Annotated in this window: 51 protein-coding genes (2 of these 51 running past the window's edge); 27 read left to right on the forward strand and 24 right to left on the reverse strand. The window is 68.3% G+C overall.

Going from position 1 to position 56,250, the window contains the following annotated elements:
• The 4 genes from ACYVKI_RS00220 to ACYVKI_RS00235 all read right to left on the reverse strand — a co-directional run.
• On the reverse strand, positions 1-457 hold the start of the coding sequence (locus ACYVKI_RS00220; protein WP_460688337.1) for a molybdopterin oxidoreductase family protein. It extends 1,784 nt beyond the left edge of the window; only the first 457 of its 2,241 coding nucleotides appear in the window; its start codon is at positions 455-457; the stop codon falls past the left edge of the window.
• A 141-nt stretch (positions 458-598) separates the two neighbouring features.
• Positions 599-2,071: an MFS transporter gene (locus ACYVKI_RS00225; RefSeq protein WP_460688338.1), complete on the reverse strand. Its 1,473-nt coding sequence runs from the start codon at positions 2,069-2,071 to the stop codon at positions 599-601.
• Between the two features lie 438 nt (positions 2,072-2,509).
• Complete coding sequence (locus ACYVKI_RS00230; RefSeq protein ID WP_460688339.1) at positions 2,510-3,604, reverse strand: lysostaphin resistance A-like protein; 1,095 nt, start codon at positions 3,602-3,604, stop codon at positions 2,510-2,512.
• A 149-nt stretch (positions 3,605-3,753) separates the two neighbouring features.
• Complete coding sequence (locus ACYVKI_RS00235) at positions 3,754-4,539, reverse strand: methyltransferase domain-containing protein (protein WP_460688340.1); 786 nt, start codon at positions 4,537-4,539, stop codon at positions 3,754-3,756.
• A 174-nt stretch (positions 4,540-4,713) separates the two neighbouring features.
• Between ACYVKI_RS00235 and ACYVKI_RS00240 the strand changes: the two genes are divergently transcribed.
• The 3 genes from ACYVKI_RS00240 (at position 4,714) to ACYVKI_RS00250 (ending at position 8,627) form a co-directional block, all read left to right on the forward strand.
• Positions 4,714-6,168 carry a hypothetical protein gene (locus ACYVKI_RS00240; RefSeq protein WP_460688341.1) on the forward strand — a complete coding sequence of 485 codons (1,455 nt, stop codon included), beginning with the start codon at positions 4,714-4,716 and terminating at the stop codon, positions 6,166-6,168.
• Between the two features lie 495 nt (positions 6,169-6,663).
• The gene (locus ACYVKI_RS00245; RefSeq protein WP_460688342.1) at positions 6,664-7,425 is read left to right on the forward strand and encodes a DUF6318 family protein; all 762 of its coding nucleotides are present in this window, start codon (positions 6,664-6,666) and stop codon (positions 7,423-7,425) included.
• 131 nt (positions 7,426-7,556) lie between these two features.
• Positions 7,557-8,627, forward strand: coding sequence for a hypothetical protein (locus tag ACYVKI_RS00250; protein ID WP_460688343.1), 1,071 nt, complete (start codon positions 7,557-7,559; stop codon positions 8,625-8,627).
• A 49-nt stretch (positions 8,628-8,676) separates the two neighbouring features.
• Here ACYVKI_RS00250 and ACYVKI_RS00255 read toward each other — a convergent pair whose 3' ends face one another.
• From ACYVKI_RS00255 to ACYVKI_RS00280, 6 genes are all read right to left on the reverse strand, one after another.
• Positions 8,677-9,723 carry a Gfo/Idh/MocA family protein gene (locus tag ACYVKI_RS00255; protein ID WP_460688344.1) on the reverse strand — a complete coding sequence of 349 codons (1,047 nt, stop codon included), beginning with the start codon at positions 9,721-9,723 and terminating at the stop codon, positions 8,677-8,679.
• Positions 9,724-9,812: 89 nt separating this feature from the next.
• Positions 9,813-10,691 carry an ABC transporter ATP-binding protein gene (locus tag ACYVKI_RS00260; protein ID WP_460688345.1) on the reverse strand — a complete coding sequence of 293 codons (879 nt, stop codon included), beginning with the start codon at positions 10,689-10,691 and terminating at the stop codon, positions 9,813-9,815.
• Positions 10,688-11,551 (reverse strand): ABC transporter ATP-binding protein, encoded by an 864-nt coding sequence (locus ACYVKI_RS00265; protein WP_460688346.1) that lies wholly within the window; start codon positions 11,549-11,551, stop codon positions 10,688-10,690. Before ACYVKI_RS00265 ends, ACYVKI_RS00260 begins: the two co-directional genes overlap by 4 nt.
• A 35-nt stretch (positions 11,552-11,586) precedes the next feature.
• Positions 11,587-12,480: an ABC transporter permease gene (locus ACYVKI_RS00270; RefSeq protein WP_460688347.1), complete on the reverse strand. Its 894-nt coding sequence runs from the start codon at positions 12,478-12,480 to the stop codon at positions 11,587-11,589.
• A complete protein-coding gene (locus ACYVKI_RS00275; RefSeq protein ID WP_460688348.1) occupies positions 12,480-13,460 on the reverse strand; it encodes an ABC transporter permease in 981 nt (326 codons plus the stop codon). Before ACYVKI_RS00275 ends, ACYVKI_RS00270 begins: the two co-directional genes overlap by 1 nt.
• Positions 13,461-13,500: 40 nt before the next feature.
• The gene (locus ACYVKI_RS00280; protein WP_460688349.1) at positions 13,501-15,114 is read right to left on the reverse strand and encodes an ABC transporter substrate-binding protein; all 1,614 of its coding nucleotides are present in this window, start codon (positions 15,112-15,114) and stop codon (positions 13,501-13,503) included.
• A 325-nt stretch (positions 15,115-15,439) separates the two neighbouring features.
• On the opposite strand from ACYVKI_RS00280, the gene ACYVKI_RS00285 reads away from it, so the two are divergent.
• Positions 15,440-16,522 carry a LacI family DNA-binding transcriptional regulator gene (locus tag ACYVKI_RS00285; RefSeq protein WP_460688350.1) on the forward strand — a complete coding sequence of 361 codons (1,083 nt, stop codon included), beginning with the start codon at positions 15,440-15,442 and terminating at the stop codon, positions 16,520-16,522.
• A gap of 262 nt (positions 16,523-16,784) precedes the next feature.
• Positions 16,785-17,960 (forward strand): NAD(P)/FAD-dependent oxidoreductase, encoded by a 1,176-nt coding sequence (locus ACYVKI_RS00290; RefSeq protein ID WP_460688351.1) that lies wholly within the window; start codon positions 16,785-16,787, stop codon positions 17,958-17,960.
• Positions 17,961-18,082: 122 nt separating this feature from the next.
• Here the strand turns inward: ACYVKI_RS00290 and ACYVKI_RS00295 are convergent, their stop codons facing one another.
• Genes ACYVKI_RS00295 through ACYVKI_RS00305 form a run of 3 tightly spaced genes read right to left on the reverse strand, consistent with a single transcriptional unit; the run spans position 18,083 to position 20,561 of the window.
• Positions 18,083-19,186: an NAD(P)H-dependent flavin oxidoreductase gene (locus tag ACYVKI_RS00295; RefSeq protein ID WP_460688352.1), complete on the reverse strand. Its 1,104-nt coding sequence runs from the start codon at positions 19,184-19,186 to the stop codon at positions 18,083-18,085.
• Positions 19,187-19,206: 20 nt separating this feature from the next.
• The gene (locus tag ACYVKI_RS00300) at positions 19,207-20,127 is read right to left on the reverse strand and encodes a DMT family transporter (protein WP_460688353.1); all 921 of its coding nucleotides are present in this window, start codon (positions 20,125-20,127) and stop codon (positions 19,207-19,209) included.
• A 59-nt stretch (positions 20,128-20,186) separates the two neighbouring features.
• Positions 20,187-20,561 carry a metal-sensitive transcriptional regulator gene (locus tag ACYVKI_RS00305; RefSeq protein ID WP_460688354.1) on the reverse strand — a complete coding sequence of 125 codons (375 nt, stop codon included), beginning with the start codon at positions 20,559-20,561 and terminating at the stop codon, positions 20,187-20,189.
• Positions 20,562-20,686: 125 nt separating this feature from the next.
• On the opposite strand from ACYVKI_RS00305, the gene ACYVKI_RS00310 reads away from it, so the two are divergent.
• From ACYVKI_RS00310 to ACYVKI_RS00330, 5 genes are all read left to right on the forward strand, one after another.
• Positions 20,687-20,911, forward strand: coding sequence for a heavy-metal-associated domain-containing protein (locus ACYVKI_RS00310; RefSeq protein WP_460688355.1), 225 nt, complete (start codon positions 20,687-20,689; stop codon positions 20,909-20,911).
• Entirely contained in the window at positions 20,908-23,241 is a 2,334-nt protein-coding gene (locus ACYVKI_RS00315) for a heavy metal translocating P-type ATPase (RefSeq protein ID WP_460688356.1), read from the forward strand. The genes ACYVKI_RS00310 and ACYVKI_RS00315 overlap by 4 nt, the downstream gene beginning before the upstream one ends.
• Positions 23,242-23,378: 137 nt before the next feature.
• Positions 23,379-24,458: a siderophore-interacting protein gene (locus ACYVKI_RS00320; protein WP_460688357.1), complete on the forward strand. Its 1,080-nt coding sequence runs from the start codon at positions 23,379-23,381 to the stop codon at positions 24,456-24,458.
• A gap of 70 nt (positions 24,459-24,528) precedes the next feature.
• The gene (gene rlmN, locus ACYVKI_RS00325) at positions 24,529-25,875 is read left to right on the forward strand and encodes a 23S rRNA (adenine(2503)-C(2))-methyltransferase RlmN (protein ID WP_460688358.1); all 1,347 of its coding nucleotides are present in this window, start codon (positions 24,529-24,531) and stop codon (positions 25,873-25,875) included.
• Positions 25,876-25,919: 44 nt separating this feature from the next.
• A complete protein-coding gene (locus ACYVKI_RS00330; RefSeq protein ID WP_460688359.1) occupies positions 25,920-27,158 on the forward strand; it encodes a pyridoxal phosphate-dependent aminotransferase in 1,239 nt (412 codons plus the stop codon).
• A gap of 48 nt (positions 27,159-27,206) precedes the next feature.
• Here the strand turns inward: ACYVKI_RS00330 and ACYVKI_RS00335 are convergent, their stop codons facing one another.
• Both ACYVKI_RS00335 and purB read right to left on the reverse strand, forming a co-directional pair.
• A complete protein-coding gene (locus tag ACYVKI_RS00335; RefSeq protein ID WP_460688360.1) occupies positions 27,207-27,635 on the reverse strand; it encodes a VOC family protein in 429 nt (142 codons plus the stop codon).
• A gap of 271 nt (positions 27,636-27,906) precedes the next feature.
• Positions 27,907-29,367 (reverse strand): adenylosuccinate lyase, encoded by a 1,461-nt coding sequence (gene purB / locus ACYVKI_RS00340; RefSeq protein ID WP_460688361.1) that lies wholly within the window; start codon positions 29,365-29,367, stop codon positions 27,907-27,909.
• 253 nt (positions 29,368-29,620) lie between these two features.
• Here purB and ACYVKI_RS00345 point away from each other — a divergent pair, with 253 nt between their 5' ends.
• Both ACYVKI_RS00345 and ACYVKI_RS00350 read left to right on the forward strand, forming a co-directional pair.
• Positions 29,621-30,100, forward strand: a complete 480-nt coding sequence (locus ACYVKI_RS00345; protein WP_460688362.1) for a hypothetical protein — start codon at positions 29,621-29,623, stop codon at positions 30,098-30,100.
• A 48-nt stretch (positions 30,101-30,148) separates the two neighbouring features.
• The gene (locus tag ACYVKI_RS00350; protein WP_460688363.1) at positions 30,149-32,152 is read left to right on the forward strand and encodes a hypothetical protein; all 2,004 of its coding nucleotides are present in this window, start codon (positions 30,149-30,151) and stop codon (positions 32,150-32,152) included.
• Between the two features lie 27 nt (positions 32,153-32,179).
• Here ACYVKI_RS00350 and ACYVKI_RS00355 read toward each other — a convergent pair whose 3' ends face one another.
• Positions 32,180-32,575, reverse strand: a complete 396-nt coding sequence (locus ACYVKI_RS00355; RefSeq protein ID WP_460688364.1) for a phage holin family protein — start codon at positions 32,573-32,575, stop codon at positions 32,180-32,182.
• Between the two features lie 55 nt (positions 32,576-32,630).
• Between ACYVKI_RS00355 and ACYVKI_RS00360 the strand changes: the two genes are divergently transcribed.
• The 4 genes from ACYVKI_RS00360 to ACYVKI_RS00375 all read left to right on the forward strand — a co-directional run bounded on the left by ACYVKI_RS00360 (position 32,631) and on the right by ACYVKI_RS00375 (position 37,750).
• Positions 32,631-33,776: a histidinol-phosphate transaminase gene (locus ACYVKI_RS00360; protein WP_460688365.1), complete on the forward strand. Its 1,146-nt coding sequence runs from the start codon at positions 32,631-32,633 to the stop codon at positions 33,774-33,776.
• A 21-nt stretch (positions 33,777-33,797) separates the two neighbouring features.
• On the forward strand, positions 33,798-34,961 hold the full coding sequence (locus ACYVKI_RS00365) for a thiamine pyrophosphate-dependent enzyme (protein ID WP_460688366.1): 1,164 nt from the start codon (positions 33,798-33,800) through the stop codon (positions 34,959-34,961).
• Positions 34,962-35,170: 209 nt separating this feature from the next.
• Positions 35,171-36,145 (forward strand): alpha-ketoacid dehydrogenase subunit beta, encoded by a 975-nt coding sequence (locus tag ACYVKI_RS00370; RefSeq protein ID WP_460689368.1) that lies wholly within the window; start codon positions 35,171-35,173, stop codon positions 36,143-36,145.
• 33 nt (positions 36,146-36,178) lie between these two features.
• On the forward strand, positions 36,179-37,750 hold the full coding sequence (locus ACYVKI_RS00375) for a dihydrolipoamide acetyltransferase family protein (protein WP_460688367.1): 1,572 nt from the start codon (positions 36,179-36,181) through the stop codon (positions 37,748-37,750).
• Between the two features lie 81 nt (positions 37,751-37,831).
• Here the strand turns inward: ACYVKI_RS00375 and ACYVKI_RS00380 are convergent, their stop codons facing one another.
• The gene (locus ACYVKI_RS00380) at positions 37,832-38,515 is read right to left on the reverse strand and encodes a hypothetical protein (protein ID WP_460688368.1); all 684 of its coding nucleotides are present in this window, start codon (positions 38,513-38,515) and stop codon (positions 37,832-37,834) included.
• A gap of 498 nt (positions 38,516-39,013) precedes the next feature.
• Here ACYVKI_RS00380 and ACYVKI_RS00385 point away from each other — a divergent pair, with 498 nt between their 5' ends.
• From ACYVKI_RS00385 to ACYVKI_RS00410, 6 genes are all read left to right on the forward strand, one after another.
• A complete protein-coding gene (locus tag ACYVKI_RS00385) occupies positions 39,014-39,859 on the forward strand; it encodes an HpcH/HpaI aldolase/citrate lyase family protein (RefSeq protein WP_460688369.1) in 846 nt (281 codons plus the stop codon).
• 3 nt (positions 39,860-39,862) lie between these two features.
• Positions 39,863-41,128 carry a multidrug effflux MFS transporter gene (locus ACYVKI_RS00390; RefSeq protein ID WP_460688370.1) on the forward strand — a complete coding sequence of 422 codons (1,266 nt, stop codon included), beginning with the start codon at positions 39,863-39,865 and terminating at the stop codon, positions 41,126-41,128.
• A 186-nt stretch (positions 41,129-41,314) separates the two neighbouring features.
• Positions 41,315-42,424, forward strand: a complete 1,110-nt coding sequence (locus tag ACYVKI_RS00395) for a 3-hydroxyisobutyryl-CoA hydrolase (protein ID WP_460688371.1) — start codon at positions 41,315-41,317, stop codon at positions 42,422-42,424.
• Positions 42,417-43,199 carry an enoyl-CoA hydratase gene (locus ACYVKI_RS00400; RefSeq protein ID WP_460688372.1) on the forward strand — a complete coding sequence of 261 codons (783 nt, stop codon included), beginning with the start codon at positions 42,417-42,419 and terminating at the stop codon, positions 43,197-43,199. Before ACYVKI_RS00395 ends, ACYVKI_RS00400 begins: the two co-directional genes overlap by 8 nt.
• A gap of 159 nt (positions 43,200-43,358) precedes the next feature.
• A complete protein-coding gene (locus ACYVKI_RS00405) occupies positions 43,359-43,868 on the forward strand; it encodes a hypothetical protein (RefSeq protein ID WP_460688373.1) in 510 nt (169 codons plus the stop codon).
• Positions 43,869-44,090: 222 nt separating this feature from the next.
• Positions 44,091-45,266: an acyl-CoA dehydrogenase family protein gene (locus ACYVKI_RS00410; RefSeq protein ID WP_460688374.1), complete on the forward strand. Its 1,176-nt coding sequence runs from the start codon at positions 44,091-44,093 to the stop codon at positions 45,264-45,266.
• A 93-nt stretch (positions 45,267-45,359) separates the two neighbouring features.
• Here the strand turns inward: ACYVKI_RS00410 and ald are convergent, their stop codons facing one another.
• Complete coding sequence (ald, locus tag ACYVKI_RS00415; RefSeq protein WP_460688375.1) at positions 45,360-46,475, reverse strand: alanine dehydrogenase; 1,116 nt, start codon at positions 46,473-46,475, stop codon at positions 45,360-45,362.
• A gap of 310 nt (positions 46,476-46,785) precedes the next feature.
• On the opposite strand from ald, the gene ACYVKI_RS00420 reads away from it, so the two are divergent.
• The 4 genes from ACYVKI_RS00420 to ACYVKI_RS00435 all read left to right on the forward strand — a co-directional run bounded on the left by ACYVKI_RS00420 (position 46,786) and on the right by ACYVKI_RS00435 (position 49,512).
• Positions 46,786-47,298: a DUF456 domain-containing protein gene (locus tag ACYVKI_RS00420; RefSeq protein WP_460688376.1), complete on the forward strand. Its 513-nt coding sequence runs from the start codon at positions 46,786-46,788 to the stop codon at positions 47,296-47,298.
• 247 nt (positions 47,299-47,545) lie between these two features.
• Complete coding sequence (locus tag ACYVKI_RS00425; protein ID WP_460688377.1) at positions 47,546-48,427, forward strand: winged helix-turn-helix transcriptional regulator; 882 nt, start codon at positions 47,546-47,548, stop codon at positions 48,425-48,427.
• A gap of 36 nt (positions 48,428-48,463) precedes the next feature.
• Positions 48,464-49,018, forward strand: a complete 555-nt coding sequence (locus ACYVKI_RS00430) for an acyl-CoA thioesterase (RefSeq protein ID WP_460688378.1) — start codon at positions 48,464-48,466, stop codon at positions 49,016-49,018.
• A 38-nt stretch (positions 49,019-49,056) separates the two neighbouring features.
• The gene (locus ACYVKI_RS00435) at positions 49,057-49,512 is read left to right on the forward strand and encodes a DoxX family protein (RefSeq protein WP_460688379.1); all 456 of its coding nucleotides are present in this window, start codon (positions 49,057-49,059) and stop codon (positions 49,510-49,512) included.
• A gap of 53 nt (positions 49,513-49,565) precedes the next feature.
• On the opposite strand, the gene ACYVKI_RS00440 is transcribed toward ACYVKI_RS00435, so the two are convergent.
• The gene (locus ACYVKI_RS00440; RefSeq protein ID WP_460688380.1) at positions 49,566-50,819 is read right to left on the reverse strand and encodes a hypothetical protein; all 1,254 of its coding nucleotides are present in this window, start codon (positions 50,817-50,819) and stop codon (positions 49,566-49,568) included.
• A 307-nt stretch (positions 50,820-51,126) separates the two neighbouring features.
• Positions 51,127-52,131: an aldo/keto reductase family protein gene (locus ACYVKI_RS00445; RefSeq protein WP_460688381.1), complete on the reverse strand. Its 1,005-nt coding sequence runs from the start codon at positions 52,129-52,131 to the stop codon at positions 51,127-51,129.
• 224 nt (positions 52,132-52,355) lie between these two features.
• On the opposite strand from ACYVKI_RS00445, the gene ACYVKI_RS00450 reads away from it, so the two are divergent.
• Positions 52,356-52,877, forward strand: coding sequence for a ferritin (locus ACYVKI_RS00450; RefSeq protein WP_460688382.1), 522 nt, complete (start codon positions 52,356-52,358; stop codon positions 52,875-52,877).
• Positions 52,878-52,900: 23 nt separating this feature from the next.
• On the opposite strand, the gene ACYVKI_RS00455 is transcribed toward ACYVKI_RS00450, so the two are convergent.
• From ACYVKI_RS00455 to ACYVKI_RS00470, 4 genes are all read right to left on the reverse strand, one after another.
• A complete protein-coding gene (locus ACYVKI_RS00455; protein ID WP_460688383.1) occupies positions 52,901-53,650 on the reverse strand; it encodes a TetR/AcrR family transcriptional regulator in 750 nt (249 codons plus the stop codon).
• Between the two features lie 271 nt (positions 53,651-53,921).
• A complete protein-coding gene (locus ACYVKI_RS00460; RefSeq protein WP_460688384.1) occupies positions 53,922-54,632 on the reverse strand; it encodes a GntR family transcriptional regulator in 711 nt (236 codons plus the stop codon).
• 213 nt (positions 54,633-54,845) lie between these two features.
• A complete protein-coding gene (locus ACYVKI_RS00465; RefSeq protein WP_460688385.1) occupies positions 54,846-55,508 on the reverse strand; it encodes a response regulator transcription factor in 663 nt (220 codons plus the stop codon).
• On the reverse strand, positions 55,505-56,250 hold the 3' portion of the coding sequence (locus ACYVKI_RS00470) for a sensor histidine kinase (protein ID WP_460688386.1). The gene runs 565 nt beyond the window's last position; 746 of the gene's 1,311 nt are visible here — the last part of the coding sequence; the start codon falls outside the window, past its right edge; its stop codon occupies positions 55,505-55,507. Before ACYVKI_RS00470 ends, ACYVKI_RS00465 begins: the two co-directional genes overlap by 4 nt.

The raw sequence follows: 56,250 nt of genomic DNA on the forward strand, positions 1-56,250 counted from the left end.
AGGACATGCAGAACCGGCCGTTGTAGTCGATCTGCGCGGTGCCCACAGCCACCCGGGCGAACTTCCCCAGCGCGTAGGTCTTCTCATTGGTGAGGCCTCCCGAGCCGAAGACGCCGACCCCGTCGGGCCCGTGCTCAGCCTGGATGCGGCGGATCCCGGCGGCCACATGCGTCAGGGCGGCGTCCCAGGTGGTCTCGTGCAGCTCGCCGTCCTCCCCGCGCAGCAGCGGTGTGGTGAGCCGGTCCTGACGGCGGGTGAGCAGCTCGGCGGCGGTGTTGCCCTTGCGGCACAGCCGACCCTGGTTGGTGGGGAAGGACGCACCTTCCACCGCGAAGGTGTCCGGTTCGTCGGGACGTTCGGTGACGGTCAGGTTCATGGCGCACTGCAGGGCGCAGTACGGGCAGTGCGTCTGCACGGTCCTGCTCTGCGAGGTGCGGGTGTCCGCCGTCGTGGTCATCAGGGAAGCTCCTGCTCGAAGGGCCGTGTACCGGGTGCTGGGCTGTACGGCTGTACGGCTGTGCGGCTGTGCGGCTGTGCGGCTGTGCGGCTGTGCGGATGGGGAGCCGCCGTCTGCCGGGTGGTGCGGGTGCCCGGCCGTTCAGACGTTGGCCCTCGCATAGATTGTGCCCGGTCGCATGTAAACGGCCCATGTCAGTCCTGCAAAGCCGATGTAAGCCGCCGCGAAGCACCAGAAGGCGACGTCGAATCCGCCGGTGGCGTTGTGGGAGAAGTTCAGGATCTGCGGGATGGCGAAGCCGCCGTAGCCGCCGACGGCGCCGATCAGCCCTAGCGCGGCCGAGGCCTTGCGCTCGTGGCCGACCCGGTCATCCGGGCTCACGGAGAGTTTGAAGACCAGCGGGATCATCCGGTAGCTGGAGCCGTTGGCGATGCCGGTGAGGGTGAACAGCGTCAGGAACAGCAACAGGTAGAGCCAGAAGCTGGCCATCGGCAGGGTGAGCACTACCAGAGCCGTGACACCGGCCATGAGGATGAAGCACAGGGCGGTGATCCGGGCGCCGCCGACGCGGTCGGCGAGCTTGCCGCCGTAGGGGCGGGCCAGGGAGCCGACCAACGGACCCATGAACGCCAGGGACAGTGCGGCGCCGAGGACCTGGAAGCTGGAGAACTCCGGAAAGGTCATGTTGATCAGCGTGGGGAAGACCGAACCGAAGCCCATGAAGGAGCCGAAGGTCCCGATGTAGAGGATCGCGATGACCCACAGGTGCTTCTCCTTCAGCGTGGACAGTGACCCCTTCAGGTCGTTCTTCGCGTGGGAGAGGTTGTGCATGTACTTCCAGGCGCCCCAGGAGGCCAGCAGGATGAAGGGGATCCAGAAGATCCCTGCCATGGGCAGGTTCGGCTGGAAGGTCCCGAAGGCGAAGGCGGTCACCACGATCGGTACGGTGAACTGGGCGACGGCGACGCCGAGATTTCCTCCCGCGGCATTGACGCCCAGCGCGGCGCCCTTCTCCTTGGCCGGGTAGAAGAAGGTGATGTTGGCCATCGAGCTGGCGAAGTTTCCGCCGCCGAAGCCGGCGGCCGCGGCGATCGCGAACAGCACCCAGGTGGGGGTGTCCGGGTTGCCGAGGGTGAAGGCCATAGCGGTGGTGGGGATGAGCAGCAGCAGCGCGGAGACGATGGTCCAGTTCCGTCCGCCGAACATCGCGACGGTGAAGCTGTAGGGCACGCGCAGGGTCGCGCCGACCAGCGGGGGCAGAGAGACCAGCCAGAACTGCTGGGAGGTCGTGAGGTCGAAGCCGACCTGGGGGAGGAAGACCACGGTGACGGACCACAGCTGCCAGACGGCGAAGCCCAGGAACTCGCAGAAGACGGACCAGATGAGGTTGATCCGTGCGGTGACCCGGCCCGGGCCCTCCCAGAACCTGCGGTTCTCGGGCTGCCAGTTGGTGATCCACCGGCCGGGTTCGACGACCAGGTGGTCCTCGGGGCCGGAACCGCCTGTCTGGGGGCGGGCGGGTGCGGTGGTGGGCGAACCGGAGGTGCCAGCGAGGGCGTCAGTCTCCCGTTCGGCGTCGGTGATGGGTCCGGTGCTGTAGGGCTGCGGGGTCATAGTGTCCTGCTCTCCTCCGCGTCGTGGCGGGCACATGATGGAACCTGCGTGGTCTCAGCCGGAGGGGTCGGGTCTCCCTCACGGTGGCTCCCAGGTTTCCAAGACGGTGTTTCGCCGGCGGCATCACCGAGTTTCAGGGAGGAAAAACCAGCCTCATCCGAGAGGATCCCGGCGGTGAGATGCCCCTGGGAGCCGACTCGCGGTCCCTGCCGGTGGCCGGTGGGGGATCGCTGCCGTCAGCACAGGCGGCCCCGCCATCGAGCGTCGAGGTCCTCACCGGATGCCTCGACGACGGCCTCGACGACGGCCTCGACGTCCCCTCCTTCATGCTGGGCGAGGATCTGGAGGACGAGGCTGTCGCGCAGGAGTGCTTGGCCCCTCAGGTCGCGACGCTCGAGGAGGTGGAATTCCGCGGACAGGTGCTTGCGACCCGGCCGCTCAGGTGTTCGTCGGAGCGAAGCTGCGGCGATGGGTCAGTAGCAGGACCGTCAGCAGGGCGGCCGGCAGCACCCAGCCGGACCAGCCCTGCAGGGTGGCCTGTCGGAGGTCGATCTGTTCGCCGAAGGACGTGAACCAGTAGGCCAGGATCGTGGAGGCGGTGATCATGGACTGTGCGAACGCGGCGGGCCAGACTGAGCCGGAGCGCATCCGCAGCCATGCCAGGACGCCGCCGATGATGACGCAGAAGACGATCATCAGGCCCATGGCCTGGAACACGTTCGCCTGGTCGTAGAAGAAGCCCACGGCCAGCAGCGGCGCGTACCAGAGCCCGTTGGCCACGCCGGTGACCAGCACGGCTCTGAACGTGCCCCAGCGCAGCTGGGCGCGCGGGAAGAACCAGCCCCGCCAGCCCATCTCGGCGCCGACGTGGAGGAACACCAGGCCGACGGCGGCGGCGAAGATCACCCCGGCTTCGACGATCAGACCGGTGGCGATGAACTCCGTCGGGTCATGCCCCAGCCGCTGGCCCAGGTCCTGGACGAAGACAGGCATGGACGGGTCGAAGGTGTAGACGCCGAAGAGCCCTCCCAGGGGAAGCGCAGCGATGCTGAAGACGAAGAACAGCAGGATCGCTAGGATCGACCAGCTGATCAGTCGAGATACCGGGCGGAGCGGGGTGATGCCCAGCGCGTCGGTGAGGCGCTGCGGGCGCAGCTGGGCGGTCTGGTCGGTGGCCCCAGATGGTGCCAGGTCGGTGGCCAGGTACCCGTAGAGCACCCGCGCCGACTGGCGCCGCTCCATGAAGTGCACGGCCACGGCGGCCAGTGCCGGGCTGAGCATGAACAGGTTGTAGAAGATGTCCAGCGGGGCGGCGAGCCGGTCCGGCGGATCCATCAGCACCAGCGGCAGGCCGATCAGCCAGCCCAGCGCCAGCGACAGGATGAGGAAGGTGCTCATCAGCACCAGGGGAGTCCGCGGAGTGGCCGGGGCGGTCCGCAGAGGGGCGTCGGCGGTGGGCTCCGCAGGCGCGGCGCCGCCGTCGTGCTGGTCCTCGGGGGTGGGCGTCCGGGCGTCAGAGTTCTGGTGCGGCATAGGAGGCCTCGCTGGTCTCACGGGTCAGGGGAAGGTGCAGTCCAGCCCCCGATGATACGGGTCCAGGCTTGACGTCCGGACGCCGGAGACCGCCCCTCCCCGGCCGATGCGCTGTCGGGGCGCACACCGCCGGGGAGGAGGGGTGAGGCTCACTCTGCCGGACGGCGAGCGATGAAGAAGAGGCGACGGAACGGCAGGATGGTCCCCAACGACGTCCGCGGATAGGCCTCGCGCAGGGCGGCCTTGTACTCCTCGGTGAACTGGGACAGCTCCGGCTCCGGCAGCGCCTGCAGCACCGGCCGGGCGGCGGCCGCCGAGATCCAGTCGAACACTGGGTCCTCGCCCGGAAGGACATGGTGATAGCGCGTCTCCCAGGCTTCAACCTCCCAACCAGGGCGTGCGACGTCAAGCATGTAGTCGACCAGCTCATGAGTCGGCTGGAGCAGCGATTCCTGATCGATGTGCGCCGCGTAGGGCTCGCGGGAGGCGAATTCGGCCAGCAGGGAGTGGCTCGGTGCGCTGAAGTTGCCCGGGATCTGCACGGCCAGGGCCCCTCCTGGGGCGACGAGGTCGAGGATGTGAGGCAGGACGTCGCGGTGGTCGGGGAGCCACTGCAGGGCGGCGTTGGAGACGACGAGGTCGACCGGTTCGGCGATCTGGAGGTCGCGGATGTCGGCGCGCACGTAGCTGATGCGATCGTCATCGGTGGCCTCCCGTGCACGCTCGAGCATCTCGGCGCTGGAATCCACTCCGGTGATCGTCGCGTGGGGCCACATGCCGCGGAGCACGGGCATGCCGTTGCCGGGGCCGCAGCCGAGGTCCAGGATGGAGCCCGCCTGGGGGAGGCGGACGCGTTGGAGGAGGTCGATGAAGGGCTGAGTGCGTTCGGACGCGTAGGTCAGATAGGCACCCGGGTTCCACTGGGTACTGGGCATGGGAGTCATTCTATGGAGGCATAGGGGGTGGGACCTGGGTGGCGGACACAATCCGACACCTGGTGCGGGTCGTCACCGGGGCGTCACACAATGCGAATGGTTTGCAATTGTCGGGAACTGGTCGTGATAATGATTCGCATGAATAGGAACGCACTCACTCTCACTTCCTTTGCCATGGCGTCCGCCCTGGTCCTCTCGGCCTGCGGCGACGACGATGCCCAGGGCGCCGACGAGGAGGAGCTCGACACCGCGACCGAGGAGAACGGCGGCACCGACGAGGTCGACTCCGACGCCGGCGCTGATGACGCCGACGAGGCTGACGCCGACGACGAACGGATCGAGCCGTCAGACCGCGAGACGCATGAGGCCGGCGGTCCGACCACGCGGCTGGCAGTGACCTATGACGACGGCGTCGCCGTGCTGGACGGTGCGACTCTCGACGTGCTCGGAGAGTTCGACGTCCAGGGATTCACCCGGGTCAACCCGGCGGGGGACGGGCGACACTTCTTCCTCACCGAAGGTGAGTCCTTCCGTCTGATCGACGGCGGCACCTGGGGTGCTCCCCATGGGGACCACAACCACTACTACACCACCGATCCGCTGCTGACCGACATCACCGTGGACGGCCCCGAGCCTGGTCACGTGGTCGCCCATGACGGCGTCGGCGCCCTGTTCTTCGATGGCAACGGTGAGATCCACACCTATGATCTGTCCTCGCTGGACGCTGAGGAGGAGATCGACGCCGAGGTGGCTGAGACCGAGGAGGCTCACCATGGCGTGGCTGTGGTGAACGCCGACGGCTCCCGCTTCGAGACCCTGGCTGACCGCAGCGGCGCCCGCTTCCTGGATGCGGACGGGGAGGAGGTCGCTCGCAGTGAGGAGTGCCCGGGAGTCCACGGCGAGGCCGCGTTGCCCGACCACTCGCTGGCCGTCGGATGCGAGGACGGTGTCCTGCTCTTCGACGGGGAGGAGTTCACCAAGCTGGAGACCGGCGAGGAGTACTCCCGGATCGGCAACCTGTTCGCCCATGACGAGTCCCCGGTGCTGCTGGGCGACTACCTCCTCGATGAGGACCGGGACGAGCCGATGACGGAGGTGGCGCTGGTCAACACCGAGACCGAGGAGATCACCCTCGCCGACGTCGATTCTGCCTACAACTTCCGCTCCCTGGCCCGGGGGCCGGAGGGCGAGGCGCTGGTGATCGCTGAGGACGGGCAGCTGCACGTCATCGACGAGGAGACCGGTGAGCATATCGACCAGCTCCAGATCATGGATGAGTGGACCGAACCGGAGGAGTGGCAGCAGCCCCGCCCGGCGATCCGGGTCGTCGACGACATCGCCTACATCACCGAACCCGACGCGCAGACCATCCACATGGTGGACCTGAACGAGCTGGAGATCATCCACGACGCAGAGTTCGACTTCGCGCCGAACGAGATCGCCGCCGTCGACGGCCGCCCGGTGGAGGGTGTCTCCGACGACTTCGAGGGCGAGCACGGCGACGAGGACGACCACGAGGATCATGACCACGAGGACGGCGACCACGACCACGATCATGACGATGACGAGGGTGACGGCCACGATCACGATCATGATCACGATGAGGACGACCACGACCACGATCACTGACGCGGTCGTCCCGGACAGGCTCGGGTGGTTCTGCCAGACCCGACACCGCTGACGGTGTCATGGACAGCGTCAACGGATCTCTCCTGGCAGGTGCGAGTTGAGGGTGGCGTTCCGTCCTTCGGGATTCTTGGGCGGATCCCGGAGATGACGGCGGAGCGCGCCACATCCTGAACAAGGTAGGTGGGCGGCGGCCCGGTCACAGAGCATCAGCTCTGGGCCGGGCCGCTGTTCTGTGCGGGGCGTCGTTCTGCCTGGGCCGGATCCTCAGTTCACCCTGTTCGTCCCCCTCGTGCGCGGAGGAATCGTCTCTCTGTTGCGGATCGTCTCTGGATTCAGCGACGATCCGCAACAGAGAGACGATCTTCTTCGCAAGGGGCGGCGTGGGTCTGGGTTCAGGTTTTCCACAGGTGGTTACATGACCGCACCGGGATGTCCGGCGTTTGTCTACACTGCCGAGAGTGAGCGCCGCAGGGAGCCCGGGAGGAGGCTCGTGCGGTGGACGGTGTGAGGAGGGGAAGGGAACGGATGGTCAGCGACGACGCACAGCGCCAGGGGTGGATCAGGTCCGTCACAGGAGGGCTGCTCATCTGCACCCTGGCCCTGGCAGGCTGCGGAGCAGACTCAGAATCGGCAGGGACAGTGGAACCCGACGGCGGCGAGTCGCCTGCGGAGGACACCGCCGGTGATGCGGGCGACGGCGAGGGGCCGGGCGACGACGGCTCAGGCGCGGACCGCGACGGAGAGGGCGCAGAGCCGACGCCGCAGCCGGCATCTTCGGACGGCCCGGGCGAGAACCTTCCCGTGCCCGAAGCCCCGGAGGAGGCCTACGAGGATGACCTGGACGGGGCAGAGGCGGCACTGCGGCACTGGTTCGACCTCTATGAGTTTGCCCGTGAAACCGGCGAACTGGATGAGATCGAGTCATTCACTCATGACGAGTGCTGGCCCTGTGAGGCTCACTTTGACGAAGTTGAAGACACGTATGCCGGCGATGGTTGGTATATCCAGGACTCATACGAGCTTGAGTTGGTCCAGCTGACTGAGCTCGATTCGGGGGCTGTTGGCGGGCCGTTCATCCTGCATGAAGGCGACTTCGAGGTGTACTGGGACGGGGAATACGAGCAGTCGACGGAAGGGGCCCGGGACTCCCTGTGGACCGCTCGTCTGGTTTACGAGGGAGACCTCTGGCAGGTAGCTTCACTCCGGTTCGAGATGATCGCCGACGGGGACGACGAAGACGGTCTGGGTGACGGCTGATGCTGTTTCGTCACAAACTGGCCCGCCATGGTGTGGGTATGGCCATGCTTGTGTCTCTGCTTGGTGGGGCCGGTGTACCAGCGGAAGCTGCACCGGATGAAAGCAGCGGCACACATGATCGTGGTGCCTCCATGACCGAGAATAATGCGAATGTCTGGATCGAGGAGACGGAGCCTGGGGCTGACGAGGAGCCGGGCCCTTCCGAGGAGCCCATCCAGGACGAGCACAGGGATACTGCGGCTCCGGCCCCGGAAGCGCCTTCCCCGCCGGAGTCACCCGGCGGCGGAGAAGGACGGGACTCACAGGCTCCTGATCCTTCGACGGATGCGCAGCCGGCTTCGCAGGAGGAGAACCTCTGTGTCGAGGGCGAGGTGGTCAATGGTGAATGCGTCGAGCTCGCCCAGCGCATCTGCGGGCTCCCGGGCCCGGTCAGCATGCCGACCTCTGAGGATCCGTCCGGCGGCCTGAACTTCGCGCCGACTTTCTGCCCGCCGGAGGAGGACGAGCCAGACCCTGAGGACGAGCCGGATGTGTCCGAGGCGCCGGGTGATGAGGTCGCCGAACCTGAGGAGGTCGAGGCGGAGGAGGCCCCGCCGCCTCCGCCCACGATCACCACCGCCGACTTCCTGGAGCTGCCCTTCGAGCCTGCCGAAGTCGCCTTCGAGCCCGACCTGCTCGGTTTCGGATATCTGAACCGGCACGTCAACATCTTCGCGGAGGTGGAGACGCAGGTGATCTCCGAGGAGATGCTCGGCTACGACGTCGACATCCGAGCTCTTCCGGCGCAGTTCCATTGGGACTACGGCGACGGGACGACGCGCACCACCAGTGAGCCGGGTGCGCAGTTGCCGGAGTTCGACTCGGCAGGATTCGAGGTCGACAAGACGGACACTGAGACGGTCACCTCTCATGCCTATGCCGAGACTGGGCGCTTCCCGGTCACCGTCGACACAGTGTTCCTCGGGGAGTACCGCATCGACGGTGGTCCGTGGATCGCCATCCCGGGCAGCGCCACCCGGACCTCCGAACCGGGAGAAGCGGACATCTGGCGGATCTCTGCACGGAACGTCTCCGGCCCCTGTGAAGATACCGAGGCATGGGGCTGCAACGGGCCGGTGGAGGTGGAAGAGGGCGACGCGCCCCCGGCCATCTTCGAGGACCAATATGACGACCACGGCACGTGGATCGGCCCCCAGGACTGACCCTGGACGGCACGCCCTCTCCGCCAGGCGCCACTCGCGCCCGAGTCCTTCACAACACTCGTCGAGGGTGCTCTGCGTGGATCCGGGCGATGATCTGCAGCGCCTCGAGGGCATCCCGGGGATTCACCGGCAACGGACCGCCACGCAGCAGAGCATCAGCCAGCAGCGTGTAGAACTGCGGATACTGGCCTCGCTCGGGCTCCACCCGCTGCTCCTCATGGCCGACGCCGAGGACGCCCCAGCTCGAAGTCCCTTCCACCCCGTACTCCGGATCGGTGACGGACCCGCCGCCCTTCAGGAAGTCCTCCTGGCCGTCCAGGTGCCACTTGGAGTACCCGGCCTTCGCACCCACCACGTGGAACCGGGGGCCCTTGCGCGGTGCCAGCCCGTTCATCCACAGGTGGGACACCGTTCCCGACTCATGAGTCAGCGCGACGAACACGTCATCATCAGCCACACCGTCAGGCCGACGCGTCAGCACTTCCGCCGACACCTCCGCCGCAGGTCCGAAGAGCTGCAGCGCCTGGTCGAGCAGGTGGGGTCCCAGATCGTAGAGGATCCCCCCGCCCTGCTCCACCGTAGACTCGGCCTTCCACGATCTGGCGAGCTCCGGCTTCCACCATTCGAACCGGGATTCGAAGCGATGCACTCGGCCCAGCCTGCCGTCGTCGATGAGTCGACGCAGCGTGAGGAAGTCGGCATCCCACCGCCGATTCTGGAAGACCGTGAGAGGGACCCCCAACTCGTCGGCGCGGGCGATCAGCCTGGCCCCCTCGTCCGGGTCGATGACGAACGGCTTGTCCACGACGACGGCGACACCGCGCTCCAACGCCTCCCCGGCGAGATCGACATGGGTCACGGGGGGAGTGCCGACGACCACCAGGTCGAGTTCGAGCTCCCAGAGCTGGTCGACGCTCGGGAGGACCCGGGCGTCGGGGTGCTCCTGCTGAGCGAGTCGGGCTCGCTCCGGGTCTCTGGTCACGATGGCGTCGAGACTGTAGGCCTCATCGGAGGCGATCGGCGGAGCGTGGAAGACCCGTCCGGCGGTGCCGTAGCCGACGATGCCGGTGCGGATCGGGGTGTTCACGGAATTCATGCAATGGACCTCACGTGTGGGGGAGCGGCGTGCGGCTCCCGTCTGAGTCGGACATCGGTGGCTTCGGCAGGCCTCGGAGAGGTCGCCCGTCAGGCGACTGCGGTCGCAGAGCGGATCCATTCCCTGGCCCGCCGAGGATCGGGCAGCGGCATGGAGGCCAGCAGCTCACTGGTGTAGTCGGTCTCGGGAGCGTTGAACAGTTGTGCGGTGGGGGCCTCCTCCACCACCTGCCCTGACTTCATCACATAGACGTAGTCCGCGACCTTCTTCACCACGGGCAGATCGTGGGTGATGAACAGATATCCGATGGACAGGTTCTCCCGAAGCTCGTTGAGCAGGTTCAGGATGCCGGCCTTCACGGAGACGTCCAGGGCGGAGACCGCTTCGTCGGCGATGATGATCGACGGCCGCAGCACCACCGCACGAGCGATCAGTACACGCTGCCGCTGACCACCGCTGAGCTGGTGGGGGAACCGGTCGGCGAAGACTTCCGGCGGGTTCAGATCGACCAGAGCGAGCGCCTCAAGGACCTTCTCCCGGACTGCTCGGCGCCCGCGAGCCATGTCGTGCAGCTGGACGACCTCCGCAATGATCTGGAAGACGGACTTCCGCGGGTTCAGCGCCGACATGGGGTCCTGCAGCACGCACTGCACATGGGACCGGAAGTTCAGCTCCTCCTTCCGGGACATCTCCGCCACGACCTTCTCGCCGAAGAGCACCTGCCCCTCGGTGGGTCTCATCAGCCCCAGCATGATCCGTGCCAGGGTGCTTTTGCCGCTGCCGCTCTCCCCGACGATCGCCGTGAAGTCTCCCGGCGCTACGGTGACGGACACGTCGTCGACGGCGAGCAGCTTCTGCCGCCCCGTGGCCTTGTTCCGTGCCACGAAGGACTTGCTCACCTGCTCGCTGCGCAGGGTGACGGCTACGCCGAGGTTCTTCCTGTCAGCGGACTTATCGGTGATGTTCATCGCGAATACCTGCCCACGTAGATCTCGTCGCTGTCATCGGCAAGGCTCTGCACACAGTGGAGCAGCTCCTGCGTGTACGGGTGCTGGGGTCGGTAGAAGATCTCCTCCGTGGTGCCGGATTCGACCACCCGCCCCGCATACATCACATAGATCCGGTCACACAGTCCGGCGACCACGCCCATGTCGTGCGTGATGAGGATCAGGGAAGTGTCCAGCGCGTCGACGCTGTCGTCCAGGGATCGCAGCACATGCCGCTGGACTGTGGCGTCCAGTGCCGTCGTCGGCTCATCGGCGATGATGATCTCCGGTCGCTTGGCCAGCGCGACGGCGATCAGCACCCGCTGCCGCATGCCGCCGCTGAGCTGGAACGGATACCGGCGGGCCACCTCCTCGCCGTGGGGCAGGCCCGCGAGCTCCAGGTACTCGACCACGGAGGACTGCGAGGAGTCGGGGTGGTTCCCCGCCGCCAGCGCCTCCTGCACCTGCTGCCCGCATTTCATCGTCGGGTTGAGGTAGGTGGAGGGGTCCTGGAAGATCATCCCGATCTGCTGGGCTCGCAGACGCCGCCGGGTCGCCGCCGGTGCGCCGACCATCTCCACGCCCCCGAACCGTACCGAACCTTCCACCTCGACCAGAGGCGACTCGGGCAGCAGGTCTGAGATCGCCCGGACGGTGACCGACTTTCCGGACCCCGACTCGCCGACGATGCCGACGCGCTCGCCGCGCCCGACGGTCAGACTGACGTCGCGCACCGCTTGGACATGGTGCCCGGGACCGGTCGGCAGACGGACTCCGAGGCCGGAGACCTCGAGCAGCGCCCCGTCAGCCGGTGATCCGGCATCTGGACCGTTCATAGGCATCGCAGCACCTCCTGTGTGCTTCGCATCTGCTGGCATCACTTCACCCGGCTGATCGTCGGGTTGAAGCTGTCATTGAGCCCGTCGCCGAGCATGTTCATCGCCAGCACCACCAGGAAGATCGCCAGTCCGGGGACGACCGTCAGCCACCAGGCCAGCTGCATGTAGGGCTGGGCGAAGTAGAGCAGCGCGCCCCAGCTGGGCACGTTCGCATCACCCAGGCCCAGGAAGGCCAGTGACGACTCCGCCAGGATCGCTCGACCGACGGTCATCGTGGTGGCCACGAGGATCGGGCCGAAGGCGTTCGGCAGCACGTCCGAGCGGAAGATCCGCAGCGAGGAGAACCCCGCCGCGAAGGAGGACTCCACATACCCCAGCTCTCGCACCCGCATGCATTCAGCCCGGACGACACGGGCCACCCCGGGCCAGAACGTCAGCGCGAGCACGATGATGATGATGGACAGGTTGGATCCGAGGATCGCCACGGCCACCAGCGCGATGATGATGCCCGGGATGACCTGGAAGAAGTCCGAGATGCGCATCAGGATCGCGTCCATCAGGCCCCCGTAGAACCCGGCGAGGCCGCCGATGACGATGCCCAGTGTCAGGCAGAGCAGTGCGACGGCGAGCCCGACGAAGATGGAGATGCGGCCGCCGAGCATCAGCCGGGCCAACATGTCCCGCCCGAGATGGTCGGTGCCCATCGGGTTCTCCGGGTTCGGCGGCTGGAGCACCGCGAAGCCGGTATGGGAGGGGCTGTGCCCGAAGGCCGGCCCGACCATGCAGACCGCGACGATGAGCGCCAACAGGGAGATGAAGAAGATCGTCATCGGCCGACGGAGGAACAGCTGCCAGGGGTTCTTCCGCGGTGCGGCAGTCTGGGCCGCACGCGGCGTGTCTTCGGCGTCGGTCGCCGTACCGTGGACCGTCATCAGCCCACTCCTTTCACAGAACGCAGACGAGCACGGATCCGGGGGTCGACCATGCCGTAGACCAAGTCGGTCAGCAGGTTGACGATCACGATGGTGACGGTGATGACCAGCAGGATGCCCATCACGACCATGTTCTCGCCTGCGTGGATCGAATCGAACAGCAGCAGGCCCATGCCCGGCCAGCCGAACACCTTCTCGACGACGACGGTTCCGGCCAGGGTGAACCCGAGGCTGTAACCGATCACCGCGATCATGGGGATCATCGCATTGCGCAGTCCGTGACGACGCAGGATCTCAAAGGTAGAGAGGCCTTTCGCCCGGGCGGCGTCGATATAGTCCTGCCCGAGCACCTCGATCATGCTGGAGCGCATGATTCGGGTGGTATAGGCGAGTTCGGCGACTGTCAGCGCCGCCAGGGGCAGGATCAGGTGATTCCACGAGATGCCCGACGTCCCGAAGGGACCGGTGCCCTGCGCCGGCAGCCATCCCAGGTGCACGGAGAACAGCAGGATCAGCAGCAGGCCGAGCCAGAAGTTCGGGATGGAGAACCCGGCCACGGAGAGGAACGAGATGGTCCCGTCCTTCATCCGCGAGCGGGTCCTCGCCGCATAGGCGCCGAGGACGATCCCGCCGATCGCCGCGATGATGGTGCTCGGCACGGTCAGGGCGAGAGTGTTCCAGATCCGGTCGCCGATCAGCTCGGTCACCGGGGACTGGTTCGCGTAGGAGTACCCCAGGTTGCCTTGAGCGATGTTCCACACATAGGTGGCGAACCGCTCGGGCAACGGGCGATCCAGACCGTACAGCTCGGTCATCTGCTGACGGAACGCCTCAGAGACCGGGACGAACCCGACCAGCGATTGGACCGGGTCGCCCGGTGCCAGATCCAGCAGCAGGAACATCACGACCACGACGGCGAAGATCAGCAGGAACGCCGATCCCAGCAGTCGGCTGACATACTTCACCCATCCGAGCACCATCACCGGCTCCCCTCAGTCGTCGGACAGTTCATCGGAGGTATCAGTCCTTGGCTTCCAGGGCGCTCCAGTCGAAGCGGTGGACGCTGGTGAACTCGTCGAGTCCGTCCCAGCGGTCGCCGCGGTAGACCTCGACATCGATGGCGGAGACCAGTGGGGCGGTGCCCATGTGCTCCCCGGCGGCCAGCTGTGCCTCGGCGAAGACCTCACGACGTTCATCACGGTCCGACAATGCGGCGGCGCGGGCGAAGGCGTCGTCGATGTCGTCCTCGCACATGCCCGTGGGGTTCGCGAAGGCACGGTCGGTGGGGTTGCAGACGTAGGCGCGGGCGACTCCGAGACTCGGGTCGGCGAAGTTGGCCAGCGCCTGCACATGGAGGTCGTAGTCGTGCTCGGTGTAGATGTCCTCCTGGGCGACGTTGGGGTCCTGGGAGACGAGCTCGACGTCCACCCCGATCTCGGCCAGGTTCGAGGCGATGACTTCGGCGGTGCCGGCGTAGGCCGGGTCGTCGTTGCGGTACTTCATCGTCAGGGAGAACCGGCTGCCGTCGGCGTCGGCGGTGTGGCCGGCCTCGTCGAGCCGCTCGGCGGCGGCCTCCGGGTCATACGGGAAGTCCTCGGTGAAGTCGACGTCGTCGTGCTGGGCCCACTCGACCTGGTTGGGGATGGGGCCGTGGGAGGGCTCTGCCGTTCCCAGGTAGACGTCATCGGCGATGGCCTGCCGATCGATGGCCATGTAGAGCGCCTGGCGCACCTCCGGTTCGTCGATGATCGGCTGGCGGGTGTTGAAGAACAGCAGCCCGGCCTGCGGCTGGGTGCGGACCTCCGAGATCCAGAAGTCGTCGTCGCCCTGGAACAGCGGCAGCTGGGAGCGCTGGAATCCGCTGGTGGGCACCAGGTCCACCTGGCCGCTCTGCAGGGCGAGGTTCCGGGCGTCGGCGTCGGTCATGATCGGGTAGACGATCCGGTCGACGTCGCCATGTTCACCCCAGTAGTCCTCGTTCTTGACCAAGATCACCTCGGTGCCGCTGTCGAAGGACTCCAGCTTATAGGCGCCGGTTCCGATGCCTTCCATGTTCGCGGGGTTGTCCACGACGTCGGTGCCCTCATAGAGGTGGGACGGGAGCATGACGTGGGCCGTCATGGACTCCACCAGTGGGCCGTAGGAGTCGGTCAGCTTCACCACCGCGGTGTGGTCGTCAGGGGTGAGGGTCTCATCGTAGAGCTCGGTGATCTCACCTCCCAGCGGGTGCAGCTCCATGAAGGTGTCGAAGTAGAACTTGACGTCCTGGGAGGTGAACGGTTCGCCGTCGTGCCACTGGGCGTCCTCCACGAGGTGGAAGGTGAACTCGGTGGAGTCCTCGTTGACCTCCCAGGAGTGGGCCAAGGCGGGAACCATGTCGAAGTCGCGGTTCAGGTTGACCAGCGGATCGTGGATGGCGCGACTGACGAAGCCTGCGGAGCCGTCGGTGGTCACGCCCATGTTGAAATGCGGCGGGTTGGTGGGCAGCGCGTAGACGAAGGTGTTCTCCTCTGAATCTCCTCCGCCGGCGGCTCCGTCTCCGCCCGTTCCGCCGTTGCCGCAGGCGGAGAGGGCGAGGGCTGCCGTGAGTGCCGTCCCGGCTATGCCGATGCTCGTGCGTCGTCCGAGTCGCATGAGGAATCCTTTGTTCTGAGTTGAGGTGCGAGGTGGGTCGACAGGAGTGGACCCGAGAAACAGAGACCGCTCTCTGTTGTGAGATACATTACGTGACTTCCAGGGAATGTCAAGGGTGGTGCCGTCTTCTGTGATGATGCTGATCCTCAGGAGGGCGGACTTCAGAGATCGCTCTCCATTCCGGGGGCATGGACGGGTGCCGTGGCGTCGGCATCGCCGCAGGGCGCCCCGGCGAGGCTCCGTGTCTCCCGGCCTGCACGGCGTTCCGGAGTCTCGGACACGCCGGGCCTGCCACGGAGCTGACCACCCCGATAGTCTTCTGCCCATGGGTCAGTCACGGGTCACCATCAATGATGTCGCCGCAGAAGCCGGTGTCTCGCGCGCGGCCGCGGCGCGGGCTCTGGGCGGATACGGCAATGTGAGCCCTCGGAATCGCACCAAGGTGCAGGAGGCCGCCCGGAAGCTGGGGTACCGGACGAACCAGGTGGCGCGGAGCCTGACCACCGGGCGCACCCGCACGATCGGAGTGGTCGGTGCCGACATCGAGAACCCCTTCTTCGCCCGCGCGATGCGAGGCATCGGTGACGTGGCGCGTGAGCACGGCTTCGGGGCCATCCTGATGAACACGGATGAGGACATCAGGCTCGAGCGGGAGGCCGTCCATCTGCTCCAGCAGCATCAGGTCGAGGGGATCATCATCGCGGTCACGAACAATCGAGATGTCGAGCACCTGGCCGATGCGGTCATCTCCGGCACTCCGGTGGTGCTGCTCGATCGAGTCATCGACGGCCTGGCCGCCAGTGCGGTCATGATCGACAACGTGGCCACCGCTCGTGAGGCGGTGGGTCATCTGCTCGACAGCGGGCACCGCCGCATCGGGATCGTGGCCGAGCTGGGGAATCCGTTCGAGGCGCAGTGGGAGCAGACGATCCTGGGGGAGCCGACGGTCGATGCGAACATGCTCAACCCCAGCGGTGCGCGTCTGCTGGGCTACCTGGAGGCCCATCTGCGGCGCGGTGTTGCGATCGACCCGCGCCTGGTGCTGCGCACCGGGGCGTACTCGGGGAGCGCGGCGCGCCGTATGACGGTGGCCGCCCTGCAGGCGCAGGAACCTCCGACGGCGATCTTCGCGGTGGACAACCTGATGTCCACCGGTGCCTACGAGGGGATTCGGGAGGCCGGGGCCTCGATCCCGGAGGAGGTCTCCTTCCTGGCCTTCGACGATCTCGACTGGATGAGCTATGTCTCCCCGGCGATCAGCACGGTGCGGCAGCCCATCCATGAGATGGGTGCGGAAGCTGCGCGCCTTCTGCTGGCCCGGCTGGAGGATCCTGCGCTCTCCACGCAGCGGCGCATCCTGTCCACGGAGTTGGTCATCCGTGAGTCCACTCGCTCCGTCCTGAACTGAGACCGAGCTCCGAATGATCCTGAGGTCGACACGCCGTGCCATGTCGCCTTCTCCGCCGATTCTTCGCTACTGGCCTGTTGACGCTCTCTTCTGGGGGAGGTAATCTCACGTCAGAACTGAGACCGGTATCAATCTAGTTCTGTGAAGGTCGTCGCAGGCCTTCCTCACATTCAACGCATGCCACCGCCGTACACCAAGGAGTTGAGTCCGTGCTCGGCACGGGCAGCCGGTGCGGCAGGCACAGAGAAGGAGACGCATCGTCATGTCTGCAGCTGAGCCGGAGAAGGTCGTCATCATCGGCGGAGGGATCCTGGGGGTGTCCACTGCCGCTCATCTGGCCCGGCAGGGGGCATCCGTGACCTTGGTGACTCAGGGCACGCTGGCCGATGGCGCCTCCGGGCGCTCGATCGCCTGGTTGAACTCCTCGGGTGCACGCACTGCGGAGTACCACTACCTGCGCATGCTCGGGATCGATCGGTACCGCACATGGAGTGCCCGTCGGCCCGAGAGTCGCGAGTACCTCCGTTTCGACGGAGCGATGAAGTGGGCCGGCCCGCAGGCGAGCTTCCGGGAGACCCATGCCTATGAGCGCTCCAGCGGATACGACTCCCACTGGATTGATCGGGGTGACGTGCCCCGAGTGGCGCCGGAGGTCGACCCGGAGGCCGTGGCTCAGGAGGGTGCGATCTTCAATCCCGGTGAGGGGTGGGTCGATCTGCCCAGCCTGGTCTCCGTGCTCGCACAAGAGGCCGCTGATCACGGGGCCACGGTGATCGAGGGGGCTGGGTCGGCGAGGGTGGATGTCCGTGACGGCGTCGCGGTCGGCGCTGTGCTCGATGACGGATCTCGCCTCGCCGCCGATTCCGTGGTGCTGGCGACCGGTCCCTCGGTGCCTTCACAGCTGGCGGCACTCGGAGTGGTAGTGGCTGACGCTTCACCGGCTGCGTTCGTCCTGTTCACCGAGCCGGTCGATCGTGAGGTCCGGACAGTGCTGAACACGCCGCGGGTCGCGGTGCGCCCGATGCCTGATGGGCGGCTCGTGCTGGACTCCGACTGGGCCGAACAATCTGTCCGGGTGGAGGATGACGGTTCTCTCCATGTCCCCGAAGCCTCGGTCCAGGGGCTGTTGGAGGAAGCCTCCAAGGTGCTCGCCGGTTCGCCGACGCTCACCGCAGACCGCATCGGTGCCGGGGGTAAGCCGATTCCAGGAGACGGCGAGCCGGTGGTCGGTCCTGTGCCGTCGATCGAGGGCCTGTATGCGCTGTTCACCCACTCGGGTGCGACGCTCGGGCTCATTCTCGGCGAGCTCGCTGCCGAGGAGATCCTCACCGGGTCTCCCTCGCCGGTGCTGGAGACCTTCCGCGCAGACCGGTTCGATTCGCCGGAGGCGCCTGGCCAGGTCTCCACCGGGGCCTGGGAGCCTGTCGCGAAACAGTGAGCCATTCACGTGGTGCGGGCCTCACCTTCAACCCGCTCAGGCAAGAGATCGTCTCCCAGTGAGAGATCGTCTCCGGATTCAGGGGCGATCTGTCACCGGGAGACGATCTCTTGTCTGGGGGGTCAGGGTGTGAGGCGGGCGACGACGTCGGCGGCTGACTCGTCGCGGCACTCGGCGGCGCGGGTGCCGGCCCACAGGCTCAGATACTCCGGGTTCTCGGCGGCGTTCGCCGCGGCCCGCAGCGGTGCCGTCATCCGGTTCACCTGCGGGTACCCGACGACGGCGCGGTCCTCCAGTTCATCGATGAACCGATTGCGCAGTCCCCGCGCCGGCCGACCGGAGAACGCCCGGGTCACCACGGTCTCCCGGCGCGCCGGATCCAACACCGCCTCCCGGTGGGGCGCGCGCGTCCCCGCCTCGGCTGCCGTGAGGAACTGGGTCCCCACCTGCACGGCGTGAGCGCCCGCATCACACAGGGCGGCCACGTCCTGAGCAGTTCCGACCCCTCCTGCGCCGATCAGGGGCAGGCTCGCTGCTCCGCCGCGGGTGTCGCTGTCGTCTCCGTCGCCGTGGTCCTCGAGCGCCCGGCGCACCGTGCGCAGCAGGTCGGACGTGTCGATCGACTCGGGTTCGTCATGCATGTCCAGCACGGAGCGGTGTCCGCCCGCCTGCTGCCCCTGCACCACCAGGCCGTCAGGCCGCAGCTGGGCAGCGCGCAGCGCACCGGGCTGGTCGGCCACGGTGATCACGACGGCGGAGCCGGCCTCCTGCAGGCGGCGCACCACCTCAGCGGGCGGAAGACCGAAGGTGAAGGAGACGACGGCGACGGGGCGGGAGGTCAGCAGCTCCACTTTGGCGGGGAAGTCGTCGTCGGACCAGTCGGGCACTTCGGGCACTTCCGTGCCGAGGGCATCGGCCACCGGCCGCAGGGCGGCACGGTAGCCCTCCAGGGCGGAGGCGTCGGCGGTGTCCGGGTCGGGGACGAACAGGTTGACTCCGACCGGCAGGGCCCCGTCCGGCGGGGCAGGGGAGTCGAGGAGCTCCCTGGTGTCGTCCAGTTGAGCGGCCAGCGCGGCGGCGGTGAGGTTGCCGCCGGCCAACTGGCCGAAGGCGCCGGCACGCTGCACGGCGGCGACCAGCGCCGGCGTCGTCGGGCCTCCGGCCATCGGGGCCTGCAGGATGGGGGTGGGCAGCTGGTTCAGCAGCCGCTGGAGTTGGGCGCTCATGCCGACGAGGCTACTCTCGCTCAGGGCCGATCCACGGCAGATGACCGCAACCCCCGCCGTGCCCGATGCGAGGCAAGGGAGGCCCACCACGCGCCGAGGATGATCACCGCACAGCCGATCAGCTGGACCGGGGAGGGTACCTCGCGCAGCAGTACGGCCGCCAGCCCCAGGGCGAACACCCCGGGAAGCAGCAGCAGAGTGGAGGTCGCGGTCTCGGAGATGCCGGTCATGCCCACGTTGAGGCACCAGAACACGACCACCTGGCCCACGAGCGCCAGGGCCAACAGCTGGCCCCACGTGCCGGGTTCAGCGGGCCAGTGGGCGCCCCCGGTGACCACCGCCCCGACGCCGGCGGCGGCTCCGGCCGCGAGGCACACCAGGGCGAGCACGGTGAACGGTGCGGGTTTGGTGGTCGCGGGCGCCGTGCGGCGGATGATCGCCAGGTAGATCGCATAGGCGGTGCCGGCGGCCAGCCCGGCCAGCACCCCGCGCAGCTGGAGGCCTCCGACGTCGAAGGTTCCGGCGGTCATCGCCACCCCGGTGAGCATCAGCGGGATGATCACGGCCAGCTGTCTCATGGGCCGGGTGCGCTCCACCAGCCAGGCGATCAGCGGCAGGGCGACCAGCTGGATGTTCAGCAGCACGGTGGCGATGCCGGGGCCCACCAGACCGATGGACGTGTTCCAGAAGCTGTAGTCGATCCCCAGGGCGAGGCCGGCGACCAGCGCGCCGATCACTGTGCGGCGGGGCAGTGAGGTGGCCCGGTCCACGCGCCGCATCTCCCACAGCACCAAGGGCAGCAGCATCGGTACGGCCAGGAGGCAGCGCAGGGCGGCGATGATCAGCGGATCCGCGGGGATGGTGGAGATCAGCAGCGAGGTCCCGCCGAGGGCGAAGGTCCCGGCCAGGAGCAGCAGCGTGCCCTTCAGCGGAGTCACCATGCGGTCAGTGTGGCACAGGACCGCTGGTGCGATTCAGTGCTGGGTCCGGGTGTGGCGGGTCAGGACTTGACCAGGCGTCGGATGGCGTCGGAGGCCTCCTTGAGCTTCTGTTCGCCCTCGGCGCCCCCGTCGGCCACGGCGTCGGCGACACAGTGCTTCAGATGGTCGTCCAGCAGGGCCAGCCCCACGTTCTCCAGGGCGGAGGTCATGGCGCTGATCTGGGTGAGGACGTCGATGCAGTAGGTGTCGTCCTCGATCATCCGGTGGATGCCTCGAGCCTGCCCTTCGATGCGCCGCAGCCTGGAGAGGTACCGAGATTTGTCGGACATGTATCCGCGGTGGGTGTGTTCGGCGTGCTCACGGGGTTCGGGTGCCGCAGCGCCGTCGGCATCTGCCGTGTCCACGTGGGGCGCGGCCGTCGTCGTCTCGCTCATCGGTCATGGCCTCCTTCTATGATGAAGCATACCGGAGAGGGGTATGCAAGTGTACCCCCTAGGGGTATAGTGGTCGGCATCAGATGAGTCGGAATCAGGTGATTCAGTCGACCCCACGGAGGAGCATGATGGCCACCACTCTGCACTACACCGTCACCGGAATGACCTGCGCGCACTGTGAGAAGGCCGTCCGGCAGGAGGTCGAGGCCCTCGACGGCGTCCAGGGGGTCGAGGTCAGCGCCGCCGACGGCGCGCTGCATCTGAGCGCCGAGGACCCCGAGCGGATCTCCGACGACGCCGTCATCGCCGCCGTGGACGAGGCCGGCTACGAGGCGGAGCGTGCCTCTTGAGCACCTCCCCGGGATCGGCGCGGACCGCGTCGACGGGCAGGACGGGCGGCGGAGCCGACGTCGAACGGCTGGAGCTGGAGATCGGCGGGATGACCTGCGCCTCCTGCGCGAACCGCGTGGAGAAGCGCCTCAACCGGCTTGACGGCGTCACGGCTTCGGTCAACTACGCCACGGAGAAGGCGTGGATCAGCGGCGAGAACGTCGAAGACCGCCAGGAGTTCGTCCAGTCCCTCATCGCTGCCGTCGAGAAGACCGGCTACACCGCCGAGCTCCCCGAGGAGGGCGAGAGTGACGAGGATGAGCGCGCGGACCGTGAGCTCCGCGGGCTGAAGCGCCGCCTGGTGGCTGCCGCCGTGCTCAGCGCGCCCGTGGTGATCTGGGCGATGGTCCCGGTCACCCAGTTCGACGGCTGGGGCTGGGCGTCCCTGGTGCTGAGCCTGCCGGTGGTGCTCTGGGCCGGTTTGCCGTTCCACCGGGCCGCGGCTCTCAACGCCCGCCACGGCATGGCCACCATGGACACGCTCATCTCCCTGGGAACCCTGGCGGCCCTGATCTGGTCGCTCTACGCGCTGATCTTCGGCACCGCCGGGGATCCCGGGATGCGCCACGAGTTCAGCCTCTTCCCCGAGCACGTCGACGGCGCGGCCAACATCTACCTGGAGGTCGCCACCGTGGTGACCGCCTTCCTGCTGCTGGGCCGCTACCTGGAGAAGCGCTCAAAGCGACAGGCCGGGGCCGCATTGCGTTCGCTGCTGCGGATGGGGGCCAAAGAGGTCTCGGTGCTGCGGGAGGGCCAGGAGGCCCGTATCCCGGTGGAGCAGCTCGCAGTCGGGGACGAGTTCGTCGTCAGGCCCGGCGAGAAGGTCGCCACCGACGGGGAGATCGTCCGCGGCGTCTCGGCGGTGGACATGTCGATGCTCACCGGTGAGTCCATCCCGATGGAGGTCTCTCCGGGCAGTTCGGTGGCCGGGGCGACTGTGAACACCTCCGGGCGCCTGGTGCTCCGGGCCACCCGCATCGGATCCGACACCCAGCTGGCCCAGATGGCACGCCTGGTGGAGGAGGCGCAGTCCGGCAAGGCCGAGGTCCAGCGGCTGGCTGACCGCATCTCCGGAATCTTCGTGCCGGTGGTGCTGGTGATCGCCGTGATCACCCTCCTGGCGTGGCTGTTGCTCGGACACCCCGCGGAGGCCGGATTCACCGCCGCCGTCGCTGTGCTGATCATCGCCTGCCCCTGTGCCCTGGGACTGGCGACTCCCACCGCGCTGCTGGTCGGCACCGGCCGGGGAGCGCAGATGGGCATCCTCATCAAGGGTCCCGAGGTCCTGGAATCCTCGCGGACCGTCGACGCCGTGGTGCTGGACAAGACCGGCACGGTGACCACCGGCTCCATGCGGCTGACGGCGATCCACTCGATCGACGCCCCGGAGACGGAGCCCGAGCCGGTGACCGACGCTGATCATCGGCTGCTGCGCTTGGCCGGTGCCCTGGAGTCCTGTTCCGAACATCCCATCGCCCGTGCCGTCACGGCGGCGGCCCGGGAGACCCACGGGGAACGGGAGGGCTCCCTGCCGGAGGTCGAAGGCTTTCGGAACCACGAGGGCCGCGGCGTCTCCGGGTGGGTCGAGGGGCGTGACGTCTCGGTCGGGCGCCGCAGCTTCCTCGCCGAGCAGGAGGTGGAGCTGCCCCAGGAGGTCTTGGCGATGTGCCGCAGCGTCGAGCGCGAGGGGCGGACGCCGGTGCTGGTCGCCGTCGACGGTGCCTTCGCCGGTGTGGTGATCGTCGCCGACGCGGTCAAGGAGACCTCGGCCGAGGCGGTCGCCCAGCTGAAGGAGTTGGGGCTGACGCCCGTCCTGCTGACCGGTGACAACGCGGGCACCGCCGAGCGTGTGGCCGAGGAAGTCGGCATTGCTCAGGTCATCGCTGAGGCGCTGCCCGAGGACAAGGTCGACGCCGTGAAGCGCCTGCAGGACCAGGGGTGCACGGTGGCGATGGTCGGTGACGGCGTCAACGACGCCGCGGCCCTGGCGCAGGCCGATCTCGGCATCGCCATGGGTACCGGCACTGATGTGGCGATCGACGCCGCGGACATCACCATCATCCGGGGAGACCTGCGCAGCGTGGCCGACGCCGTCCGGCTCTCCCGGAAGACGTTCACCACGATCCGCTCGAACCTGTTCTGGGCGTTCCTGTACAACACGGCGGCCATTCCGCTGGCCGCGCTCGGGCTGCTGAATCCGATGCTCGCCGGGGCGGCGATGGTGCTCTCCTCGCTGTCCGTGGTGGGCAACAGCCTCCGGCTGCGCGGGTTCCGCGCCCGGGCGCGGTGAGCGCGCCCGGTGACAGCGGCGTCACAGTCGGTTTCGTCATTGCGGAGTTCGCTAAAGGGCGTCTACTGTGGTGAGGCGAACCTTCCCTGATGGCTCGGTCGAGTGTATCGGGGTCGCCCCGACCTGTGGAGGATCCCATGAGCGCACAGCCGGTCGACGTCGCCGAGTCGACACCCGCCCGTCCGGAGATCCGTGCCGTGGAAGGCTCGGGTCGGAGCGCAGCCGCCCAGGCACCGGCCGCGACCACTGACGGGTCGAGAGCTGAGGCCCGCCCGATTCCGCCCACCCGTGCCTTCCTGACCACGGTCGCCGACGTCGTGCGGCTCAGCCCCCATTTCATCCGGGTCACGGTCACCGCGGAGGATCTGCGGCACTTCTACACCGGAGGCCTGGACCAGCGGATCAAGGTCTTCCTGCCCCGCGCCGACGGCGGCTACCCGGAGATCGGTCTTTTCGCCGACCCGGCACCCACGATCATGGAGTGGTACCACCGCTGGCGTGATCTCGACGACGCGGCGCGCAACCCCATCCGCACCTACACGGTGCGCGCGATCCGCCCGGAGCACCGCGAGATCGACATTGACTTCGTGGTCCACGGCACCGAGGGCCCGGCCTCCGCCTGGGTGAGCGCCGCCCGTCCCGGGGACGAGCTGATCGTCATCGGCCCGGACGGACGGTCCCAAGAGGTCGGGGCCGGCATCGAATGGAACCCCGGCACCGCCCGTGACGTCCTGCTGGCTGGGGACGAGACGGCGGTGCCCGCCATGTGCGCGATCCTTGAGTCCCTGCCGGCGGGCATCACCGGTGAGGCGTACTTGGAGGTGCCCAGCAGCCAGGACGCCCTCGAGGTCGCCACCCGCTGCGACGTCACCGTCCACTGGCTCGGACGCGACGGCGCCCCGCTGGGGGAGAAGCTGACCGCCGCCGTCGAGGACTGGGCACGCCGCCGGGAGGAGATCTTCGCCGCTCGTCAGGCCGCCTGCGAGCCGGCGCGTGCCGCCGTCGGTGCCCCGGAGACCGGGGAACTGCCCGAGGTGACCGAGGATGCCGTGCTCTGGGAGGTCGCCGATCCCGAAGGTTTCCGGGAGTACGCGTGGCTGGCCGGAGAGGCCGGCGTCATCACCGGACTGCGGCGCCACCTGGTCAAGGGCATCGGCATGAGCCGCAAGCAGGTCTCCTTCATGGGCTACTGGAAGGCCGGCCGCGCCAGCGCCTGACCCTGCCCCTGAACCGTCCCCTGAACCGTCCCCTGAACCGGGGCCGCCTCGGCATGGGACACTGGTGTCGATGTCGACTTCACCGAAGAACCCGGAGACACCGCGCGCGGCCGCGGCGCAGCGCCCCGCCCGCGCCGACGACGCCCGCCCCCAGGTCCGTCCCAAGCCTGAGGGCTGGAAGCAGCCGATGGGGCCCGACGGCCGTCCCCAGCTGCAGTTCGCCCAGTCCAAACGGGCCAAGCAGCCGCCGCAGCACTTGGCCGACATGACGCTGCAGGAGCGTGTCGAGCGGGCGAAGGAGCTCGGCTACCCGGGCTTCCGGGCCAAGCAGCTCTCGGTGCACTATTTCCAGCACTACACCGCCGACCCGGACCAGATGACGGACCTGCCGGCCGCCACCCGGGAGGAGCTGGTCTCCGAGTTCCTGCCGCCGCTGCTGACCGAGGTCCGTCGGCTGCGCACCGACGACGGCGCCACCCTCAAGTTCCTCTGGCGGCTCTTCGACGGCGCCCTGGTGGAGTCGGTGCTGATGCGGTACCGCAACCGCATCACCCTGTGCATCTCCTCCCAGTGCGGCTGCGGGATGAACTGTCCCTTCTGCGCCACCGGCCAGAACGGGCTGACCCGCAACATGTCCACCGCGGAGATCGTGGATCAGATCGTCCAGGCCAACCGGGCGATCGTCGCCGGAGAGCTGGACGCTCCCAGCGCGGCAGAGATCGCGGAGGAGCAGGATCACGCCGGTCTCGGCGAGGAGACCGACTTCGCCGAGGAGGGGCCTGAGCCTGCCGCTGCCGGGACGGAGCGCGTCGGCCCGCAGCGGGTCTCCAACATCGTGTTCATGGGCATGGGCGAGCCGCTGGCCAACTACAAGCGGGTGATGAATGCCGTTCACCGCATGGTCGACGACGCCCCCGAGGGCCTGGGCATGAGCGCTCGCGGGATCACCATCTCCACCGTCGGACTGGTGCCGGCGATCCGGAAGCTCGCGGACGAGGATCTGCCGATCACCTTCGCCCTGAGCCTCCATGCCCCGGATGACGGACTCCGTGATGAGCTGATCCCGGTGAACTCGCGCTGGAAGGCCGATGAGGCGATCGACGCGGCCTACGAGTACTACGAGAAGACCGGTCGCCGGGTCTCCATCGAGTACGCACTGATCAAGGACATGAACGACCACGGCTGGCGCGCCGACCTGCTGGCGGACAAGCTCAACGCCCGGGGCCGAGGATGGGTCCACGTCAACCCGATTCCACTGAACCCCACACCGGGGTCCATCTGGACCTCCTCCGAGCCGCATGTGATGCGGCAGTTCATCTCCCGGCTGGAGGCCAAGGGCGTGCCCACCACACTCCGGGACACCCGCGGCAAGGAGATCGACGGCGCCTGCGGACAGCTCGCCGCCGCCGAGGACTGAGCGCGCACCGCATCACCGACGGTGGGGCCGTTAGGCTGGCGGGCATGAAACCGTCGCAGCGCTCCGAGGTCCCCGGCTTCCAGGTGATGAGCATCCTCGCTCAGATCGACGCCCTGCGCGCGCAGGGCCGCGACGTCGTCTCACTGACCGCCGGCGAGCCCGGCTCGGGTGCCCCGCCGGCGGTCAACCGTGCGGCCGCCCAGATCCACGCCCAGGGCACCGTGCTCAACTACAGCGCCGCGCTGGGGATCCGGCCGCTGCGGGAGGCTGTGGCCGCCCACTATGCCGACTGGTACGGCGCGCAGGTCGACGTCGAGAGGGTGGCCATCACCACCGGCTCCTCCGGGGCGTTCCTGCTGAGCTTCCTCGCGGCCTTCGACGTCGGCGACCGCGTGGCGCTCGCGCGGCCCGGCTATCCCGCCTACCGGAACATCCTGGCCAGCCTGGGCACCGAGGTCGTGGACCTGGACTGCGGCCCCGAGGTCCGCTTCCAGCCGACGGTGGAGCTGCTCGAGGAGGCGGTGGCCCAGAGCGGTCCGATCGCCGGACTCATCCTGGCCTCCCCGGCGAACCCGACCGGCACCATGATCGGCCGTGAGGAGCTCGCCGCCTTGGTGGACTGGTGTCGGGGCCAGGATGTGCAGCTGGTCAGCGACGAGATCTACCACGGCATCACCTACGCCGAAGCAGGAGGGCGGACCGGGGCCGCGCCCGAGGCCCCAGCCGGCCCACCCTCACCAGGGGTGAGCGCGCTGGAGCTCACGGACGACGCCGTCGTCGTCTCCTCCTTCTCCAAGTATTGGGGCATGCCGGGCTGGCGTCTGGGCTGGGCGATCCTGCCCGAGCATCTGGTGGATCCGATCGCGCGGCTGGCCGGCAACGTCTCGCTCTGCCCGCCGCATGGATCACAGCTGGCCGCCGTGGAGGCGTTCAGTGAGGAGTCGATGGCCTTCGCCGCCTCCCAGGTGGAGGCGTACGCCGCCGCCCGTCAGCAGGTGCTGGCCCGGCTGCCGGAGCTCGGATGGGGCGAAGTGGCGCCCGCAGACGGCGCCTTCTACGTGTACGCGCACATCGGCGAGCACCTCGCGCAGTTCGGGGACTCCCCGGCCTACTGCCAGGCGGTGCTGGAGCAGGCCGGGGTGGCGATCGTCCCCGGGACGGACTTCGACCCGGTCGCCGGCCACGAGTGGGTGCGGCTCTCTCTGGCGCCCGGTCCGGAGGCGGTGGCGCGCGGGCTGGACCGGATCGTCGCCTTCCACCGTGGTTGGACGCGTCGAGGGTGATCTGCGCAGGTCAGACTCTCGGCGCCTGACGTCGCAGGACGGGGGCGTTCAGCCCTGGGATGCGGTCTCTGCGGTGTTGAACATCCAGGTGACGCCGAAGCGGTCCTTCAGCATGCCGAACCGGTCGCCCCAGGGCGCGGCCTCCAACGGCATGAGCACCTCGGAGTGCTCGCTGAGTCCGGTCCACCAGCGTTCGAGACGGGTGTTCTCGGCGGCGTCCGGCTCGCCCACGCTCAGCGCCAGCGTGCCCAGTCCGTTGCTCTGCATCCCGGGTGGAAGGTCAGCGGCCATCACGTGCAGTCCGCGGTCAACGAACAGCGAACCGTGCATGATCTGGTCCTTGGTGTCGTCCTCGGCACCCATGCCTTCGGCATAGGTCAGGGTGCTCAGCTCGCCGCCGAGGACCGAGTGGTACAGCTCGAGCGCCTCCCGGGCTGTGCCGGGGAGTTGGAGGTAGGGGGTCAGAGCGACAGCCATGGGAGAGCCTTCCTGAGGTGGAGCGCCGAGAGGCAACTTTGGGTGGACGCCGCCCATCGTCCTACTGCTGGGTACTCGGGGGAAGGTCTCGTGCCCGAGGGCCAGGGGCTGGGAGGGCCAGGGGCGGGACCGTTGCGGGCGCGTCGTCGGTCGTGGCCTCACAGCGGGAGCACCTGGACGACCGCGACCACGTCCGGAAGCAGAATCTGCTCCCTGATCATGGCGGGGCATTCCGGAGCCGGTCGCGCCGCCCTGGCCGTGCCGGTCGGGTTCACTCCGTGGTGAACTCCTGAGCCAGACGAGGGGCCAATCCCGTGTACCGGGCCGGGGTGAGCGCCTTCAGTCGATCTTCGGCCGCGGGGCTCAGGCCGAGGCCCGCGACGAACTCCTGGAGCTTCTCCGCGTCCACCCGACGTCCACGGGTGAGCTCCTTGAGGCGCTCGTAGGGGTTCTCCATGCCGGAGGTTCCGGCGATGGCCTCGGCGCGCATGACGGTCTGGATCGCCTCGCCGAGGACCTCCCAGTTGGCATCGAGGTCAGCGGCGATGACGTCCTCAGCGACGGCGAGCTGCTTCAGGCCCTTGGTGACGTTGCTCAGGGCGAGCACCGAGTGGCCCAGCCCGGTGCCGATGTTGCGCTGGCCGGAGGAGTCGGTGAGGTCACGCTGCCACCGGGACTCCACCAGCGTGGCGCCCAGGGAGTCGAGCAGCGCGTTGGAGACCTCCAGGTTGGCCTCGGCGTTCTCGAAACGGATCGGGTTCACCTTGTGCGGCATCGTCGACGAGCCGGTGGCGCCGGCCACGGGGATCTGCCGGAAGAAGCCGATGGAGATGTAGGACCAGATGTCCACGCACAGACCGTGCAGGATCCTGTTGAACCGGGCGATGTCGGCATAGAGCTCGGCCTGCCAGTCGTGGGACTCGATCTGGGTGGTCAGCGGGTTGAAGGTCAGCCCGAGCTTCTCCACGAAGCGCTGGGCGAGCCTCGGCCAGTCGACCTGGGGAGCCGCGGAGAGGTGGGCGGCATAGGTGCCGGTGGCGCCGTTGATCTTGCCCAGGTAGTCCTGGGTCTCCACACGGCGGATCTGCCGGCTCAGGCGGTGGACGAAGACGGCGATCTCCTTGCCCAGGGTGCTGGGGGTGGCGGGCTGACCGTGGGTGCGCGAGAGCATCGGGACCTCGGCGGCCTCGGAGGCCAGTGAGCTCAGACCCTTCAGGGCGGCGCGCGCGGCGGGGAGCCACACCTGGTCGACGGCGTCGCGGATCCCCACCGCGTAGCTGAGGTTGTTGATGTCCTCGCTGGTGCAGGCGAAGTGGACCAGCGGGGCCATCTCGGCCAGCCCCAGACCCTCCAGACGACGGACGATGAAGTACTCCACGGCCTTGACGTCGTGGACGGTCTCGGCTTCGATCGCGGCGAGCTCGGCCACTTCCTCCGCCCCGAAGCTGGTGACGATGCCGCGCAGCCCGGTGATCTGCTCCGCCGTCAGGTGGGGCAGCCCCTCCAGCGCCTGCTCTGCGCACAGGTGGATGAACCACTCCACCTCCACGTGGATGCGGTTGCGGTTCAGCGCGGCCTCCGAGAGGTGGTCGACCAGCGGGGCGACGGCGGAGCGGTACCGGCCGTCCAGGGCGCCCAGTGCGATCTGCGGCGCGGCCGCCGCGAGACTGACCCGGTCCTGGTCAGTGGACAGCGGGGTGGACACGGAGGGGGAGGAGACAGAGTTGGCCATGGCTGACATTCTTCCACGACTGCCGCACCCGAGTGCAGGCACTGTTCCTCCACAAGAAGCCCGTAGGACAGCGGGCATGCCCGGGCTCTCCACAGACCGCGACGGCGGGCGGTCGCCTACGGCCTGTCTCGCCTAACGTCGACAGCGTCATCATGTCCGGCGCGGCCATGCGGGCCTCGCCGGATCCGTGATCTTCCCCGCCCGACCATCAGCCGGCCGCCCTGTGTGGCCCTCTATTCCGAGGAGCTCCCCCGTGTTCAGTGCCTCCGCGGCTCAATTGGATCGTATCGCCGCCACCTATGAGGAGATGGCGATGAGATATCAGCGGGCTGCGGACCTCGGCCGGGAGCACCGGTCACAGCTGACGCTCGGTCGGCAGACAGCTCATTGGGACTCGCTGGCCGGGGACGCCTTCCGCAGCGCGATCGACGTGCTGAGCTCGGACAGTGCGGCGGTGAGCGGAGAAGCCGAGGAGCTCGCCTCAGAGGCCACCATCATCGCCGGCTCGATGCGGGAGTGGGCCGTGGTGGCACGTCACTTGGCGTCGATGCTCGACGCAGTCTCCGGGATGGACCTCGCCGGGATCGCTGGCGAGTTCCTGCTCCGCCGAGCGCGGGAGGCTGTGCACGACGTCTCCTCGCTGGTCAGCTTCGTCCAGGACTATGGCGGGATCCCGGCGGGACTGGGGGAGGCGATCACTGATCTGCTGATGCCGGAGGGGTCGCACGCCTGACCCGACTGTCCACGACACGCTCAACTCCTATGAACCCGAGGACATTGCATGGATCGCAACTCGCATCTGCCCCCGATCACCGTTCCGAGGATCCACTTCCCCGCTGCTGAAGGGGATCGCTTCGCCGTGCGAGTCTCCGGAGGGAACACGCAGGTGGAGGTCGAATGGGAGACGCTGCGTCAGGCGGCCGCGCATGTGGCGTCTGCCCAGGACATCGGGCAGCTTCAGCTGGACGACATCGCCGCCAACAACACTGTCATGATGACCTCCGGGGCCGCGGCCCCGCACTGGCGTGCCCCGTTGCTCGGCATCCGCAGCGTGGCTCTGGCGGTGCGGATGTCGATGGTGAGCAGCCTCGTCCGTATCTGTCTTGACGGTCTGGACAGTGCCCATGAGGCGTACCGTGACGTGGAGTCGCTCGTGCGTCGTTGGCTCCAGCTCAGCGATCTGCTCTCCGAGTCCTCCTATGTCATCACGCAGGGCCTCGACGGGGACTCCCGCCTGGTTCAGGACTGGAGCCGGAGCGTGGCCGTGCTCGGAGGCCGAGAGCTCATGCGGGTGCTGGCGGAGTACTTCACCCGTGGACGGGCCGGCGACATCGGCCGGAGGGGGAGCGAGGGCCCAGAGGACAGGGCCTCCAGCACCGGGTTCCTCGCGATCGAGGCGCTGCGCGGCCAGGACGACCTCATCCGCTTCGAGATGCGGGCCAACAGTCTTGAACTGGGCGACCAGACACGCACCTCCGTCCATGAGGGAGACGGCACGCTCCATTCCTGGTACCGGCAGATGGGCGATGCCGCCGAGCACGGTGACATCGCGGTCACGTCCGTCACCGGGGACGACGGATCCACCAGGTACATGGTTCATCTGCCCGGCCTCGACATGGACATCACCGAGCTCAACCGGCACGACGGGCGGGGATACCTGGGTCTGGTCGACTCGATCTACAACGACGCCGACCAGTTGACCGATGTGGTGGAGGAGGCGCTCGCCGCCTCGGGTGCTCAAGAAGGCGACACCATCGCCTTGTCCGGCTACAGCCTGGGCGGAATCGGCGTCTCGAACCTGGTGCGCAACGGGCGGCTCGGAGAGAAGTACGACGTCCACGCAGCCACCAGCATCGGTGCTCCGGGAAGGAATGCCACCTTCCCACCGGGCACCGAGACGTCGACCACTCATATCCAGGACCGACGGGATCCTGTGCCGCATCTGTTGGGAGAACATCAGGGAACAGGGACGAACAGGCAGGTGATCGATGTCGCCCACCATTCAGAGACGGAGGGCAGCGCTCCGCTCGTCTCCTTCGGCGACGCCCATACGTATGAGCACTACCTCGAGATCGTCGAGGAGCTGGAGGCTGATCCCGATGCCCATCTCGGTGAGGATGGCGACGCCCTGCTCCGCGATTTCGCTGAACTGTACGAGGGCGAAGCTGAGACCCGGATCTTCGAGACTGGATGGACGGAGGACTCGGAGGCTTGGACGACCGACAGCCTCCTGGAGGAGGCCCTCGAGATCTCCGGACTCAACGGCATGGTCCGGGATGCGGTAGAACGGCTGGACGTGGTCGGCATCGGTGACGCGTTCGGTCCGGAGACTCCCGTCGACGAGCCGATGACGACGGAGGGGGACCCGACGGCGGGGGACCCGGCTGGCCAGTACCCGACGGACGGGGCCCTGCAGAACGGCGCCAGCAGCGTCGGAGCGGCGGGAACACCTGGTGAGGCGGGCTCTGCCGTGCGTGACCATGAGCAGGGTCGGGATCACCCTCGCCCTCCGGTGTCGCCCGCATCCGGACAGCCTGTGGAGTCCCAGCCGCTGACGCCGGCAGTCATCGGTCCTGCGGTGCCTCCCTCGAGGGTGCCCTCATTGACGTGGTCGGACGTGGAGATGCCGGTGCACATGCACGACGAGGCCGAGCTCGTGACCCCCCGGGCTGTGGGCAGACCGTCGGAGGAGACGCGCACGACGGAGCCGGTGCGCCTCACCCCGGGCGAGATCACCGTTGAGCAACCGCTGACTCCGGCTGACATCGGGTCGCCGGAGCAGTGATGTCGTGGGCTGCTGAGGCGACGAGGATCAGGCGGGTCGAGGGGTGGGTGCCATCAGGAACCTGCCTAGCAGGGCCGAGACCAGAGCGACGATGATCGCGCCGAGAATCGCGTCCCAGAAGAACGAACTCACCACGAACTGCAGCGGGAAGAACGAGGTGACCCAGGCGGTGAGCATCAGCATCGCGGCGTTGATGACCACGGCGAAGAGCCCGAGGGTCAGGCAGGTGATCGGCATCGCGAGGAAGGAGAGGATCGGCTTGATCACCGCGTTGATGATGCCGAAGACCGCGCCGACGAACAGATAGGCCAGCAGGGTCATGCCGGGCTCGTCGCCGGCTCCCTCGACTCCGATGCCGGGCAGGAGCAGAGCAGCCGCGCCCAGGGCGCAGGCATTGAGCACGATCGCCAGTAGGATTCTCACAAGGACGATCATCTCATGCCCCAGATGAGAGAACCTGGAGAGGACCACGCGATCTATGAGCACCACTGACCACGACATCGCCCGACGGGGTGAAGGACTGACCCGCAGCGTCGCGGATTCAGTCACGCCGCGGCCCGCGCTGTCTCTGCTGCCGCACTATGCGGCGGGCAAGCCCCCTCGCCCGGCCGAGGGCCTCACCCCCTATAAGCTCTCCTCCAACGAGAATCCCTTGGGCCCTGTGCCCTCCGTGGAACGGGCCATCGCCGAGGTGGACACCGTCCACCGGTACCCGAACCCGGGGGCTGAAGCCCTGCGCACAGTCCTGGCCGAGACTCTCGAAGTCCCGGAGCAGGACATCGTCACCGGGACCGGGAGCCTGGGTGCGCTGACCCAGATCATCAACGCCTTCGCCGGCACCGGTCCTGACGGGACGTTCGACGAGGTGCTCTACGCCTGGCGTTCGTTCGAGGCCTATCCGATCGTGGTGCGCACCGCTGGGGCGAAGGACGTCCCCGTGCCCGTCACCGAGGATGGTCGACACGACCTCGAGGCGATGGCGGCCGCCATCACCGACCGCACCCGGGTCATCCTGCTGTGCACTCCGAACAATCCGACCGGTCCGGCGTTGCGGCACCGGGAGGTCGTGGACTTCCTGGCCCAGGTTCCGCGCGACGTCGTCGTCGTCATCGACGAGGCGTATCAGGAGTTCGTGCGGATCGACGACCCGGTCGACACCCTCGCCCTCTATCGCGAGCACCCCCACGTGGTGGTGCTGCGGACCTTCTCCAAGGCCCATGGACTGGCCGCTCTGCGCGTCGGGTACTCGATCGCCTCCCAGGAGGTCACCCAACACCTGCGCAAGGTGGCTGTTCCCTTCGGAGTGTCCACTCTGGGCGAGGTCGCAGCCATCGCCTCGCTGGAAGTCCTGGACGAGGTGACCTCCAGGGTGCAGAATCTTGTACAGGAACGACAAAGAGTTCGGAACGCCCTGCTCGACGCGGGGTGGAACGTTCCGGACGCGCAGGGCAACTTCATATGGCTGCCGTTGCGGGACCACGCAGGTGACTTCGCCCACGAGGCCGGGCTCCGTGCCCTTGCCGTGCGGGCCTTCGACGGCGACGGTGTACGAGTCAGCATCGGCGAAACCGAAGCCAATGATCGGCTCATCGAGTTGTGTAGGACCTACACACAGAAGAGCTGACGACAGCTGACAGAATGAACGGTGGCCTACCCTGACGCCACCGGAGAGGAGCACGCCGTGCAGCCCATCCAGCTGCTCGCGCCCGACGGAACTCTCGCCGAGCATGAGGTGTACAGCCCGTACATCTCCCGACTCGGCGAGCAGGAACTGCGCGATCTGTACCGACTCATGGCCAGGGAACGGCGCATGGACGCTGAGGCGACGGCGCTTCAGCGCCAGGGCCAGCTGGCTCTGTGGGTCCCGGCCCTCGGCCAGGAAGCCGCCCAGGCCGGAACGGTCTCGGCGCTGCGCCCCACCGACATGATCTTCCCGACCTATCGGGAGCACGTGATGGCCCTGCACCGCGGCGTCCGCCCGGACCAGCTCATCGCGCTCTTCCGGGCGACCGCGCACAGCGGATGGGACCCCTCGGAGTACGCGATGAACACTTACATGGTGGTGCTCGGAGCTCAGACCCTGCATGCCGCCGGCTGGGCGATGGGCATCCAGCGTGACGGTGCAGCCGGGGGGTCGGACCAGGGGCGCCGCTCGGACGAGCTCGTCCTGGCCTGCTTCGGCGACGGTGCCAGCAGCCAGGGGGATGTCCATGAATCGATGGTCTTCGCCGGCTCCTACGATCTGCCGGTGCTCTACTTCCTGCAGAACAACCACTGGGCCATCTCTGTACCCTCCTCGACACAGTCCCGCGGGCCGCTGGCAGCGCGGGCCGGAGGATACGGCTTCGAAGGTGTCCAGGTGGACGGCAATGATGTGCTTGCCAGCTACGCGGTCGCCGCGCATATGGCTGGTGAGGTGCGTCAGGGCCGCCCGCGGCTCATCGAATCGGTCACCTACCGCATGGGCGCCCACACCACAGCCGATGACCCCACGAAGTATCGGAACTCCGAGGAGGTCGAGGCCTGGAAGGCCAAGGACCCGATCGACCGCTACCGTCGGTGGCTGGAGTCGGAGGACCACGCCGACGAGACGTTCTTCGCGGAGGTCGACCAGGAGGCCGCCGAGCTGGCCGCCGAACTGCGACGTGCTGTACAGGCGCACGACTCGGTCTCGCTCGAGGAGGCGATGGACGTCGTCTACGCCGAACCCCACCGTCAGGTGGAGACGGACAAGCTGTGGTTGAAGGACTACGAGGCCGGCTTCGCCGACGACGGTGCAGCGGCCAGCGGAGAGGGTGGTGCCCGATGACCTTGATGAACCACGGACAGGCCCGGCGGTCGGAATCTCGTCCGGACTCCTCGCGCAGCGCCCGGCAGGGAGCCCGCGCCGGGCGTGCGGCTGCGAACCTCGCGGCGCCGCAGGAGGCGGCCGCCTCCTCCGCTGAACAGGTGCAGGAGGAGCCCCAGCCTCAGGGTCAGGACACTGTCGGTGAGGAGCAGCCTGCGCCTCCCCAGGAGATGGTGCTGGCGAAGGCGATCACCGCCGCCCTGCGTGACGAGCTGACCGAGGATCCGAAGACCCTGCTCATCGGCGAGGACATCGGCGCCCTCGGAGGAGTGTTCCGTGTCACCGACGGGTTGCAGAAGCAGTTCGGACCGGAGCGGGTCGTGGATTCCCCGTTGGCCGAGTCGGGGATCGTCGGAAGCTGCATCGGCATGGCCATGCGCGGCTACCGTCCGGTGGCCGAGATCCAGTTCGACGGCTTCGTGTTCCCGGCGTTCAACCAGATCACCACTCAGCTGGCGAAGATCCATGGCAGGACCCGTGGCCAGGTCAAGGCCCCGGTGACCATCAGGCTGCCCTACGGGGGGTCCATCGGGTCCATCGAGCACCACTCAGAGTCTCCGGAGGCCTTGTTCGCACACACAGCCGGGCTGCGACTGGTGGCCCCGTCCAATCCGCAGGACGCCTACTGGATGACCCGCCAGGCCATCCGATGCGATGACCCGGTGATCATCCTTGAGCCCAAGCGTCGCTACTGGCTCAAGGGCATGGTGGACTTCTCCACCCCCGCCCAGGATGCCTTCACCGCCCAGGTGGTGCGGGAAGGCACCGATGCGACGATCGCCTGCTACGGCCCGCTGGTGCCGGTGGCGCTGGCTGCCGCGCAGGCCGCGGCACAGGACGGCCGCAGCATCGAGGTCGTCGACATCCGGTCGATCAGTCCGCTCGACGACGAGACCATCGCCCGGTCTGCGGCGAAGACCCAGCGCCTCATCGTCGCACACGAAGCCCCCACCTTCGGCGGGTTCGGCGGAGAGATCGCTGCCCGGGTCTCCGAACGGGCCTTCCATCGGCTGGCCTCCCCGGTCCTCCGGGTGGGCGGATTCCATATGCCGTATCCGCCCTCGCAGCAGGAGCACCGGTACCTGCCGGACATCGACCGCATGCTGGAGGCTGTGGACCGCAGCTTCAGCTACCCCCGCCGTTGAGTCCGGCCCCTGAGATTCGAGGAGAGACTGAGCATGGTCGACACCTTCAACCTGCCTGACGTCGGCGAGGGACTCACCGAGGCTGAGATCGTCTCCTGGCGTGTGGCGGTCGGGGACACCGTCGAGGTCAACGACATCGTCGTGGAGATCGAGACGGCGAAGTCTCTGGTGGAGCTTCCCATCCCCTATGCCGGTCAGGTGCAGGAGCTCGTCGTCGACGAGGGCGAGACCATCGAGGTCGGTGCCCCCCTGATCCGCATCAGGGCAGCAGGCTCCGAGAGCGGAGACCCGGTGAGCACGGACTCTGCGGCCGATGCGGTGCCAGGCAGTGAAGGCTCCGCCGACACCACTGGCACCGACACCACTGGCACCGACACCACCGGCACGGGCGCCACGGGCACCGACGCCACGGGCACCGACGCCGTCGGTGCGTCCCCGAGCGCCAGCGAGGCCGCCGCTGCAGGCGGCACTGCGAAGTCCCCGGCGAAGTCCTCGGGGAAGTCCTCGGGGAAGTCCTCCTCGCAGAGCTCCGCGGCGGAGCCGAAGGCCGGTGGTGACGATGCGCTGGTCGGCTCCGGGCCGAAGGCCGATGCGCCACGACGCCGTCCGCGGACCCGGCACACCGCGCCGGACCTGGTCGACGTCTCGGAGCTGGGCCTGCCTGACGGTGCTGCCGCGCCGGCGCCGACCTCCGGCGCCCCGGACTTCGGAGATCTGGTGGCCAAGGCCAGTCCGCCGGTGCGCGCGCTGGCCAAGCGCCTGGGCGTCGCCGTCTGGGAGCTGGTCGGTTCGGGAGGCAACGGCAAGATCACCCGCGACGACGTCGAGAGGCGGGCCCGCCAGAAGAACGGCGAGGAGGCCCCGGTCCCGGCCGTCCCGGCCGAGCCTCCGTTCACCGGGCTGCTGCGTGAAGGTCCGCGGGAGGAGGAGGTGCAGGTCCGTGGGGTGCGGAAGGCCACGGCGCTGAACGTGAGCGCCTCGGCCTCGCAGATCCCCCACGTCTCCGTGTTCAAGGAGATCGACGTCACCCGCACGATGGAGCTGCGCACGGTGCTGAAGGAGGACCCCTCCTACGCGGGCCTGAGCGTCTCACCGTTGCTGTTCGCGGCCAAGGCGATCATCTGGGCCGCCCGACGCAACCCTCAGGTGAACGCCACCTGGCATGACACCCACTACACGGTGAAGAACTACGTGAACCTGGGTATCGCGGCGGCGACTCCGCGCGGCCTGATGGTGCCGGTCATCCGGGATGCGCAGACCTACAGCACCAAGGGTCTCGCCGCGGCGATCACGCAGCTGACGGTGGATGCCCGGGACGGGAAGACCTCCCCGGCGGACATGACCGGCGGCACTGTGTCCATCACCAACATCGGGCCCCTGGGTCTCGACGGCGGCACTCCGATCCTTCCGCCGGGCCAGGCGGCGATCGTCGCTCTGGGCGCAGTCCGGCGCAAGCCCTGGGTGGTCGATGAGCAGATCGTGCCCCGCGATGTGATGACCATCGGTGGTTCCTTCGACCATCGCCTCATCGATGGTGAGCATGCCGGGCGCTTCATCAGCGACGTCGGAGCGGTCCTGGAGCAGCCCGGCCTGCTGCTGGACTGAGGCCCCCGGGGTCAGGGCCCGGTCCGCCTGGGGGAATCGGCCGTGACCGGGCCCGACGGGAGGTCAGGCTCGGGCTGAAGGTCAGCGGATGATCTCCGAGATGCGCTGCAGGGGCACCGAGGTCTCCCCGGGGTCGATGCCGAGGCTGGCGGCCAACGGTTCACCGTCCAGGAGGATCTCCGCCCGAGAGGCGCCGGACGCGGCTCGAGCCGTTGCGTCGAGCTGGGTGTGGATCTGCCAGGCCTCACAGGTGCTGCGCACATTCGGCTGACCGCTGAGCTCCACGGTGACGACGTCGTCCACGATGCCGACCGTGTCGACGTCGAGGTCATCAGAGATCGCCAGGGGGTTCCGGAAGGCCGGATCCCCGTGGTAGTAGTGCTGATCCTGCACGAGGAACTCGACAGCGGCCAGGGTCGGGTCGTCCGTGACCGTCGGGACACTGGCGACCACGGAGACGGTGTCGTTGCAGCCGAAGGCGTCGGTGCGCGCGATCTCGGTCCGCTGGACGGTGCCGACCTCCTCGCGGATCGTCACCTGCCCCTCGTCGTTGATGGGTGCGTCGCCGCTGTGGCCCTCTGGGCTGATGAAGCCGAGGGGCAGACGGATGCTGTCGTCCTGCTCGTGCTGGGGCGCCGGGAGGGCCTGTTCGTCGTCCGTCGTCGGATCAGATTCGTTCTCCGTGCCGTCGTCGCCGCAGCCCGCCAGGAGGAGCGTCGCCGCCGCGGCGACGACGCTCAGGCGGAAGGAGCGGCGCAAGTGCATAGGAGTCAGAATACGAGGCGTCGGCCGCTTCGGCGAATTCCTGCGGGCCTGCTCTGTCTCCCTGCGGGTGTCGACGTAGCAGGAGCAGCCAGCAGGAGCAGCCAGCCGGAGCCGGCGGCGGAAGCGGGGAGGAGGTGGCGGGCGGGAGGCCAGAACGGGGGATGCCTCCCGCCCGCTCGGCGAGGAGGGACCGGGCCATCACATGGGGGTGGGACGATGGGCGCGCGGTCAGCAGGCCTCCTCGCGGGGGCAGAACACGGCGTCCGAGGGAACGGAGGCTCGGGCGCCGGCTTCTGTCGGGCGGAGACGAGGGGATGTCTCCTCGACACTTCAAAATTGAAGGTCAGCCCACCTCTATGATGGTCCGGGCTGGAGGCTCTGTCAATCCTCGTCGAACCTCCCCGGACCCGATGGAGGGCCTCGTCGGGCGGCTTCTCAGCATGCGGTCGGCCGGGGAATCAGCCTGCTGACGGCGGGCAGGGGCGATAGGCTGGGCCCATGCCGATTCGCAACCGACGCGCCGCCGCTCTGCCAGCCAAGCTCTCCCGCTCCTGGCTGTTGATCAACGCGGCCAAGCAGGAGGACTTCGCTCCCGGCCTCGCCAGCGAGGCGGACTCGGTGATCTTCGACCTCGAGGCCTCGGTCCCGGACGACGGCAAGGACGCCGCCCGAGCCGCGGTCCTGGAGGCGCTCAACGGCGGCATGACCGCCTGGGTGCGCATCAGCCCGACGACGTCGCCCCACTGGGAGGACGACGTCGCCGCACTCTCCAAAGCGGACGGGCTGCGCGGGGTGATGCTGGCCGAGACCGAGCGGCCCGAGCAGGTCACGTACACGGCCATGCGGCTGCGGGCCGGCACACCGGTGATCGCCCTGGTGGAGTCCGCGCTCGGGGTGGAGAACGCCACGCAGGTCGCCTCCGCCCCCGGCACGTTCCGCCTGGCCTTCGGCACCAATGATTTCCGCAAGGATGTGGGGGTCTCGGCTGATCCGATGGCCTTGGCGTACGCGCGCTCCCGGCTGGTGATCGCCTCTCGCGTGGGCGGCCTGCCCGGTGCGATCGACGGTCCCACACCTCCGGATGCGGACGACGCCGCCGTGGCCGCGGCGTGTGAGGTCACCGCCTCGATGGGCATGACCGGCAAGCTCTCGCTGAACCGGGGGCAGGTCGATGCCGTCAACAAGGGGCTCAGCCCCTCGGAGGACGAGCTGAACTGGGCGCGCGAACTGATCGCCGCGCACGAGAGCGGCGCCTCCATCGGTGACGGCTCCTACCTGCCGCGCCTGGCCCGGGCCCAGAAGATCGCCTCGTTGGCCGACTCCTACGGCCTCTGGAATGCCTGAGCTGTGCAGGAGACGTCGCCGCAGAGCGCCCTGACCGCCGGTGACCGGTTCACCACTGGCCAGCGGATACGGCTGATCCTCGTGCTGGGAGTCCTCATCGCCCTGGGTCCGCTCACAGTGGACATGTACCTGCCGGCATTCCCCGCCATCAGGGATGACCTGATGACCACCGAGGCGGCCGTGCAGCTCACCCTGACCGGAACTCTGGCGGGCCTGGCTGTCGGGCAGCTGCTGATCGGTCCGCTCTCCGATGCCGTGGGGCGCCGCCGCCCGCTTCTCGTCGGGGTCGGGGTCCACGTCCTGGCCTCGGTCGGCTGCGTGCTGGCCCCCGACCTGGCCATTCTCGGGGGTATGCGGGTGCTGCAGGGCCTGGGAGCGGCTGCTGCCGCCGTGGTGGCGATGGCGGTGGTCCGCGACCTGTTCGTCGGGATGGCGGCGGCGAAGCTGCTCTCCCGGCTCATGCTGGTCATGGGTGCGGCGCCGGTGCTGGCCCCCACGCTGGGTGGTCTGATGCTGGCGCTGGTCTCCTGGCGCGGGGTGTTCGTGATGCTGGCGGTGTTCGGCGTGGCGATCCTGGTGATCGCCGCCGTGCTGCTGCCCGAGACGCTGCCGGAGCAGCGGCGGCGCCGTGGCGGGCCGCTGGGCACGCTGCGGGACTGCCGTCGACTCCTCCGGGACCGGCCCTATGTGGGACTCATCCTGGTGGCCGGCTTGGCGATGGCCTCGCTGTTCGCCTACGTCTCCGGATCCTCCTTCGTCTTCCAGCAGGTCTACGGGCTCGATGAGCAGCAGTACGGTGTGGTCTTCGGGCTCGGCGCTGTCGGGCTGATCATCGCCACCCAGTGCAACGTGCGGCTGCTGCGCCGATTCAGCCCTGCACAGATCATGACCGGCGCCCTGGTCGGCGGGACTCTCAGCGGACTGGCCCTGCTGTTCGTCGCCGTGACCGGGCTCGGGGGACTGGGTGGCCTGCTGGTCCCGCTGTGGCTGGTGCTGGCCGCGTGCGGGCTGGCGCTGCCCAATGCTCCCGCTCTCGCGCTGTCCCGGCACGGTGAGACGGCCGGGACAGCGGCCGCGCTGCTGGGTGCGGTCCAGTTCGGAGTCGCCGCCGCGGCCGCTCCGCTGGTCGGGGTGCTGGGCACCGGGGAGACGTCGATGGCGATCGTGATCGCCGCAGGGATGGCCGCTGCCATGCTCGTCGCGCTGCTGGTGGTCCGGCCCACCGGGATCGAGGCTGGGACGTCGGGCGCAGTGTCGACCGTGCCGTGACCTCGCCCGCGTGATGAGCTTGCCGCCGCTCGGTGCTGGAACGTCCTGATCAGCCCGATCGGGGAGCTCCTGTCTCCGCGTTGAACGCGCTTCACCCTGCCGGTACATTGTGATGAGACCAGGGTCACGGCTTGTGATCCGCAGGTCTCACCGACGGGCGGTTCCACGGACCGGCAAGGAGGCGTGATGGGCAGGGAGACATTCACCGGCGACGTCGCATTCGAGGTCCGAGGTCAGCTCGGCATCATCACGCTGAACCGGCCCAAGGCGATGAACGCGCTGACCCAGCTGATGTGCGAGTCTGTGCACATCCAGCTGGAGGAGTGGGCGGCCGACGACGACGTCGCCCAGGTCTTGGTCCGCGGCGCGGGGGAGCGGGGGCTCTGTGCCGGCGGTGACGTCGTCGGCGTCTACCGTGACATGGTCGAGCATCAGGGTCACGACGGTGGGCCGCTGCTGCCTGAAGGGACTCCCGCCTACCAGGCACACTTCGCCACGGAGGACTTCTGGGCGGTGGAGTACCGCATGAATCTGTTGATCGCGCAGTACCCCAAGCCCTACATCGCGCTGATGGACGGACTGGTGCTCGGCGGAGGCCTCGGCATCTCCGCCCACGGCTCGCACCGAATCGTCACCGAACGCACCCGAGCCGGCATGCCGGAGACCACCATCGGCTTCTGCCCGGACGTCGGGGGGACTTACCTGCTGGGCCGCGCGCCGCGGAAGGTCGGGCTGCATGCCGGCATGCTCGGCGCACACCTGGACGCCGCCGATGCGATCTACGCGGGCTTGGCGGACACCCGCATCGAGTCGAGCTCGATCGAGTCGCTGATCGCGGAGCTGACCACGCGCCCGGTGGAAGAGGTGCTGCCCGAGTTCGCCGTCGAGCCGGGGGACTCCGCCCTGGGCGCGGCCGAATGGATCAATCACGTCTACTCCGGTCACGACGTCGACATCATCCTTGCCCGACTGGACGGCGTCGCCGGTGAGGTGCCCGAGGCCGCTGAGGCGGCGGCCGAGCTGCGAGCCCGGTCCCCGCTGTCCGTCCGGGTGGCTCATCGGGCGATCACCACTGCGGCGGAGCTCTCGCTGCCCGGGGCACTGATCCAGGAGTACACGGTGGGGATGCATATGCTGCGCTCCCACGACTTCCGCGAGGGCATCCGGGCCCAGCTGGTGGACAAGGACCGCAGTCCGTCCTGGAACCCGGCGCGGCTTGCCGACGTCGACGACGACCTGCTCGATCATTTCTTCACCCCGGTGCCCCACAAGATCTTGGAGCTGCCCCATGACTGATTCGACGTACACCACCATCAAAGTCTCCTCCGCCAAGCGGGTGGGGAAGATTCAGCTGAACCGACCGGCGGCGCTGAACGCGCTCAACGCCGAGACGATGGAGGAGGTGGTCGCCGCCGCCGTCGCCTTCGATGCGGACCCCGGCATCGGGGCGATCCTGCTCTCCGGCTCGCAGAAGGCCTTCGCCGCCGGCGCTGACATCAAGGAGATGTCCGAGCAGTCGTTCACGGACATGTACGCCGCCGATTGGTTCCGCCGCTGGGAGGAGCTGACTCGGCTGCGCACCCCGGTGGTGGCCGCCGTGTCCGGTTACGCACTCGGGGGCGGCTGCGAACTGGCGATGATGGCGGACATCATCATCGCCGGCACGAGCGCCAAGTTCGGCCAGCCGGAGATCAACCTGGGCGTCATCCCCGGCATGGGCGGCTCGCAGCGGCTGACCCGCTCGGTGGGCAAGGCCAAGGCGATGGACATGGTGCTCACCGGTCGGCAAGTCGATGCCGAAGAGGCCGAACGGATCGGGTTGGTCTCCCGGGTGGTGCCCGACGGCGAGCTCGATGCCGAGGCCAAGACGGTCGCGGAGTTGATCGCCTCGAAGTCGAAGCCTGCCGCGCAGATGGCCAAGGAGGCCGTGACGGCGTCCTTTGAGATGCCGCTGGCCAGCGGGCTGCAGTTCGAACGCCGGATCTTCCACTCGTTGTTCGCCACGCAGGATCAGGCGGAGGGCATGGAGGCCTTCGCGAATAAGCGCAAGCCCAATTGGACGCACCAGTAGTCAGCCCGTCGGGTGCCCCGAGCCTGAGCTCGAACCCGCCCCCGAGCCACGCTGGCGAGCCACGCTGCCGAGATGTGGAGGAATGGAAGGAAGCATCTCGACGGGGGCGATACGCTGGACTGACGCGCGTCAGATCCAGTCAGCAGAAGGAGCGACACGATGTCCGGCATCCACCAGCCTGAGGTCTACTCACGTCTGAAGGACCGTCCGGCCCCCGATTATGAGCTCGGCGCAGCTCTGCGGCTGCTGCGCTGGGGGAGCGTCCTGTTGGGGGCGCTGCCGGTTGCCCTGATCGCCTGGCAGGCGACGAGCGGCACGGACCAGGTGCCGCTGCAGTTCGGTGTCGACGGGACGGTGGACCGTGAGGGGTCACCTTGGGAGCTGTTCTGGACGACGCTTCTCACCTGGACGACCTGTGTGCTCGGCCTGGCGATCCTCTCCCGCCACCCGCGGATCTTCAACTTCCCCCAGGCGCTGACCAGTGAGAATGCCCAGCGGCTCTATCGGCGGGGGGAGACCTCGTTGATCTGGCTGACCTTCGCCACGGCGCTCATCATCTGGGGCATCGCCGGAGCGCTGGGCTACCCGACGTTCTGGATGCTCTGGGCGGGGATGGCGCTGATGACTGTGACTGTGGTGCGGCTCGTCTGGCGTTCCGCGACGGCCTGACTGGCCACCACCCGAGCGTCTGCGACGCTCGCCGCGGCGCGTGTGATGCAGCTCACTGATGAGGCCATATACTGAAGGTCCCGCGCCAGGGACGCTGAGACCCAGCGCCCGCCGGGACTCGACACTGAGGTGCGCTCCTGCCAGGGGCGCACCTCCCCATTCCGGCCCCCGGGCGGCTCACCACAGTCGGCGGCAGGAGCCGGCGAGCACGAGAAGGAGCTGGTGACGGTGACCGCTGCATCCCAGTACCCCGACGGCGATCTCCTGGAGATCCGACGCCACCTGTCTGCACAGGAGCAGGCGCGCCTCGAACAGATCGAGGCCTTCGCCCAGACGACCCTCCGCAGGTCCTCCATCGACGCCTGGAACGAGGAGCGGTTCTTCGCCGAGATGCTGCCCGCCATGGCGGAGCTGGGCCTTGCGGGCCTGGAGACCGACGGCAGCTCCCGGCTCTTCACGGGGCTGACCCACGCCACGGTCGCCCGGGCCGACGTCTCCCTGTCCGCCGTGATGGGGATCCACAATGAACTGATCGTGGGCCTGATCCACACCTTCGGCTCGGCCGAACAGCAGCAGAGGTGGCTGCCGCGGCTGACCTGCTTCGAGGCGCTGGGGGCGTTCTGTCTCACCGAGCCGGACCACGGCTCGGACATCGCCGGCGGTCTGGCCACCACGGCTCGGCGTGACGGTGACTCCTGGGTGCTCAACGGCAGCAAACGGTGGATCGGCATGGCGACCGTCGCCGACATCGCCCTGGTCTGGGCCCGGGACGTTGCGGACGGGCAGATCAAGTGCTTTCTCGTGGAGACGAACACGCCCGGTTACCACGCGGAGATGATCCGTCACAAGATGGGCCTGCGGGGCATCCCCAACGCGGATGTCGTCCTCGAGGACGTCCGGGTGCCGGCGGAGTCGCTGCTGCCGGGGGCCCGCAGCTTCTCCGACACCAACGTCCTGCTGTGCAGCTCTCGAGCCTGGGTCGGCTGGCAGGCGGTCGGACTCCAGCACGCCGTGCTCGACGTCGTGCGCGACTACGTCACAGATCGCGAACAGTTCGGCAGACCGCTGGCCTCGTTCCAGCTCATCCAGCAGGGGCTCTCTGAGATCACCGGGAACCTGGCCGTGTGCACGGCGCTCATGGTGCAGATGACGGAGCTGCAGCACCAGGGGCGCCTGGAGATGGTGCAGGCGGCCACGGCGAAGGCGACGACCACCCGTCTGGCGAGGGCTTCGGCGGCGCTCGGGCGGGAGATGCTCGGAGGAAACGGGCTGACCTCCGAGTATGAGGCCGCCAAGCTCATGGGTGATGCGGAGGCCATTTACACCTATGAAGGGTCCTACGGCATCAATTCGCTGATCGTCGGCCGGGCGCTCACCGGGGTCTCGGCCTTCGTCTGATCGTGAGACGCCTCGGGCGGGGGATCCCCCGGCTCGTCGGGTGGCGCCGTAGGCGCCCGGGGGATCCCCCGCCCGATGAGCGGCGGGGCGGTGTCAGCCGGCGAGGGCGTCCTCCAGCGGCAGCGGCTCCTCTCCCAGGGCCTCGGCCACCGGGGCGTGGGTGAGACGTCCTGCATGCACGTTCAGACCGGCGGCCAGGTGCGGGTCTGTGGAGAGGGCCGCCTTCCAGCCCTTGTCCGCCAGCCTGAAGATGTAGGGCAGAGTGGCGTTCGTCAGCGCCGCGGTGGAGGTGTGCGGCACCGCACCCGGCATGTTCGCCACGCAGTAGTAGAGCTGCTCCCCGATGGTGAAGGTCGGGTTCGCGTGGGTGGTCGGCTGCGATCCTTCGAAGCATCCTCCCTGGTCGATTGCGATGTCGACCAGCACCGATCCGGGCCGCATCGCGGAGGCCATCTCCCGGGTGACGAGCTTCGGCGCCGAGGCCCCGGGGATCAGCACCGAACCGATCACCATGTCCGCCGCGGCGACCTCCTCGGCGATGGTCAGCGTGTTCGACGCCAGTGTGGTCAGGCCTCGGGCCGACATCGCCGACAGTTCGCGCAGCCGCTCCAGGTTCAGGTCGATCACGGTGACGTCGGCGCCCATGCCGTGGGCGGTGATCGCCGCCTGTTCGCCGGCTTTGCCGCCGCCGATGACGACGACCTTCGCCGGGCGTGCTCCGGGAACGCCGCCGATCAGCAGGCCGGATCCCCCCTGCGAGTGCATCAGGTGGTATGCACCGACCTGCGGGGCCAGGCGCCCGGCGACCTCGCTCATCGGGGCCAGCAGGGGCAGTCCCTTGGGACCGGTGACGGTCTCATAGGCGATCGCGGTCACGCCTCGCTCCTGGAGCGCCTTCGCACATTCGGGCTCGGCCGCCAGGTGCAGGTAGGTGAACAGCACCTGCCCCTGGTGCATCCGCGGGAACTCTTCGGCCTGCGGCTCCTTGACCTTCAGCACCAGCTCCGCACGGTTCCAGAGATCGTCGACGTCGGGGACCAGCTCCGCCCCGACGCTGCGGTAATCCTCGTCGGAGAATCCTGAGCCCTCTCCGGCGCCTGACTGGATCAGCACGGTATGGCCGCGCTGGGTGAGGTCGACGGCGCCGGCGGGTGTCAGCGCCACCCGGAACTCGTTGTTCTTGACTTCTGTCGGGACTCCGATGATCATCTGGTCTCCTTGCTCCGCGCACCTGGTGGGTCTGCGGTCGCTGCTGGTCTGGACGGCGGGTCGTGCGGGGGTGTGCCTCAGTCTGGCATGACCGGGTGACGGGGGCGTCACGGGTCCTGCCCAGCTGCTCGATCGACTGCTCGCCGGCCCGGACGTGGTGATCCAGGCCTCACAAGGTTATGGCCCCGCGTGAGATCCTGCCAAGTGCGCGTCGCGTGGCCATGCCGGGGCGGCGGATCCCCGCCATGGGGGCGGAGCGCAGCCTCGGCCGGTCGGCGCGCTCGTCCTGAGGGTGTGGCAGTCTGGAGCCATGCTTGATGGACCCGTCGCCGAAGGCGTGACCACCGGGGTGGCCCTTGTTCTGCTGCTGGTCGGCATGGCGGGAGTCGTGCTGCCCGTGCTTCCCGGCAGTCTGCTGATCATCCTCACCCTGCTGACCTGGGCGGTGCTCATCGGCGGGACCGCGGTGTGGGTCGCCGCCGGCCTCGGAATGGTGCTCGCCGCCGTCGGGTGGGCCGCCTCCACGGTGCTGACCGGACAGGCGCTGCACCGGGAGCAGATTCCACGCGGACCGATCCTCATCGCCGTGCTGGCCGCTCTGGTCGGACTGGTGATGCTGCCGCCGCTGGGGCTGTTCATCGGCTTCGCCCTCGGGCTGTTCGGCGCAGAATATCTGCGGCGTGAGCGGGACTGGCAGGCGGCGGCTCAGGCCAGCCTGAAGGCTCTGCGGGCGATGGGCCTCGGGATCCTCGTCGAGTTCGGGCTGGCGGGGCTCGCCGTCTCCAGCTTCCTGATCGGGGCACTGGTGCACCTGCTGTCCTGAGGGTGCCGTGACGGGCGCTGGTGCCGTCGGGACGGCGAGGGGTCACGCGGGTCTGGGTCCTGCACTCGACGGGTGCGCGGAGCGCTCACTAGGAGCGATGCGCCATGTCAGGATGGCTCCGAGGGGCCGCCGTGGGGTGTCAGGGGGCCGCGAAGTGGGCTATCTTGGCACTCTGGACGGATGCTGAGTGTCGCCTGCACCCGGCGGAGCCTGCGGGGCGCCGGGTGGTCATGCTGACAATCGCCGGATGGAGGGTGCTGTGGAGGCAGAGCGCGGGGGAGTCGAGCAACTCGACGACGCCGGCGGACCGGGGCTTCACATCTCCTCGCCGGTGCTGTGTCTGGCCGGTCCTTCTCCGGCGGTCTCCGAGCTGACTCAGCGGCTCCGTGCCCTGGACGTCAAGGTGCTCCATGCCCCCAACGGTGACTCCGCGCGGGCGCTCATCGCAGAGGAGCAGCCGCAGCTGCTGGTGGTCGATGCCCGGGCCAGCCGCGTGGTCCCAGGGGTGGAGGAGCTGGTGCCGCAGCTGCGTCAGCTGATGGCAGATGCCGCGGTGCTGGTGTGGTTCGACGCCGAGGTGGATTTCGCCGAGGTGGCGGCGCTCTGCGAGCCCGTGGACGATCACATGGTCGCCGCCATCGACGTGGACGAGTCTCTGCGGCGTCTGCACTTCCTCACCGGGCGGCTGCCTGAGCGGCGGGAGGGGGAACGGCTCGTGGTGGGGGACCTCCAGATGGACACCGCTGCGCGCACGGTGCGACGCGGGGAGAAGGACATCGATCTCTCCGAGACGGAGTTCCGGCTCCTGCGCCTGCTCATGCGCCATGCGCGCACCGTGCTGCCCAAGACTGAGATCCTCCAGCAGGTGTGGGAGTACGAGTTCGCCGGGCAGGCGAACATCGTCGAGCTCTACATCTCCTATGTGAGGAAGAAGATCGAGGCGGACATGCCCCGGATGATCCATACCGTCCGCGGGGCGGGCTACGTGCTGCGCCCGGCTGAACCGGTCTCGCGAGGACCCCTCGCGGAGTCAGCCGGCGCCCCCGCTGCGGAGGGGGCTGACGACGACGGTGCCCCGGAGGAGGCGGCGTCGTCGGCTGACCGGCGGAGCACCGACGTCGCGACGTGATTACTCGACGGTAGCTAATGTGGCAGACTGGATGCCATGCATGTGATCTTCCGCACCCTGATGACCTTGTGGCGCGCCCGTCGTCGCGCGCCGCTGACCCCCTGGGAGACCTCGACGATCACCCTGCGGGCGCTGCCGACCGACATCGACATCGCGAGGCACATCAACAATGGGCAGTACTTCTCCCTCTTCGACCTCGGACGCTTCGACCTCATGGCGCGGTCCGGGATCTGGGACCAGATGCGGCGCCGTGGATGGTCTCCGGTGGTCCAGTCCGAGCAGATCGCCTTCCGGAAGTCCGTGACCTTCATGACGCGCTTCGAAATCCATACGCGGATCCTGGGCCTGGATGAGAAGAGCATCTACTTCGAACAGCGAGCCGTGGTGGACGGGGAGATCTATGTGCGTGCGCACATCGCCGCGCGGCTGCTCTCCACCCAGGGGCCAGTGACCAACGAGCAGATCCTGGAGATGATCAGAGACCTGGGGCACGCGGTCCCGGATGACTTCTCGGTCAGTGACGAGCTGCGCCGCTGGCGGGAGTCAGCGGCGCTGCCCTCGACCAGGAAGCCCGCACCCAACGTGTGGTGAACCGCCCATCACTGCTGACCAGGTGTCAGAGTGGTGTCATGCGGAATGTCTTCAGCGTCGATCTCGGTCTTCTCCTGCTCCGGCTCGCAGCGGGGATCCTGTTGCTGGTCTCCGGCCTGCGCAAAGCCTCCTGGCTCGGCCTGCAGGGGTCGAACGACTATGTGGCGTCCCTGGCGATCCCCTTCGCCGAGCACATCGGGACAGCGCTTCCGTTCGTCGAGATCATCGGTGGGTCCCTGCTGATCATCGGGCTGCTCAGCCGATTGGCCGCCGCGGTGATGGCGCTGATCGCGGCGGCAGGAACCTACCTGCTGCTGGATGCGGGGGCGATCTTCGTCAGTGTGCATGGATGGAACGAGCCGTTCCTCCTGCTGCTGGGCAATCCCCTGGAATTCATGATCCTCTACGCCGTGCTCGGGTTGGCGCTGGTGTTCTCCGGCCCGGGGGCTTTCAGTGTCGACGCCCCCGCCTGGCGGGCGATCCGACGGCGCTGACGCGTCGCGACGGACGCTGGTGGTGCCTCACAGCAGGTGCCCGTGCGGGGAGCTCAGCTGCGGGTGTCATCCTGCCGACGGGCGCGCCACACGGCCAGGGATCCTGCCGCGACGGCGAGTGAGCCCAGCAGCCCTGCCGCTGCAGTGTGGGGCTCGATCCCGGTCATGGCCAGTCGGTCGACAGCGTCCTCCCCGTTCTCAGGGCCCTGGTCCGGCGAGGCCGCGGACTCATCGTCCTCCTCGAGGGGCTGGCCGGGGGCGCCGGGGACATGCGGGATCTGAGACCGCGATGTGCGGGCGCCCGACTCATCGTGCTCCTCGGCGCCTCCTGACGTCTCGGTGCTCTCGGGTGTCTCGGTGCTCTCGGGTGTCTCGGTGCTCTCGGGTGTCTCGGTGCTTCCGGATGTCTCCGGCGGGGACGTGACGCCGTCAGGCGTCGGGGCAGGGTTCTGGGTATGCGGAGCGCCCGGAACGGAGGGCGCTTCGGTGCGGGTCTGTGAGGGGGTTGGCTCCGGAGTCACGGCGTCGGCGCCCTCGCTGCCCTCGTCGCCCTCGCTGCCTTCGCCGTCGTCGTCGGTCTCATGTGAGGGGGAGGGGAAGACGTACGCGAGGGAGGAACAGGTGTCCTTCTCTCCGTCGGCAGACTGGACGGTGACCGTGAACGGGTCCTCGACCTTGTGCGCGATCTCTCCGTCGAGCCGGTAGTGCACCGTCATGCCCTCGTGCCAGATCTCCGCGCCGCTGATCCCGGGCCCGGTCTCCACGATCTGTGTGTCAGCTTCGCTGGCGCTGATGTCGAAGGACAGCACCTCACCCACGTCGCCCATGGTCGAACTGCAGGTGGCGCTGAACTCCGCAGAGTCGTCAGTCTCTTCGTCCTCGCCGGGCCCGTCGGTCTCCTCGTCCTCGGTCTCCTCGTCCTCGGTCTCCTCGTCCTCCGGCTCCTCGTCCGAGCCGGCCTCCTCGCGGCTGGGCTGCTCCTCCTGCTCGCCAGTCAGGTCGTCACCGGACTCGTCCTCACCAGAGTCGTCCTCGCCGTCAGTGTCGCCGTCAGTGTCGCCGTCAGCGTCCGTAGTGTCGGTCTCGTCGGTGCTGTCGGCCTCGGTGCTGTCCTGCTCATCCTCAGGGGTCTCGTCCTGCGAGCTGGAGACGACTGTCGTGGCATCGGGGGCGGTCTCCGTCTCGTCGTCCTGTGCGGCCGCCACTGCGGGGGCGGTTCCGTAGAACAGGAGTCCGCCGGCCATGGCGGTTCCGCACAGCGCGGCGGTCAGGCGCGGGTGACGCCTGGCATCGGATGCGTGGGTCACGCGGGACCACCTTTCACCCCGGGAAAGAAGTTGTCGAAATCCACAGTGTACGCATGATCAGCACAGTTTCATAACGATTTGGTCACTGCGCGGTGGCTGCGCACGTGGCTGCGTACGTGGCTGGGGCGATGGCTGTGACGGCGCTGGGCCCGCATCCGGCGCCGTCACAGCAGCACCTCGTTGCGGCGGCAGGTGGTCCGCGGCGGATCATTCATCGAGTCCAAGGTCACATGGCCCGTGGCCTGTTGTGAGGTCGGACGGACGGTCGATCAGTGTCGGGGAGGCGCCCAGTGCGGGTGGGCGCGGGTCAGACGATGCGGGACTCGGGGGACGTCGTCAGGGAGGGGTCGTCCTGGGCCAGGTGGCCGATGACCGAGTCGATGGCCTCCATGGTGGACTCGTCCAGAGCCACCCCGGCGGCCGTCACATTGGAGGCGATCTGCTCCGGGCGGGAGGCGCCGACCAGGGCTGTGGCCACATTCGGGTTCTGCAGCACCCAGGCGATCGAGAGCTGGGCCAACGTGAGCCCCAGCTCCTCCGCGATCGGCTTCAGCTTCTGGACGGCATGGAGGATGTCCTCATCGAGATAGCGCTGGATGAACTGTGCGCCGCCCTGTTGGTCAGTGGCACGGGAGCCCTCGGGCAGGGGTCGGCCCGGCTCGTACTTGCCGGTGAGAACGCCCTGCGCGATCGGGGACCAGACGATCTGCGAGATGCCGAGCTCCTCCGAGGCAGGGATGACCTCGGGTTCGATCACCCGCCAGAGCATGTTGTACTGCGGCTGGTTCGAGATCAGGTGGATTCCGAGGTCCTTGGCCAGGGCGTGGCCGGCGCGCAGCTGTTCGGCATTCCACTCGCTGACGCCGATGTAGAGGGCCTTGCCCTGACGGACGATGTCGGCGAAGGCCTGCATCGTCTCCTCCAGGGGAGTCTCGACGTCGTACCGGTGGGCCTGGTAGAGATCCACATAGTCGGTGCCGAGCCGGCGCAGTGATCCGTCGATGGACTCCATGATGTGTTTGCGAGAGAGTCCGGTGTCATTGTGGCCCTTCGGTCCGGTGGGGAAGTAGACCTTGGTGAAGATCTCCAGGGACTCGCGGCGCTGCCCGGCCAGCGCATCGCCGAGGACCTGTTCGGCCACGGTGTTCGCATAGACGTCCGCAGTGTCGAAGGTGGTGATGCCGGCGTCGAGGGCTGCGTGGACGCACGCGGTGGCGGTGTCGTTCTCCACCTGTGAGCCGTGCGTGATCCAGTTGCCGTACGTGACTGACGAGATCTTGAGGCCGCTGTGGCCGAGATACCTGAACTCCATGCCGTTCACACTATCCACCTCGGGCCGCCGTGAACAGAGTGCCGGGGGCTGCGGCAGGAGTCCCCTCACGCATCGTGTGATGCGCGCATTGGCGGAATCCTCCCTGGTGAGGCCTGCCTCGCCTGCGTGGAAAGCCGCCCCGTTGCTGATTACAGTGGCCTCACGGGGATGCTGCCGGACGGCGGCGCCCACCCCTGACCCGAGGCAAGGAGAGTGTTCTCGCAATGGCAAAGCTCACTGGGAAGCTGGAAGAGGCCTTCAACGAGCAGGTCACCCTGGAGCTGGAGGCCTCGCTGGTCTATCGCCAGCTGGGAATCGAGATGGACATGCTTGACCTTCCCGGCATGGCGACCTGGTTCCGCGCGCAGGCCGATGAGGAGGTCGTGCATGCGAACAAGTTCATCGATCACATGACAGACCGTGACGCCCATCCGCGCCTCCGGGCGGTCCCCGCCGTCGCGGTGACGGCGGAGACGGTGCTCGAGGCCTTCGAAGCTTCGCTCGCCCATGAGGAGAAGGTCTCGGAGTCGATCCGCAATCTGTACCGGCTGGCTCAGCAGGAGGGGGACATCGACGCCCTGCCGCTGCTCAGCTGGTTCATCGACGAGCAGCTCGAGGAGGAGGCCGCGGTCTCCGAGCTCATCGGCAAGATCCGGCTCATCGGTGACGACGGCCCCGGTCTGCTCAAGCTGGATGAGCAGCTCGGCGCGCGGCAGTCCAACGGCACCGAGTCTGGCGCGGAGTAGGTCGGCGCTGATCCGCCGGCGACTCAGCCCTGAGGCGAGGGCCGCCGGCGGAGCATCTGCTCGAGGCCGTCGAGGAAGATCTCGAGGCCGAGGGCGAAGCTGTCCTCCCAGCTGCCGCTGAAGGTGTCCTCGGCGAGGGCTGCCATGGCGGGGTAGCGGCCCGAGGCCATGGCCCGCTCCAGGGCAGGAATCTGGTCGCTCCAGAACTCCTCGTCGGTCATGCCGGTCTCCGCGGGGGCGTTCTGCCACAGGATCTCCTGGCGGACGGTCCCGACGGTATAGGCGCCCAGTGCGGTGACGATGCTCATCTTCTCCTGATCCGTCACCGGGAGATCCTTCAGCCCGGACATCAGCAGCTCCATGTCAGCCAGACTGTTCGGTCCCAGTACCGGGCGGGTCCAGTTCACCTGCAGCAGCCACGGGTGATCCAGGTACAGTCTGCGTCCTCCCCAGCCGGCGGCCTCGAGGCAGGGACGCCACCCGGACTGCAGAGCGGCCTTCCGAGCCTCATCCGGTCCGCTGACTGCGTCCAGCATGAGGTTCAGCAGCTCGGTCTTGGACGGGACATAGCGGTAGAGCGACATGGTGCCGACCCCCAGCCTCTGGGCGAGCTGGCGCATGGACAGGGCCTCGAGGCCGTCGGTGTCCGCCAGCTCGACGGCAGCCTGGACGATCTGCTCCAGAGTCAGTGTCGGCCGGGGTCCCTTCGTCGGCTCCGGAAGGCCGTCCCACAGCAGCTGCAGGCTCCTCTGCACGGGGTTCTGGTCACTCATGGTGGACCCCAGCCTATCCGTCCCTGAGCGCTGCGCGCGGTGGAGGCCGAGGTCGCTCGAGGGGATCCAGGGCCAAGCTGGCCCTCGGTGGAGTCGATCTCGCGGTGCTGCGCGATACTGTACATGGTCTGCTCTGGGTGGCCCGCGGCTGCTGGACCATCGTGCTCCAGGAGTTCACCCGCCTGGTGCTCAGTTCAAGAACCTGCGCCGCCGAGACCATCCTCTGGCCAATGGCCCACTGCGGCCGGAGTCTCGAGGCTCCGGCCTCCGTTCACGCCTCTGCCGCAGGGTCGCCGGACGCGGCGTCACCGTGTTGGAGGAGCCGCTCCAGCGCCTGGTGCATGTGGTCGTCGATCTCGCTGAGCACGGTGGTCTCCTGGCCGGCGGCGACGGCGTCGGCGATCCGCTGGTGTTCCTCCACCTGGTCGTCAGGGTCGACATAGGTGCCCTGCAGGGCGGTGAGGCACATCCGGGTCTCCACCATGAGGGTCTCGTGCATGCGACGCAGCCGGGGGCTGCCGGACGCGGTGACCAGCGCCTCGTGGAAGTCGAAGTCTGCGTCCGAGAGCGCGGCGAGGTCACCGGCGGCGACCGCCCGTCGCATCGCCTCGCAGGTGCTGCGCAGCTGCTCCACGGCCCCTGGCGGCTCTTCACGGATGATCATCAGCGCCGCGGCCGACTCCACTGCGCTGCGGGCCACGTAGAGGTCTCGGATCTCCTCGTCGTCGAGCTCCTTGACGAAGAGTCCACGGTTCGGCTCGCTGCGCACCAGGCCCTCCTGCACCAGGCGCTGCATCGCCTCGCGCAGCGGCCCTCGGCTGACGCCGAACTCTGCAGAGAGCTTGGCTTCGGAGAGCTGGGTGCCCGAGGGGAGGTGTCCGTACATGATGCCCTCACGCAGCTGCCGGGTGATCAGCGATGCCGTCGACTCCCGGTTCACCCGGGTGAAGCTGCGGGGGGTGCGAGCGGCGGTCGGCGGCATCAGGGACTCCAGCGGGTCGGGCGGCGCGTCAGGCTGAGCAGAGGGCGGCGAGGCAGAGACTTCGGGTCAAGGTGAGACCAGGATCACAGAATCCGTGGATTGTTGACAATAATCATACAACGGTTCTGGCAGGGGCGTGCCCTGGTCTGTGGGGTGCGGCCCCAGGTGTGGCGTGTCAAGGTGTGACGTGCCCGGACGTGACGTGCCCAGACGTCATATCTCTGCGCGGGGCAGTCCTGCACGGTGCGCGATGATGGCCAGCTCCGTACGGTCGCGAGCCTGCAGCTTGGACAGGATGCGGCTCACATACGTCCGTGCCGTGGCGGGGCTGAGGAACAGGGCGGCCCCGATCTCCGCGTTCGTCTCTCCATGGCCCACTCGGGTGAGCACCTCGACCTCGCGGTCAGTCAGCGCGGAGAGGTCCACCGCGGTCCCGTCCTGCGGTGAGGGGGTGGAGGCCATATGCTCCATGACCTTGCGTGCGATCGCCGGGGAGAGGAGGTTTCCGCCGTCTGCGGCCGTCCGCACGGCGGCGCGGAGCTCTGCCGCGGGGATGTCCTTGAGCAGGTACCCGGCGGCCCCCGCGCGTATCGCGTCGACGATGTCCTGGTCGTCGTCGAAGGTCGTCAGGATCAGGACGCGGCTGTCCCCGAGCTCAGGGTCCGCGCAGATCTGCCGGGTGGCCTCGATGCCGTCCATGACGGGCATGCGGATGTCCATGAGTACGACGTCGGGACGGTGGGCCCGCACGGCGCGCAGCGCGTCCTGGCCGGTCCGGGACTCCGCGACGACCTCGATCTCGGGATCGTGGGTCAGCAGGGCGCGCAGGCCCGTGCGCACCAGATCCTGGTCGTCGACGAGGAGCACACTGATCATCGGCTCTCCCGTTCGGCTGTCGGGGCATCGTCGGATGCGTGCGGGGCGTCGGATGTGTGCGGGGCGGGGCCGGCCGGCAGCATCGCCTGGACCAGGAATCCGCCGCCCTGGGGCGCGGCGCTCAGCCTGCCGCCCAGCGCCGCAGCTCGTTCGCGCATCCCATGGAGTCCCAGCCCGGAGTGTCCCAGCCCGGCGCGTTCCGACCCGGAGTGTCCCAGCTCGGAGTGTCCCGGCCCGGCCGCCTCCTCGGGCGGGCGCGCTGGCCCGGGATCCCACACGGTGACCTGCAGGCGTCCCTCCTCGAGCACCACCGCCACGTCGGCGGTCTCGGCGCACGAGTGCCGAACCACATTGGTCAGCGCCTCCTGGACGATCCGGTAGACCGCCGCCTGCACGTGAGCGGGGACGGGGCGGCCGTCGTCGTCCTGCGTCTGGATCTGGGCATGCACCGTCAGCGGCAGCGGGGAGAAGACCTGCTCCGGCAGTGCGTCCAGGGAGAGCGGACCCCGAGGGTCCTGGTGGCGGCGCAGCATCCGCACGGTCCGCCGCATCTCCTCCATCATCTCCCCGCTGGTGCTCCTGACCACGTCCAGGGCGTCTTCGGCGGCCTGAGGGTCGTGGGGCAGAGCCTCGCGGGCGACGTCGGCGTGCAGCGAGATGAGCGTGGTCCGATGCCCCAAGGAGTCGTGCAGCTCACGGGCGATGTCTGCCCGTTCGGCGGCGAGGGCCGCAGCGGACTGAC

It is taken from the genome of Nesterenkonia suensis (genome assembly GCF_054782935.1).

What these genes read in the sequence shown, in the direction of transcription:
- ACYVKI_RS00430 (WP_460688378.1), top strand. Translation starts at nt 48,464, where the DNA reads ATGCATGTGATCTTCCGCACCCTGATGACCTTGTGGCGCGCCCGTCGT.
- ACYVKI_RS00265 (WP_460688346.1), bottom strand. Translation starts at nt 11,551, where the DNA reads ATGCCTATGAACGGTCCAGATGCCGGATCACCGGCTGACGGGGCGCTG.
- ACYVKI_RS00255 (WP_460688344.1), bottom strand. Translation starts at nt 9,723, where the DNA reads ATGAATTCCGTGAACACCCCGATCCGCACCGGCATCGTCGGCTACGGC.
- ACYVKI_RS00280 (WP_460688349.1), bottom strand. Translation starts at nt 15,114, where the DNA reads ATGCGACTCGGACGACGCACGAGCATCGGCATAGCCGGGACGGCACTC.
- ACYVKI_RS00360 (WP_460688365.1), top strand. Translation starts at nt 32,631, where the DNA reads ATGAGCACCACTGACCACGACATCGCCCGACGGGGTGAAGGACTGACC.
- ACYVKI_RS00290 (WP_460688351.1), top strand. Translation starts at nt 16,785, where the DNA reads ATGTCTGCAGCTGAGCCGGAGAAGGTCGTCATCATCGGCGGAGGGATC.
- ACYVKI_RS00300 (WP_460688353.1), bottom strand. Translation starts at nt 20,127, where the DNA reads ATGGTGACTCCGCTGAAGGGCACGCTGCTGCTCCTGGCCGGGACCTTC.
- ACYVKI_RS00460 (WP_460688384.1), bottom strand. Translation starts at nt 54,632, where the DNA reads ATGCCGCCGACCGCCGCTCGCACCCCCCGCAGCTTCACCCGGGTGAAC.
- ACYVKI_RS00375 (WP_460688367.1), top strand. Translation starts at nt 36,179, where the DNA reads ATGGTCGACACCTTCAACCTGCCTGACGTCGGCGAGGGACTCACCGAG.
- ACYVKI_RS00225 (WP_460688338.1), bottom strand. Translation starts at nt 2,071, where the DNA reads ATGACCCCGCAGCCCTACAGCACCGGACCCATCACCGACGCCGAACGG.
- purB (WP_460688361.1), bottom strand. Translation starts at nt 29,367, where the DNA reads ATGGCCAACTCTGTCTCCTCCCCCTCCGTGTCCACCCCGCTGTCCACT.
- ACYVKI_RS00435 (WP_460688379.1), top strand. Translation starts at nt 49,057, where the DNA reads ATGCGGAATGTCTTCAGCGTCGATCTCGGTCTTCTCCTGCTCCGGCTC.
- ACYVKI_RS00295 (WP_460688352.1), bottom strand. Translation starts at nt 19,186, where the DNA reads ATGAGCGCCCAACTCCAGCGGCTGCTGAACCAGCTGCCCACCCCCATC.
- ACYVKI_RS00370 (WP_460689368.1), top strand. Translation starts at nt 35,171, where the DNA reads ATGGTGCTGGCGAAGGCGATCACCGCCGCCCTGCGTGACGAGCTGACC.
- ACYVKI_RS00250 (WP_460688343.1), top strand. Translation starts at nt 7,557, where the DNA reads ATGACCGAGAATAATGCGAATGTCTGGATCGAGGAGACGGAGCCTGGG.
- ACYVKI_RS00235 (WP_460688340.1), bottom strand. Translation starts at nt 4,539, where the DNA reads ATGCCCAGTACCCAGTGGAACCCGGGTGCCTATCTGACCTACGCGTCC.
- ACYVKI_RS00385 (WP_460688369.1), top strand. Translation starts at nt 39,014, where the DNA reads ATGCCGATTCGCAACCGACGCGCCGCCGCTCTGCCAGCCAAGCTCTCC.
- ACYVKI_RS00230 (WP_460688339.1), bottom strand. Translation starts at nt 3,604, where the DNA reads ATGCCGCACCAGAACTCTGACGCCCGGACGCCCACCCCCGAGGACCAG.
- ACYVKI_RS00400 (WP_460688372.1), top strand. Translation starts at nt 42,417, where the DNA reads ATGACTGATTCGACGTACACCACCATCAAAGTCTCCTCCGCCAAGCGG.
- ACYVKI_RS00425 (WP_460688377.1), top strand. Translation starts at nt 47,546, where the DNA reads ATGGAGGGTGCTGTGGAGGCAGAGCGCGGGGGAGTCGAGCAACTCGAC.
- rlmN (WP_460688358.1), top strand. Translation starts at nt 24,529, where the DNA reads ATGTCGACTTCACCGAAGAACCCGGAGACACCGCGCGCGGCCGCGGCG.
- ACYVKI_RS00240 (WP_460688341.1), top strand. Translation starts at nt 4,714, where the DNA reads ATGGCGTCCGCCCTGGTCCTCTCGGCCTGCGGCGACGACGATGCCCAG.
- ACYVKI_RS00330 (WP_460688359.1), top strand. Translation starts at nt 25,920, where the DNA reads ATGAAACCGTCGCAGCGCTCCGAGGTCCCCGGCTTCCAGGTGATGAGC.
- ACYVKI_RS00305 (WP_460688354.1), bottom strand. Translation starts at nt 20,561, where the DNA reads ATGAGCGAGACGACGACGGCCGCGCCCCACGTGGACACGGCAGATGCC.
- ACYVKI_RS00275 (WP_460688348.1), bottom strand. Translation starts at nt 13,460, where the DNA reads ATGGTGCTCGGATGGGTGAAGTATGTCAGCCGACTGCTGGGATCGGCG.
- ACYVKI_RS00285 (WP_460688350.1), top strand. Translation starts at nt 15,440, where the DNA reads ATGGGTCAGTCACGGGTCACCATCAATGATGTCGCCGCAGAAGCCGGT.
- ACYVKI_RS00270 (WP_460688347.1), bottom strand. Translation starts at nt 12,480, where the DNA reads ATGACGGTCCACGGTACGGCGACCGACGCCGAAGACACGCCGCGTGCG.
- ACYVKI_RS00310 (WP_460688355.1), top strand. Translation starts at nt 20,687, where the DNA reads ATGATGGCCACCACTCTGCACTACACCGTCACCGGAATGACCTGCGCG.
- ACYVKI_RS00450 (WP_460688382.1), top strand. Translation starts at nt 52,356, where the DNA reads ATGGCAAAGCTCACTGGGAAGCTGGAAGAGGCCTTCAACGAGCAGGTC.
- ACYVKI_RS00420 (WP_460688376.1), top strand. Translation starts at nt 46,786, where the DNA reads ATGCTTGATGGACCCGTCGCCGAAGGCGTGACCACCGGGGTGGCCCTT.
- ACYVKI_RS00445 (WP_460688381.1), bottom strand. Translation starts at nt 52,131, where the DNA reads ATGGAGTTCAGGTATCTCGGCCACAGCGGCCTCAAGATCTCGTCAGTC.
- ACYVKI_RS00465 (WP_460688385.1), bottom strand. Translation starts at nt 55,508, where the DNA reads ATGATCAGTGTGCTCCTCGTCGACGACCAGGATCTGGTGCGCACGGGC.
- ACYVKI_RS00320 (WP_460688357.1), top strand. Translation starts at nt 23,379, where the DNA reads ATGAGCGCACAGCCGGTCGACGTCGCCGAGTCGACACCCGCCCGTCCG.
- ald (WP_460688375.1), bottom strand. Translation starts at nt 46,475, where the DNA reads ATGATCATCGGAGTCCCGACAGAAGTCAAGAACAACGAGTTCCGGGTG.
- ACYVKI_RS00335 (WP_460688360.1), bottom strand. Translation starts at nt 27,635, where the DNA reads ATGGCTGTCGCTCTGACCCCCTACCTCCAACTCCCCGGCACAGCCCGG.
- ACYVKI_RS00395 (WP_460688371.1), top strand. Translation starts at nt 41,315, where the DNA reads ATGGGCAGGGAGACATTCACCGGCGACGTCGCATTCGAGGTCCGAGGT.
- ACYVKI_RS00405 (WP_460688373.1), top strand. Translation starts at nt 43,359, where the DNA reads ATGTCCGGCATCCACCAGCCTGAGGTCTACTCACGTCTGAAGGACCGT.
- ACYVKI_RS00350 (WP_460688363.1), top strand. Translation starts at nt 30,149, where the DNA reads ATGGATCGCAACTCGCATCTGCCCCCGATCACCGTTCCGAGGATCCAC.
- ACYVKI_RS00455 (WP_460688383.1), bottom strand. Translation starts at nt 53,650, where the DNA reads ATGAGTGACCAGAACCCCGTGCAGAGGAGCCTGCAGCTGCTGTGGGAC.
- ACYVKI_RS00260 (WP_460688345.1), bottom strand. Translation starts at nt 10,691, where the DNA reads ATGAACATCACCGATAAGTCCGCTGACAGGAAGAACCTCGGCGTAGCC.
- ACYVKI_RS00380 (WP_460688368.1), bottom strand. Translation starts at nt 38,515, where the DNA reads ATGCACTTGCGCCGCTCCTTCCGCCTGAGCGTCGTCGCCGCGGCGGCG.